A 57671-nucleotide genomic window follows, 5' to 3' on the forward strand; every position below is an offset into this window, starting at 1 on the left:
GCAGAATCTGGCCGACATGATAACGACGGAAGAACGCCGAAGTTTTCTTCGAGATGGATTCCATCTGCTGGGTGGTTTGTGATATACTTTTCATAGCATGAGCCTCCGGTGCTTGGTATGTTTTTGAGCCAACATAATTATACCAAACTGGCAAGACTCATGCTATTTTTCTGTTTACAAAGCCTGGACTTTCAAGGGGTGCAGGGGATTTTTACCTGCGAAGTTTGAGTCTTATTATATAACATTCCTGTAAAAGAAAGGTAAAGGAAGGGGGAGTCAGACAGTGAGACGCTGCAAATGGGCTGGAAGGCAGGAAAGGCATATGAGAAGCGGGGTGCAGGGCCCTGAGATTTCCTCTTTCCATGAGAACTTTCCTCCTTTAAAGGGATTATATAGACAGAGAGAACTGAAAGGGCCCGGAAGGGGCGCCCGCCTCCCTGCCTGTTACGTGCACACACCTTATCAAGGGACAGGTGATGGAGACGGGAAGAACTTCCTCATATGAATCAGATCTCTCTGACGCGTCGAAAACAACCTGTAAAAACTCCTGAAGATGACCTGCCAGACATCCTGGTGGCAAATGGCTATACCAGTTCTTCCTTGACGACACAGATATTCCGCTTAGGCGGCTGCCCCTGGCCGATTCATCGAAGCTGAACGCCTGAGCCCTACCGCGCATCAGCATGGGACGAATCAGGAGTTTTTTGCGTGGGATAAAGGAAGGCAGAAAATCCTATATCTGGCACCGGGGAGATTTCCGGCGGTTTGCCCTTTGGAGAGCGGTGGATCATTCCGGCCTGCGGCGTAAGGGAGTCTTACGCTGTTTCATCTCCTTAAGCAGGAAGGCAAAGCAGCGCCGCGCTGTGAGGTTTGGGACTTCCGCTTCCCTGAAAAAAGAAAGCAGTGAAAGAAGCATCGGTAAAAGCCGGTGCTTTTTTCACTGCTTCGATTTCATCCATGAAGCCGGGCCAGGTCGGCTTTGGCTTCTTCATAGCCTGCCTCCGCCGCTTTTTGGTACAGCTCTTCGGCTTTGGCTGTATCCTTCGGGCAGCCTAGACCCTTTTCATAGAGCCGTCCCAGCCTTGTCATGGCAGGGGCGCCGATGATGTCGGTGCGCTCTGCGGCCCGCTGGTAGAGGGAGAAGGTTTTTTCATAGCTTTGGGAAAGGCCTTCTCCTTTTTCATAGAGCTCGCCTAAGAGCCAGGTGGCGGTGATATCGCCTTTGTCTGCTGATTTTTTATACCAGCTGGCGGCTTTTTTGAAATCCCGGGGCACCCCTTTTCCATTGGCATAGAGAAGTCCGATCCAGCGTCCTGCCTTCATGTGGCCCAGTCTGTCTGCTTCCCGGAAAAAGGCCAGGGCCTTGGCGTCATTTCTGCAGGCGCCCTGATAGAAGCGGATGCCCATGTCCAGATAGGTTCCGGCAAGGGAGCGCTTTTCCTCTTTGCTGAGTCCTCTGGTTGAGGCAAAGGCGGGGCGGACAATGATGACATCCGGTCCGAAGGCGCCAAACCCTCATGTCGGCAGGACATGTCCATAGGGAGCATGACTACCGGTTGTAATAGATTATGATAGATTTTTTGTCTCAGTGGAATTATGCTATTAGTGACAGGTGTATCATATTGTGAGATTGATATTTATAAATATATCGAGGGAGTAAAGAAGCGTGGATATAGAAATGGTGGATCTGCTCCGGAAGATGGTGGATGAAGCGCCCTTTGGCATGTACGTGCTGGATGGGGAGCGGAAAATCATATTCTGGAGTCAGGGAGCGGAACATATTACCGGCTATAGCAGCGAGGAGATGCTGGGAAAGCACTGTTTCAACGGCGGCCTGGATCATATCGACAGCACGGGCCTTCATTTATGCCATGATTTCTGCCCCATGATGTCTACCATTTTTGACGGCCAGTCCCGGGAACAGCCGGTTTTCCTGAAGAACAAGGCAGGGAAGCGGGTGCCCGTTCTGGTGCATACAGAGCCTCTTTTCAGTGGTGATAAGTCCCTGGGGGCTATCGAATATTTCCGGGTTCTTCCGGTCAGTGAATATCCTATACCAAAGGAACGGTGATTGATTTTGTCAGGGATAGATGAAACGGGTACGCTGCTTTCGCAGCTGGATAGAAATCTGCCCGGCGGGATTCTGATTTACCGCGATGATGGGGAGTAGACAATTTTATATGCCAATCCCTGGATGATCCGTATGTTTGGCTGTTCTTCCTTTGAAGATTTCATTGAGACCACCGGCGGTTCTTTTGTGACCCTGGTGCATCCGGAGGACCGGTGCCGGGTAGATAAGGATATCCGGGACCAGATTTCCGGCAGTCCGGAAAAGCTGGATTTCGTCAATTACCGCATTGTCCGAAAGGACGGTTCTCTCAGGCGGGTGGAGGAGTTCGGCCACCGGGTACATGAATTAGATGGCCGAACTCCTCTACCGTCTTTTCCGTTCCCTCCTTTGTGAAGATGCGGTAGTTGACGTAATCAAATACATTGGTTCCGGAAGAAATCTGGCGCTCTATATCCTTCTCCACCTTCTCCACATCCCGGGGGTGGACCAGACTTTTGAAAGATCCGCCGGTGACAGCCATGAAATCGTCCATATCATGGCAGCCGAACATATGAATCAGCCAGGAATTGGCATAGAGAATCTCTTCCTTTTCATCAGCCCGGTACATAAGAACACCGCCGGGCATGCCATCCATGACGTGCTCCAGAATGGCTGTATAAGTCAATGACTCCTGGGTCATAAAAGCTCCTTCATGAATAAAAATTCATCTCTTAAAATATTTGCAATAAAAGATTGTTATGGATTAAGGTACATTTATTTTTTATAACACTCGAATAGGATAGTCTATAATGTACAAATCTATCATAAATGTTCTGGTATATAAAGGCTATGGGGCAAATTAAATTATTTCCGCATCAATTTTTCATTAGATACAGATAAGTAAATAGAAAAAGAAAAAGATAGGAATCAGGGAACCATAGATTTACAGATTTATGAATTTATATACGGAATGATAAGTATATGATTAGAATGATTGACTATCCGGCATTTTCTTCGGGAAGGGCAGCAGGGCAGGGGATGTCCAGGACTGCATGGAAAGCGGTGAAAGGACATATCCGGAAAAGCTCTTTTTGCAGACAGGGGCTTTGGAAATGGCCTTGTCCCGGGCCTTCCATCTCAAGAAACTTTCGTTTTCTTTTTTCTTGACGGCCCTGATAGAAAAGCGTAAAATCAAATTTGTTTTATTTGATTGTCTCTATAGGAAAGCAGAGAGGTAAGGCATGGGAATTCTGGATGTTTTGATGGATGTGGTGAAGCAGCCGGCGCTGATTGTGGGGCTGTTTTCTTTTATCGGCCTCATGGCTCTTCGGAAGCCTTTTCACAAGGTACTGACAGGAACCCTTCGGCCGGTTCTGGGCTATATCATGATGATGGCCGGAGCCAATATCATTGTGGCCAATCTGGAGCCCCTGGGGCAGATGATTCATGAAGGCTTCCATATCACCGGCGTAGTGCCCAGCAATGAAGCCATCGTAGCTTCCGCTTCCCGCCTTCTGGGCACGGAAACCATGTTTATCCTGGTGGCAGGGCTCATGATGAACCTGGTCATTGCCCGGCTTACGAAATTCAAGTATGTGTTCCTCACGGTGCATCACAGCTTCTTCATGGCCTGCCTTCTGTCTGCCGTACTGGGTACCATCGGCCTTTCCGGCGTGGAACTGGTGCTGGCGGGGGGGTTCCTTCTGGGGGCCTGGAGTTCCATATCACCGGCCATTGGCCAGAAATATACGAACCGCGTCACCCACGGCGACCACATCGCCCTGGGCCACTTCGGCAGTCTGGCGTACTATATTTCCGCCTGGGTAGGTTCTAAGGCCGGCAAGGCGGAGGATAATATCGAATCCATGGAAATCCCGGAAAAGTGGGCTTTCCTGAAGGATACCAACGTGTCCACCGCCCTCACCATGATTGTCTTTTTCCTGCTGGCTGCCTTTGCCGCCGGCCCGGACTATGTATCCACAATTTCCCACGGCATGTCCCCGGTCATCTTCGCCATCATGGCGGGCCTTGAATTTGCCGTAGGCGTGGCGGTGGTAAGCAGCGGCATCAACATGATGCTGGGCGACCTCATCCCTGCTTTCAAAGGGGTATCGGAAAAGGTGATTCCCAATGCGGTACCTGCAGTGGACTGCGTGGCTTTCTTCAACTATGCTCCTACAGCGGTGGTGCTGGGCTTTGTGTCCTCCTTCGTCGGCGGCGTACTGGGCATGCTCCTCCTGGGCTTTGCAGGCGGCGTTCTCATCGTTCCCGGTCTGGTGGCCCACTTCTTCTGCGGCGCTGCTGCCGGCATTTTCGGAAATGCCACCGGCGGCCGCCGGGGCGCCGCACTGGGGGCCTTCACCAACGGCCTCCTCATCACCTTTGCCGCCGCCCTTCTCATTCCTGTATTTGAAGGACTGGGCTTCAAAAATACCACCTTCGGCGATTTCGACTTCAACGTGGTAGGCATGGCCCTGTCCATGGCCTACCGTTTCCTGGGAACCTTCGGCATTTACGCCCTCATGGCCCTGGTGCTGGTGGTCCTGGTGGCACCGAATTTCATGAAGACAAAGAACCGGGTCATCAACCAGGACGAAGATACATAAGGGCGTTGGAGGTATTGGACACGCCTGTGGCGGCGAAAACCATGGGCTTTTGGGAGGAACCTTCGGGAAGCTGTATTCCCGAAGGTTGACACGCCCTTACGGGCGTGAGGGTTGAGCCAGCCGCCGGGCCTTTCGGCCCTGGGCTGCCAGGGTTCTGCCTGTGATCGGCTTCGCCTTACAGGCGGGTTGAGGGCTCCGCCCTCGGGAGGTATATAGTACCGCTCCGCTGGAGGAGTACGGCGCCCTTTCGGGCGCCATTTTTTATACCGCCTTTGGCGGCGAAAACCATACAACCGCCCTGCGGGCGAGGAAATGCAATCCCCCTTTGGTGGCTGGCGCCACCACCTTTCCCCCTCTTCGAGGTGGCACAATAACCCGTGCTTACTGTAGAGCCGCTTACGAAGCGAGGCTTCGAGGTGTTTTATTCTGTCCCCCGGATGGGGGAAAGTCCGGCGCAGCCGGATAAGGGGGAGCCGCGTAGCGGCTAATCACCAGAATGCCAATCAAGCCCTGTGGCACAGAAAGCCAATCCCGTAACGTTCTTGCGTCCCCTTTAGGGGAAGAGGGCCACGAAGTGGCGAAGGGGTGGACGGTGGTAAGAATGATTATGATACTCGATGTGGACGTGACCGCCGAAAGGCGGCATTATAATACTCATCGCCCGTAAGGGCGATACCACAACCCTCGGCCTGAAAGGCCGTCAAACTTAAGAACCCTCCGGCCCTCAGGCCGGTCAATCCTAAGAACCTTCACGCCCGAAGGGCAATCCGCCACCCTTTGAACCCTCTGAACCTTCTGAACCCTCTGAACCCTCTGAACCCTCTGAACCCTCTGAACCCTCGCGCCACAAAGGCGCGTCTTTTTTAAAATCCCCTTGACTTATGGCTTTATGATAAGTAAAATATAAAAATACTGACAAGCGTGGATGAAGACGTTTCGCATGGATTGATTCCAAAGAGAGCTTCCGTCTGGTGAAAGGGAGCGTTCAGCCTGCGGGAGGATCACTTCGGAGCTTCAGGGAAGAAAAGCCCTGACGGGACATCGTTAACTGTACCAAGTGGCCGGAAGGTCATGAGGGTGGTACCACGGGAAATGAATTCTCGCCCCTTGCGGGCGGGAATTTTTTATTTTGGAAATTTCTGATTTCCATAGGAGGAATTGAAATGGATTACAGCAAGACTTTACATCTGCCGCAGACGGATTTCCCCATGCGCGGCAATCTGCCGAAGAAGGAACCGGGCTTTGTGGATTTCTGGCAGGAACATGACCTCTATCATGCCAGACAGGAAAAGAGAAGAAAGGACGGCGCACCGACCTTTGTTCTTCATGATGGACCTCCTTATGCCAATGGCAAGATTCATATCGGCCATGCACTGAACAAGACACTGAAGGATATCATTGTCCGCTACAAGCATATGGCCGGCTATGAAGCCAACTATATCCCCGGCTGGGATACCCACGGACTTCCTATCGAATATGCGGTACTGAAGGATTCCGGCGAAGACCGGGCCAACATGACTCCTCTGGAACTTCGCAGAAAATGCCTGGCCTATGCCAAGAAATGGATTGCCATCCAGAAGGCCGATTTCATCCGTATGGGCGTGGTGGGCGATTTTGCCAATCCCTATGTCACCTTTGATCCCCATCTGGAAGCCAAGGAACTGGAAGTTTTCGGCGAAATGGCCAACAAGGGCTACATTTACAAAGGCAAGAAGGCTGTATACTGGTGCCCCCACTGCGAAACCGCTCTGGCCGAAGCAGAAATCGAATATAAAGACAGAAAGTCTCCTTCCATTTATGTCAAATTCCCGGCAGTGGACCTGAAGGGCCTTGCTCCTGAAGGGGTGCCGAAGGACAAGCTCTTTGCCGTCATCTGGACCACCACTCCCTGGACCATTCCTGCCAATGAAGCCATCTGCGTGAACCCGAAGTTCACCTATGTATGGGTACATAACAAGGCAGCCGATGAATACTACCTCATGAACAAGGAACTGGCACCGAAGGCGCTGGAAGAATGCAAAGTAGAAGATTATGAATTTGTGGGCCGTGAAATGACCGGCGCTGAATGGGAACTGGCTACTTTCCATCATCCCCTGCTGGACCGTCTGGCTTACGTGCTGGAAGGCAACCATGTCACCCTGGATGCCGGCACCGGCTGCGTTCATACCGCTCCGGGACATGGTGTCGACGACTTTGAAGTGTGCCAGGACTACAGAAATAAGGGCAAGCTGGATCTGCCCATCATCTGCCCGGTGGATGAAAAGGGCCATATGACCGCGGAAGCCGGTCTGGGCCTGGAAGGCAAGACCATCTGGGAAGCAGAAGGCCCTGTCATTTCCGCTCTCGCTCATGCAGGCATGCTGCTGGGCAAGAAATCCATTCACCATCAGTATGCACACTGCTGGCGCTGCAAGAACCCCATTATCTACAGAGCTACAGAACAGTGGTTTGCATCTATCAATGATTTCAGAGACAAAGCACTGAAAGCCGTAGACGACACCCGTTTCATTCCTTCCTGGGGCCATGACCGTCTGTACAACATGATTCGCGACCGTCAGGACTGGTGCATTTCCCGTCAGCGTTCCTGGGGCGTGCCGATTCCTGCCTTCTACTGCGATGACTGCGGCAAATGGGTGATCACACCGGAAACCATGAAGAAAGTGGAAGAAATCGTGGAAAAAGAAGGCACCGATGCATGGTGGGCCCACAGTGCAGAAGAACTGCTGCCGGAAGGCTTCAAATGCCCCCACTGCGGCGGCACCCATTTCCACAAGGAAAAGGACATTATGGACGTATGGTTTGACTCCGGCTCCACCTGGAACGGCGTCCTCCGCTATCCCCACAAGGAATGGGAAGGCGTGAAATATCCCTGCGACCTTTATCTGGAAGGCTCCGACCAGCACCGCGGCTGGTTCCATTCCTCCCTCCTCTGCTCCGTTGCCGTCAACGGCTATGCCCCCTACAAGGCAGTCCTCACCCACGGCTTCACCATGGACGGAGAAGGCCGCAAGATGAGTAAATCCGTAGGCAACGTAGTGGCTCCCCAGGATGTGATTAACAAGTACGGCGCCGACGTAATGCGCCTCTGGATTTCCTCCGTGGACTACCAGGGCGATGTACGCCTCTCCGACAAGATCATCAAGGCCATGAGCGACGTATACCGGAAAATCAGAAATACCTTCCGCTACCTCCTGGGCAACCTCTATGACTTCGATCCGAAGAAAGACAGCGTAGCCTATGAAGATATGGAAGAACTGGACCGCTGGGCACTGCTCCGCCTGGAACAGGTGAAGGAAACGGTTCTCAAAGCCTATGACGACTACCAGTTCCATGTGATGTACCATGCAGTGCACAACTTCTGCACCGTCGACCTGTCCTCCATTTACCTGGATATTCTGAAGGACCGCCTCTACACCGAAAAGGCGGACGGCAAACTGAGAAGAAGCGCCCAGACCGCCATGTATGAAATCCTTACCACCCTGGTACGTTTGGTGGCACCGGTTCTCTGCTTCACCTCCGAAGAAGTATGGCAGGCTCTCCCGAATAAGGAAGAAAGAGAATGGTCTGTCCATATGGCAGACATGCCGAAAGCCAATGAGAAATATCTGGATGAAGCACTGGACGAAAAGTGGAAGAAACGGCTGGCTGTCAGAAGCGTAGTCACCAAAGCGCTGGAAGAAGCCAGACAGGCCAAGACCATCGGCCATCCGCTGGACGCTGAAGTCACCGTCTACGCCGACGGCGATGAATTCCAGGTGCTGAAGGACATGGAAAAAGAACTGGCCGACTTCTGCCTCGTATCCCAGGCAAAGATTGAAGAAGGCACCGAAAAAGCACCGGAAGGCGCAGCTTCCAATGAAGAAGGCACCGTGAAGTGCTCCGTAGCCGTATGCACCCTGGAAAAATGCGAACGCTGCTGGAAACGGACCCCCGATGTGGGAAGTGATGCCGCTCATCCCCATGTCTGCGCCCGCTGCGCCCATGTACTCCAGGAAATGGGAGAATAATAGAATCCGCTTGACCTGAAAAAGGCAGCAAAAAAGACTGTGAAACATGTAAATCATTTTTCACAGTCTTTTTTCTATCCCATTTTTAAAATCTGCGGCGAAGCCGCCACCGCCACCCTCTGAACCTTTTGAACCTTCTGAACCCTCACACTGAAGGTGTGTCCAAGGGTAAGAAACAAAAATGACACAGGCCGCCGATTGGCGGTCAGGATAACGATGGGGTGTCAAATCGGCGCACTGCCTTGTACACCCTTTGCCTCTTCGAGGCATTCCCCTCAAGGGGAAACGAGAATTATGGAGAGGAAAAACAGAGAGTCATATATTTCATGTACCATTCCGCAGTTTCCCCCTTTGGTGGTGAACGCAGTGAGTCTATCACCAGCATGCGTATCATGCCATATGACCCATAAAGCCAATCCCGTAACGCTGACTTTATAAGCAATCGCCCAAGAGGGCGATACCACAACCCTTGGCCTGAAAGGCCATCAAACTTAAGAACCCTCCGGCCCATAGGGCCGGTCAATCTTAAGAACCTTCCCTTTTGAGCCCTATGAACCCTCACTCCGCAGGTGTGTCCAAATGTTGTCCAGAAGAATGTACACATTTTCCGTATCATATTCCACCTGTTCAGACCATCGGGTGACAGAGCGGATGAGATTTCCTGTTCTGGCATATTCCAGAAGGATGAAAGTCACGCTTTCGCTGCTGTAGCAGGCGGCATCTTCTATGTCGTAGGCCTCGCATTCATCCAGCTGGCGGTAGAAAATGTACCGGTACAGATTGGTAAGGAAATGGGGCGGCAGGTTTTCTGCGAGACGTCCTGCTTTCCGGCTGAGTTCTTCTTCATGGTTTTCCATGAAGGACAGGGATTCTGTCCACTCCCGGTCAATGGGATTTGTCTCCTCCAAAAGCTGCAGCACCTGGTGCACCTGGTCTTTTTGGAAAGAAGGATGGACATGAAGAAGGCGGCGGGGCAGGGAGAGGGAGAGGCGGCTCAGCAGGTCTTCAAAGGAAAGGAGTCCTTTTTCTCCCTTCACCGCAAAAACCATTTCTCCTTCTTCCGCCAGAAGCTGTTCCACCGTTTCTTCGCAGGCCAGCCCTGTACCGGCAAGGGTTACGTCTTCTTCCCTTTGGCTGTCATAGGTAAATTTGTAGAACCGGGGATGGTCCCGGCAGATCTGGCAGAGACTGGAAGGTCCCATTTCCAGAATGAGCCGGCAGAGCCCTTTTTCATTCAGAAAATGGCAGTATCCCTGATGGTTCAGCCGGAAGCAGGCGCTGCCTTCGTCGCCGGTGGTAATCCATGCGTGGAGTTCATCGCCCAGAGGACCGGGGGTGTGCCTGTATGTTTCGGCCGTGTCTTCATCAATATCGATTTCCCATTTCTGGCAGCAGGTGTGGCGGCATTTGTCCGCCTTACAGGCAAAGGAGGGAAAGAAGGTAGGGAAAATGGTAATCATGGCAGGGCTCCTTGGGAATTCAATAGGTTTCCTGTCCGGCGCGGCACCATGGCGGAGCATGCCGGCAGGAAAGGGTTTGTTACAAAAATCCCCGCCCATGGCAGGGCGGGGAGTGGTGATGGTTATTTCACTTCCTGGATAATGGGAAGAATCATGGGGCGCCGTTTGGTGCGGTCGTAGAAATACTTGCCCAGGGTATCGCGGATCTGGGTTTTGATGGCATTCCATTCGGTCACATTGCCGGCTTCGCAGCGGTCCAGTACCGATTCGATGCGGTCCCGGGCTTCCGTAAGCAGGGCTTCGCTGTCCCGTACATAGACGAATCCGCGGGAAACGATATCCGGACCTGCCAGGACCTGGTTGCTTCCTTTTTCCAGTGCAATGACTACGATGACTACGCCGTCCTGGGCCAGCTGCTGGCGGTCGCGGATGACGATATTTCCTACATCCCCTACGCCCAGGCCGTCAACGAATACAGGGCCTGCCTGTACTTTGCCGTTGATCTTGGCGCTGCGGTTGGTGAATTCGAAAACAGAGCCGTTTTCGCCGATGAGGATGTTCTGTTTCTTGACGCCCAGGCTTTCAGCCAGTTCTGCATGACTGCAGAGCATGCGGTATTCGCCGTGCACAGGGATGAAGAATTTCGGGTGTACCAGGGAAAGCATGGTTTTCAGATCTTCCTGGGAGCCGTGGCCTGATACATGGACCCTGGTGGTGGCACTGGTTACCACATGGGCACCCAGTTTCATCAGGCTGTCGATGGTGCGGCCTACGCTTGTTTCATTGCCGGGAATAGGGGAGGCGGAGATAATGACCGTATCGCCGGCGTGAATGGTGACCTGCCGGTGGCTGCCGTCAGCCATACGGGACAGCCCTGCCATCGGTTCGCCCTGGCTGCCGGTGGTGAGAATGCAGAGACGGTCATCCCGGTACCGGTTGATTTCTTCCGGTTCGATGAAGGTGCCTTCCGGCGCCGTGAGGTAGCCCATTTCCAGGGCGATATTCACTACATTCACCATGGAGCGGCCGAAGACGCAGACTTTGCGCTTGTAATGGACGGCGGCATCCACAGCCATCTGGATACGGGATACGTTGGATGCGAAGGTGGCCAGAATGATACGGCCCCTTGCTTCGCCGTAGGCTTCCATGAGGGAACGGGTGACCACGGCTTCCGACGGTGTGTAGCCGGGGTTCTGGGCATTGGTGGAGTCGGCGCAGAGCACCAGCACGCCCCGATGGCCCAGTTCGGCCAGCTTGTACATATCGGTCTGTTCGCCGTCTACCGGGGAGTGATCGAACTTGAAATCGCCGGTGTGGACGATGGTACCGATGGGGGTACGCAGGTAAATGCCGCAGGAATCAGGAATGGAATGGCAGACATGGAAGAATCCGAATTTAAACGAACCGGCTTTGAATTCATCTCCAGATTTGACTACGTGTAAATCATAATTGGAAATATGGGCTTCCTTCAGCTTGCCTTCAATGAGGCCGCAGGTGAGGCGGGTGGCATAGACCGGCGCCGATACATCCCTTAAAAGATAAGACAGAGAGCCGATGTGATCTTCGTGACCATGGGTAATCAGAATGGCTTTGATCTTATCCTTGTTTTCGATTAAATAACTGAAATCGGGAATGACAATATCAATTCCCAGCATATCTTCTTCCGGAAAGGCCATGCCTGCATCAATTACGATAATTTCGTCGCCGTAACGGAAGACAGTCATGTTCTTTCCAATTTCCCCAAGACCTCCCAGGGGAATAATCTGTAATCTAGCTTTTGCCAAGATTCAAATCCTCCTATTCAATTGTTTGGTGCCTATGTTTTTGAAATAAGCAGAAAAATAATGGTAAATATTATGTATGTAAAAAATAAAAAAGCCGTTCCATAGTCGCTTCTCATATTATAGCACAAGGGGGAAGGGGGAGTGGGAAATATTTTATGGAGAGGCGAAGCCCTGTGGTAAAGATCATCGGGCCTTTGGGTCTAAGGATTCAACGGCCTGATAACAGAACGCTCTTATCAGAAACAGGGGGGCATCCCATGCTTACAAGGCATAGGAGAACATTGCCTATAACTATTGGATATTCAAATCTTTCTATATTAGAATATGGGCAGAAAGGATGAGAGGGACGAAAGAGCCCCCCCTCTGGATGGCATAGGAAGAAAGAGACAAAGGAGGAATCTGCCATGAAAAGGACAGGAATTTGTTTGATTGCCGGACTGCTGCTGGCAGCTCTTCCAATGGTTATGAATGCAGAGAAAGTTCCTTTTTACTATGGACATTCCCGGGAGCTCCATGCATCGGTGTATCACCAGGAAGAAAATTCCGGAATCAAGGAAGGGGATATGTATTTCCTTTCCTGGGATGAAAATGTCGATGCCGTCGGTTATGAGCTGGAAATTGCAGAAGAAGAGGGGGCCTGGGATGAAGAGCAGCCTTCCGGAAAGGCGGTGTACCATGTGCCGAAGGTGTATGTGCCGGGCATTATGGTTTCTTCTTCGGCGCTTCCCTTGAAGGCAGAGACAAAGGATCATCTGTACTGGAGGGTGAGACCCTTTGATTTGGACGGGAATCCGGCAGGGCCTTTTTCAGCGCCTCGCCGGCTGGAAGGGGCCCTGGTCCCCATTCATCGCTATGCGCCGCTTCCCCGTCCCTATGACGAAGGGGAGAAGGGAGCAGCCCTTCTGTATCCCGTATATTCCTACATCGGTATTCCTGGAGCAGATTCCTACGAAGTAGAAGTGACCAGCCGGTATCCGGAAAATGAAGATGGATATGCCCCTTCCCGGTATCGCGTTTATGCAGGGGTCACTACGCTCACTGATCTCTATGATCCGGCACCCAGGAAAGGAACGTATTACTGGAGGGTGCGGGGACTGGACCGGGAGGGTCATCCGGTAGGCATCTGGAGCCTTCCCCAGAAAAGGACACTGGATGTACATGGCTGGACAGTGGGAGTCTTTGGTGACAGTATCAGCCATGGCGGAGGCCACCTGTCCTTCAGTCCGGCGGACAGGGCCTACAGCTATGAATCCTATCTGTCTTTTCCAGTGGTGAATCTGTCTCAAAGCGGCGACACCAGTGCCATGATGGTGGAGCGGTTTGAAAAGGATGTAGTCCCCTTTCATCTGCGCACAGTGCTCATCATGGGAGGGACCAACAGCCTTCGCGCCGGCGTTCCGGCGGAAGAGGTGATTCATGACCTGGAAACGCTGGAAATGATGAGCTATGCCCACGGCATAACCCCTGTATTTCTCACGCTGCCTCCCATCAACCCCGCCTCCATTGCCAGAGCCTTTCAGGAACCTACGGCGGAGGACTGGCAGACCTCTTTCCGCAGGGTGAATGATTTTATCAGAACCAGGAAGCATATTGATACGGCGGCCCCCTTTGAGGGAATGGAGGTCATGCCTCCGTCCCTGGCATTAGACGGCCTGCATGGGGACTGGCGGGCCAAGCAGGACATGGCGGCCGTGATTAACGAAGCATGGAGAAACGGCAGACCGGCTCTGGGTACATCATAAAAGGAGAGGGATAGAAAAATGGAATTTCGTGTATTGAAATATTTCCTGATGACAGCCCGGCTGGGAAGTATGACCAAAGCGGCCCAAAGCCTCCACATCACCCAGCCCACCCTGTCAAGGCAGATCGCAGAACTGGAAGAAGAGACGGGCGTTCACCTTTTTGAAAGGGGAAACCGCCGGCTCGTTCTGACAGAGGAGGGTCATCTTCTTCGGAGAAGGGCGGAGGAAATGATGGAACTCATGGAAAAGACGGAAGAAGAACTCTCTTCCAGCGAAAAAAAAGCTGAGAGGCTGCATCATGGTGGGCGGCGGAGAGCTGATGGTGACGGAGCGTTTTGCCTCTCTCATTTTTGCATTTCAAAAACAGCATCCCTTTGTCCGGTTCAACTATTTCACCGGGACTACCGATGAAATTGATGAACGGATGAATCATGGCCTGATTGATGCGGCCATTCTGGTCTGCCCTTTTGATACAGAAGCCTTTGATTATATACCTGTGGGGCCGGATGCCCGGTGGGGAGTCTACCTGCGGACAGATGATGTGCTCGCATCCAAAGACCATATCAAGCCTTCTGATCTTCACGGGCGGGCACTGATTCTTCCCAGCAGAAAAAAGCTGAAAAAGGAAATCATCAGCTGGCTGGGGGAGGAGTTCCAGAGTATGACCGTCCCGGTGACAGAGAATCTGGGCGGCAATGCGGGACTCTTCGTGGAAGCATCAGGCTTCTGCGCCCTGTCTACCGAAGGGGCCGTGCCCATGTACGACGAGAAGAAACTGAAGTTTATTCCTTTATATCCGGAGCGGCGCATCCAGACCGCCATTGCCTGGAAGAGGGATGTGCCCCGCACGCCGGCGGTGAAGGCATTTCTCCGTTTCTGTAAGGAAGCGCTGGCAGACAGGTAATCCATGACGGCAGCTTTCCATCCTGATAGGGCGGATAGGGGCACCGATGGCGGCCTGCTGCCTTTGGGTTTCCCTGTTTCATAAAGCCTTATGACAAGACATCTGAAAGGAGAGGAAGATGACATGAAAACGAAAATCATACTGCTGCTGGTGCTGCTGCTCATTGGACTGGGAGACTGGAGCGAACATCATTTTACCTGCGCTGCTGAGGAAGCACAGCTGCTTCCCATTTCCTATACCGATGAGGAAATCGGAAGAAAAGAGAAGAAGAAACCGGCCGATACAAAGAGGGCGGAGGAAAAGGACAAAACAGACTTCCAGAGATAAGGGAAGAAAGCAGCGGTAGAGAAAGAATCGGGATTTTACAGGATTTCCTGAGCGGGCATGGAAAGAAAAGGGCAGAAGAAATCCAATCCGTGGCAGCTATGCTGCGAAAGAAGGGACATGGGGAAAAAAGGGACTGCGCTGTGCCCGTGGGACCGTCAAAGGACGCCTTTCCGGCGTCTTTTTTAGTGGGAACGGGACATATGGAGCATCCTTTTCTAAGGAAGCGCTGATTAAATCGTTATCGGATTTCGTTCTTGCATTTTTATTCAATGCAAGGAATAAGTCGACGCGAATAGCGAGTTATTTAAGGAGGCTTATGACGCAGCATTGGATAAAAATACATATGAAATTCGATTCTGCGAATGAATCAGTGCTTCCCTAAGGCCCTGCCGCTTTTCCATCCCCTTTGCCTCAGGGGAAGAGGAGGCTCCCCAAGCCCGGGGATTGGGGGGTTCTGCATGAACTTATCTAAATGTGGTAAAATATAATATCTATATCATCATATTTATGAAGGAGTTTTATATGAACGATCGGATTTCCGGAGACAATCATGCCATTGTGCGGGCCGGCATGTGTACGGCGCTGGTAGTGGTGCTTTCCCTTCTGGGGTTTTACATGCCCCTTCTTTCTACCGTAGTTTTTCTTCTGATTCCCCTTCCCATTGCCTATCTGGGCATGAAAGAAGGCGTGAAATGGTCCATTGTGGTAACCACCGGCGTGCTGGTGCTGGACTCCACCTTTTTCGGCGTGGTGTCCGCCGCTTTTGTGTGTGCCATCTTCGGCCTTCTGGGGGTCACCATGGGGATATGCTACCGGTTTAAGGTGTCTGCCGCCAAGACGCTGATTGCGGGCGCCGTGGTGGTTCTTCTGGCCCTGGTGGCGGAAGGCATGGCCACCCTCTATCTCCTGGGGCTCCCCAGCCTGATTTTTGGCAGCGAAGGCCTTTCCCAGATCAGGGACAGCATGCTGGAAACGCTGCCCTCCTTCTACAGCGGCGAGGCCCTGGACCAGGCGAAGGAAAAGGTGGAGTTCCTCATGGATGCCATGGAAAAATCGGTGCCCTATACGCTGGTGGCTGTTTCTGTTTTCTACTCCTGGGCTTCCATGACCCTGGGAGCTCATGTGTTCAAGAAAATGGGCATTACCGATATTCCCCATCTTCCTCCTTTTGAACGGTGGGAATTTCCGAAGGGCACTTTGGCCCTTTACCTTTTGGTGCTGGCAGCCCAGTATTTCTTCAAGGATCAGGAGCAGGTGTCCTATGTGGCTTATAATCTGGGCACCCTCTGCGTTTCCATTTTCTGGCTCCAGGGGCTGTCGGTGCTCTGGTGGATGCCTCACCGCTATCCCTTCATGAAACCGCTCCGGCTGTTCATTATGATCCTTTCTGCTTTCATTGGTGTTATCCAGATGTTTGCGGTGTTCCTGGGCATTGCGGACATGGCTGCCAGTTACAGGAAGAAGCGGAATTACCAGTAGAGACAGGAGCGGCGGCTGTATGGGCCACTCTGTGGCCCGGGTTTAAAAGGTTCAGAAGGTTCAAAGGGTTCAGAGGGTGGCGGTGGCGGCTGACGCCGCAGATTATAAAAAAGGGGGCGCGGCTGGCGCAGCCGGATAGAGGGTATATCTGCCGCAGGCAGATCATTCAGCAGACTGTTTACCAAGCCATACGACACAGAAAGCCAATCCCGTAACGCTGACTTCATACTCATCGCCCAAGAGGGCGATACCACAACCCTCGGGGCCAAAGGCCCCGTCAAACTTAAGAACCCTCCGGCCGTCAGGCCGGTCCATCTTAAGAACCCTCACACCGAAGGTGTGTCCAATGAACCCTCACGCCGAAGGCGTGTCCATACACATACATTTGCATTCATCTCTTATTTCGAGTAGGATTAGAGTAGGCCGGCAAAAGCCGGCAGCATAGAACCGGTTTTCAGAAATCGAGGTTACAAGAAGAAAATGCTGAATGATATCTGGGTGTATAAAAAGACATCCCGTATTATGCTGGCGCTGCTGCTGATTGCAGTGGTTATGCTCTCTACCCAGAACTGGCAGCTGGGACTTCTTCTTTTCATCATCATTGCAGGCTGCATCGTGTATATTAAGCGATGTGATTTCTATCAGGAGAAAAAGCTGTCCCGCTATCTGGACGATTTGTCCGCCGGCGTATCGGCAGGCACGGTGTATGCCGTGAAGAATCTGCCTGTGGGCATTGCCATGATGGATGAAAAAAAGGAGCTTGTGTGGGCCAATAATGTATTTAAGAACTGGATAGGGAAGGATGCCCAGGAAGGGGTGCGTTTCCAGAATCTGGTGACTGGCCAGAAGATTTCCAAAATATGGGGGAAAACCGGCTGGTTTGACTGCCATGCGGGAGGTACGTTCTTCCGGGTATTTCACAAGTTTATCGACGTGGATATCGGCGGCGGCACCCAGTCGCCTTTCATGGTTTTCTACTTCATGGACCGCACCGATGTGGAAGTGGCGGTGAAGGAATGTACCGAAGCCCGGCCGGTATTCGGCATTATCCGCATCGATAACGTGTCGGAAGTGACAGCAGATATGACGGATATGGAAAAGTCGGCCCTTCTCTCTGATGTGACGGAAAGGGTGCTTTCCTATTTTTCCAGCCGTGACGGATTTATCAAGCAGTACTCCACCACCGACTTTGTGACCTGTATTTCCCAGAAGGCTCTGGCAGATATGATGGAGGAGAATTTTGATATCCTCGACAGGGTCCGGGAAATCCATACGGTGAACCGCATTCCTGTCACCCTGTCTATCGGCGTGGTGCAGAGCGAAGACAGCTTCGCAAGGCAGTTCGAGGAAGCCCAGGTATCGCTGGACCTGGCCCTGGGCCGGGGCGGGGACCAGGCCATTGTCCGCATCGGCAAGGATGTGAAGGCTTTTGGCGGTAAATCGCCTACAGCCGTCAGCTCCACTCGTGTCAGGGTGAGGGTGGTAGCCCAGGCGCTGAAGGAAATCATCGACGGCGCCGATATGGTGCTCATCATGGGCCATGCCCACGAAGACTTCGATGCCCTGGGCGCAGCCGTGGGCGTTTCCCATCTGGCCCGGTCTTCCCATAAGGAAACCCATATCGTCCTTTCGAAAGAAAGGGACACCTGCCGCAAAATGGTGGAAGCCATCGAAGGAAGCGGCGTGGCGGAAGGGCTCCTTATCGATGAGGGCCAGGCCAAAGGCATGGTGACAGATAAAACGGTGGTTATCGTGGTGGATACCCATGTACCGGAACTGGCTGCAGCGCCGGAAGTGCTGAAAAAGGCCAAGAAAAAGGTGGTCATCGATCACCACCGGAGAGCCAGCTCCATGATTACAGGCACCCTTCTCACCTATATGGAACCTTCTGCTTCGTCAGCTTCTGAACTGGTGAGCGAACTGGTACAGTACTACGGCGGCGAAGAGGAAATGAATGAACTGGAAGCGTCCTGCCTCTATGCAGGCATTGTGGTGGATACCAAGAACTTTGCCGTACAGACCAGCGTCCGTACCTTCGACGCAGCCAGCTTCCTGCGCCGCTGCGGCGCCGATACGAAGCTGGTACACCGCCTCTTTGAAGAAGATATCAGCAGTATCAAGTGCAAGGCGGAAATCCTGGCAGGCATGCAGCTCGTAGACGGCACCATTGCCATTGCCTCCTGCCCGGATCATGTGGAAGAAGCCCAGATTCTGGCAGGCCAGGTGGCAGACTACCTGGTCACCATCAAGGAAATCCGGGCTAGCTTCCTGTTTTACCAAACCGATAAGGGACTCTGTCTTTCCGCCCGCTCCGACGGCTCTGTCAATGTACAGATCGTCATGGAAGCTCTGGGCGGCGGCGGTCACCTGACCGTTGCCGGCGCCCAGCTGGGGAAAGAGGGAAATAAAGAAAGTGCGGAGAAAGTGATTATTGCACAGGTCCGCAAACAAATAAAGGAGGAAAAAGAATGAAAGTCGTACTCTTACAGGATGTCAAAAAAATGGGTAAAAAAGGAGACGTAGTAGAAGTCTCCGACGGCTACGGCCGCAATGTGCTCATCCGCAAAGGCCTGGGCGTAGAAGGGACCAAGGCCAACCTCAATACGGCAGCCCAGCGTCAGGAATCCAAGGTATTCAAGGACCAGGTAGCCGCTGATGAGGCAGTCATCATGGCAGCCCAGCTGAAAAAAGTGAAAGTGGTCATCAAGGTCCAGTGCGGCGAGGACGGAAGAATTTTCGGCTCCGTCACCGGCAAGGACATCAGCGAAGCTCTGGAAAAACAGTATAAATTCAAGCTGGAAAAGAAAAATATCCGCCTGAAGAGCCCCATCAAGACCCTGGGCGAATATGATGTGGAAGTATGGGTACACCAGCAGGTGACCAGCACCGTCCACGTATCGGTTGTAGCAGAATAAGAAAAACTCCACCCTGGCGGTGGAGTTTTTTGCGTCACTGGCGGCGCTTTCCAGTATTCCCGAAGGTTGACACGCCCTTACGGGCGTGAGGGTTGAGCCAGCCGCCGGGCCTTTCGGCCCTGGGCTGCCAGGGTTCTGCCTGTGATCGGCTTCGCCTTACAGGCGGGCTCCGGGCTCTCGCCCTCGGGAGTTATATAGTATCGCTGCGCTGGCGAGGTTGGCGCCCCCAAGGGCGCTAGTATAAATGCCGCCTTTGGCGGCGAAAACCGGACAACCGGGCTTCGCCCGAGGAAAACAGGCCAACCGCCCTGGCGGGCGTGGGAGATTCCCCCTTTGGTGGCTGGCGCCACCACTTTCCCCCCACTTCGTGGTGGGACTATGGATGCTTAGCCATGGAGCCATGTCTCTGCAGGAAAGCATAGAGCGATTTATTCTGTCCCCCGGATGGGGTGGCAAGGGAACACGATTCGTAAGGGAGCAAAGCGACCTGAGAATCGTGTGACACGCTTTCCCGTGGAGAAAGTCCGGCGCAGCCGGATAAGGGGGAGCCGCGCAGCGGCTAATCACCAGAATGCTTACTATGCCATATGACACAGAAAGGTGAATCCGTAACGCTGACTTCATACTCATCGCCCGAAAGGGCGATACCGCCACCCTTTGAACCCTTTGAACCCTTTGAACCCTTTGAACCCTTTGAACCCTTTGAACCCTTTGAACCCTTTGAACCCTTTGAACCTTCTGAACCCTCTGAACCCTCACACCGAAGGTGTGTCCAAAGGCGCCAGCCGCGCCCCTTTTTTATAATCTGCGGCGAAGCCGCCACCACAACCCTCGGGGCCGAAGGGCCGTCAAACTTACGAACCCTCCGGCCCATAGGGCCGGTCCATCTTAAGAACCTTCACGCCCAAAGGGCAGTCCACCATCCTATGAACCCTACGAACCCATTGAATCCGGCAGCCCATCACTTTGCCCCATTTCCATGGAGATGGTATAATATAGGCGTAATTGTGCGAAAAAAGCGTACATGTAAATTTTCCCATCACCTGGGATGGGAATTCCGATTCAGGAAGGAAGAATGAATAATGGCAACAGCAATGGTAATTGGTGCCCAGTGGGGCGATGAAGGCAAAGGCAAGATTGTAGATTATCTGGCCGCAAAGGCAGACGTGGTGGTTCGTTCCCAGGGCGGGAACAACGCAGGCCACACAGTAGTCACCGGCGGCAAGGCATATCCTCTCCGCCTTATGCCAAGTGGTATCATGTATCCCGGCACCATCTGCATTATCGGCACCGGCGTAGTGGTGGATCCCAAGAGCCTTCTGGAAGAAATGAAACGGCTGGAAGACCAGGGAATCGATGCCCGCCATCTCCAGATTTCTACCCGTGCCCAGGTGGTTTTCCCCTACCATATCCGTCTCGATGAAGCGGAAGAAGCAAGGAAGGGAAGCCGCAAGATCGGCACCACCAAGAACGGCATCGGACCCTGCTATGCAGATAAGATCAACCGCATCGGCATCCGCATGTGCGACCTTATGGATAAGGAAACCTTTGCAGAAAAGCTGAAATACAATGTGGCCCAGAAGAATATGCTGCTGGAAAAGCTCTACGGCATGGAAGGCTTTGATTATGAAACCATGCTGGACGACTACCTGGGCTATGCGGAAAAGCTCCGTCCCTATGTAAAGGATACGAACTACACCGTGCAGACCCTGGTGAAGGAAGGCAAGAACGTACTCTTTGAAGGCGCCCAGGCTTCCATGCTGGACTGCGACAACGGTACCTATCCCTTTGTTACCTCTTCCCATCCTACCGCTGGCGGTGCCTGCATCGGCGCCGGCATCGGACCTCATATGATGCAGAACATTTTCGGCGTAGTGAAAGCCTACAGCACCCGCGTAGGCCAGGGCCCGTTCCCCACGGAACTTCTGGATGAGACCGGAGACTACATCAGAAATACGGCTCACGAATTCGGCACCGTCACCGGCCGTCCCCGCCGTGTAGGCTGGCTGGACACCCGTGCTGTCCGTTACGCTGCTGCCCTGAACTCCTTCGACTACCTGGCCATTACCAGACTGGACATTCTGGATGACATGGAAGAAATCAAGGTCTGCACAGGCTATGAATACGAAGGCAAAGAAGTGGAAGAATATCCGGCTGACCTGAATTTCCTGGAAAAGATTACTCCTGTATACAAGACCTTCAAAGGCTGGAAACAGAAGATTTCCGACATCCGCAGCTACGACGAACTCCCGGCTCTCTGCAAGGAATACCTGGAAGGCATTTCCAAACTCATCGGCGTGCCCATCGGCATCGTGTCCGTAGGTCCCAGCCGTGAACAGACTATCGTAATCAAGGATGTATTCTGATATCCACTAAAAAAAACGCTCCGAAAGGGGCGTTTTTTAGTGTCAAATTGGAGGGCGGGCTGTATTCCCGAAAGTAAGAGGGTTCAGGCGCCTTTCGGCGCCCTTTTTATATTTGCGGCGCGAGCCGTCACCACACCCTCTGAACCCTCATGTGCGCATTCTGCATAGAATGCGCAAGTCAGCCGAAGTTGGCCCTGCGTAGAATGGTATTGGAGCAACATTGTCATTCTTACCCACGTACACCCTTTTGCCACTTCGTGGCACTTCACCCACAGGGAAGCGTGTCACTGGATTCGCGGGTCGCTTCTCTCCCCTATGAATCCAGTTCCCTTGCCACCTCAAGGGGAAACGAGAAAATTAGAGGTGTCTTCCTCTTGTCGGCTGACCGTTCGCAGGCGTGCCCAATGTCTGCTATCCGCTATCCGCTATCCGCTGTCCGCTGACTGATGGCTGTCAGGCTGTTTGAAGTCCAGAAGGTTTTTGCGATATGAAAGAAAGGCGAAGCACGTAACGCTGACTTTATACTCATCGCCCAAGAGGGCGATACCACAACCCTCGGGGCCAAAGGCCCCGTCAAACTTAAGAACCTTCCGGCCAAGGGCCGGTCAATCCTAAGAACCTTTCTCCCTGCCCCCCTGAGCGAAAGCGAACACAACCTGCCGCCATTAGGCGGCCATAACCCTCGGGCCAAAGGCCCGTCAACCCTCACGCCCGCAGGGCGTGTCCACGGGCGTAGCCCTCTGAACCCGGGCCACCCAGTGGCCCCATGGGCGATACCACAACCCTTGGGCCCACAGGGCTCATCAAACTTACGAATCCTCCGGCCCATTGGGCCGGTCAAACTTAAGAACCTTTTTCCACAACCTTTCTACACAACCCACGGCGGAGCCGTGCCCCTTCGCGCCCAACAGGCGCGGCCCCCCTCACGCCTTGGCCAGTACCAGGAAAATAAGCCCTGCCAGGAAGAAGAGGATATAGGCCGGCAGGCGGTAGTCGGTGTAGAAGGTATCCTCCTCCCGCTCCACTTCCTGGTAGGGGCGGGCATGGAGATTTTCATAATGGCTTTCCGGAATGAGACCTTTGTAAAGTTCTGACAGGTACTGGGCATAGGCCAGGGTTTCCTTGGAAAAGAACCAGAATACCGGCGTGTACAGCGGTGCCTTGTCCCGGGTACAGAGATAGGAAAGACTTTCGGTGATGAGGCTCTTTAAAATTTCATCGGGATTGTCCAGCTTCCTTTCCGCCTTGGCCGCCATATGGTCAAAGAGCTCGTGGCAGGCTTTGATTTTTTCTTCGGAATAAAGGAAGGGAAGATTGTCCGGCAGGAGGGATATGTCACCTACGCCCCTTCCGGGGTCCGCTTCTTTTTTCAGAAACTCCGGGAAATCCTTCTCCACCCTGTCGAAACCGGCGTATATGCTCAAAAGGGGAGGGTAGTCCCGGGCAAAGTCCTTCAGCACGAATCGGGCGATATAGAGGCGAAGCACTGCGTAATCGGCAAGGAAGCGGCACCAGCCTGCCCGGTCCCGTTCCAGCATGATGATCCTTTTCTTTTTCAGGAACAGACGGAAAATCATATGGAGCCCGTAGCTGCCCTGGGGCTTGGCCATGTAGGAAAAGAAGGCCCGCTGGCATATGGTGATGCCCATATTTTCCAGGTATTCCGTCATATCCATTAAAGAGACCTCCCTTTCTATCAGAGAAGCATGGATCCTTCAGAATCCATGCTTCTTTATTTCCTATGATCTCATTGTACTCCAGGCGTTTCGTTTTGGATAGTGGATTTACAGGAGCATCACCAGACAGCTCAGGGCCAGGCCGGTGAGCAGGGCGAAAAGAGAGGAATTTTCCCCCGCTTCTTCTGCAAAAGCAGGAAGGGAAGGGGTGAATTTTCTGGCCCCCTGGCAGATGCGGCAGGGCGTAAGGGAGGAAAGTTTCACGGACAGGTGGGAAAGGAAAGCCTTCGTTTCAGCAGAAAGGTAGGAAATCAGTTTCCCATCGGCCCGGCATCCGGAAAGGGAAGCCAGGGCAGCCACCATTTTTTCCATGGAACCGCTGCAGGCTCTTTCCAGCTCATGAAATTCATGAAACCGCTGCTTCACCTTTCCTTCATCCGGCAGGGACCCTATGCCCAGAATCAGGGAAGACCCTTCCAGATTCTTCAAAAGAGACAACGTGCGAAGAGTAAGGGGAAGGTGGGACAGCCCTTCCCGAAGGCCGCTGGCCATTTCATCCATGCAGCCAAAGCCGCTGGGGAAACGGCGGATAGCCTTTTCAGCCAGGTAGAGGCGAAAGAGAATGTAGTCCCATACCAGGCCGTGGTCTACAGGTCCGGCGGCAGACAGCAGGCTGCCGGCAGGGGAAGTATAGGAAAGAAGCGCCGCTTCAATGACCCGGTATCCTTCGTATTCCATGTACTCTTTGTTATTCATAGCAAACCTCCCGTACTGCCCAAAAACTGTATGCCATGTTCTGATTTTATTATAAAGAAAACGCATAGAATAAATCTAATAAAAAATATCTATGATAGCCTAAAGATTATATTTTGCATCTTACCGGATAAATTCCGCATTTCACCGGAGGATAAGAGGAAACATTCTTCCTGTCTGTAGTATAGCCCCGGAGAAGATATAATAAAAATAGGAGAATTTCATGATACATATGTGATTATTGTATGAATGAGCTGGCGTACTGGGCCCCGCTGTGGATTCAGGCGCCTTTCGGCGCCCGGGTTCTATCGTTCGTGTGCTGCGCACCGAACGATGGGTTCAACCCACAGAGCGGGCTGGTTCAGAGGGGAGTTTTATATACCGCTGCCTGGGGCAGCGAAAACCATACAACCGCCTTACGGACAAGCCCTGACAGGCTTGAGGGTTCTAAAGTTTGACGGGGCTATCGCCTCGAGGGTTCTTAGGTTTGACGCGCCTACGGCGCGAGGGTTGTGGTGGCGCCTCTAAATTTATAGAAGGCGCCCTCTTATGATAAAACCTAACAACCGGGCTTCGCCCGAGGGAAATCAGGCCGACCTCGCTACGCTCGAGGCAATGCATTCCCCTTTGGCAGCTGGTGCCAACACCTTTCCATCGGGGGAGGGGGACCGTGAAGCGGTGGAAGGGGGGCCGCCTGAAAGGCGGCACTATAAAACTGCGGCGAAGCCGCCACCACAACCCTCACCCCAAGGGCGTGTCCAAACTGCACCGGCGCTGCAGAGTGGTCCCCAAAGTATTGCCTTTATTCTCTCTATCGTGTAGCATAAATGGTGTGATATAATATAAATCTTTGCAGGGAGGGAGACCATGGAAAATTGGAAGAATCGGATTTCCATAGCCATCACCATGGATGAAGAGGGGCTCACCCTTCATTCCGACGGAACAAGGAAGGAAACAAAGGCGCTGCTCACGGCGGCTCTCTGCTCTCTGCAGGGGATTCCCGAAGACCATGTACAGGACGTGGATGCTTTTCTTTCCGTGCTGGCCAGGTCCTACAGGGAAGATGGAAGATAAATCGGTTTCCGGGGGAAATGATGGAAGAAAAACAGAATGCCTTAATCCAGGTCATTGAAAAGGACAAGGGAAAAGTTGAAATTATCATAGACAAGGAGCAGTACAGGCCGCTGATGATATCCCTGTCCCAGGCCATGTGCGGTGCCTTTGACATAGCTGGCGAACATGACCGCCTTGTTTACCGTGCCATCCGGGAACTGACCCTGCGGGGCATCCGGGAAAGGGACGGCAGGCCCCATGGCGTGACCGGCGGCAGTAACAGGAGATAATCTATGGAAGAATGGACCATCAGGGCCGGGGAAGCCGGGAAGAGGCTGGACGCCTTTCTTATGGAAAGAAAGGGCTGGAGCCGGTCTTTTTTTATGAAAGCCCTGCGCACGAAAAAAATCAAAGTGAACGGGAAAAGGGAAGAGCCTTCTTACCGGCTTAAGGAGGGGGACAGGCTCCGCTCCTTTGTGCTGGATGAGAAAAGGCCTCTGCCGCCGCCGGATATTATCTATGAGGATGACCATATCCTGGCGGTCAATAAGCCGGCAGGCCTTCTTTCCCTGGATGTGACAGGAAAAACAAAAGACACCATGCTGGACCGGGTGAACTGTCTTCTGGCGGAAAGGGGAGAAACGGCGGCCTTCCCGGTGCACCGCATTGATTTCAATACCAGCGGCATCCTTCTTCTGGCTAAAAAGAGAGAGGACAGGGACCTGCTGGACCGGCTGATCCGGGAAAGGAAAATCAGGAAATCCTACCTCTGCGTGGCAGAAGGGCGGATGACGCCACCCAAAGGGCGTCTGGAGGACCAGCTTTTCAAGGATGCCAGAAAGAACCGGGTCTACGTGGTGGACCATCCGGTGAAGGGCTCCAAAACGGCGGTGACGGAATATGAAGTGAAATCCTTCCGCCAGGGCCTTTCTCTGGTGGAATGCCATCTCCTCACCGGACGCACCCACCAGATACGCTGCCAGATGGCCCACGCCGGCCATCCCCTTTTGGGCGATGACAAGTACGGCTCCAAGGAATGGAACCGGGACAAAAAAGAAAGGCGCCAGCTTCTCTGCTCCTATAAGACCACCTTTGATTTCGCGGAAGAAGGGGGAGCCCTTTCCTACCTCTCCGGAAAGACCATCCGCCTTTCCCGTGTGCCTTTTGTGGAAAAGTATTTTAAGGGAGTTATGATATAAGACCTTTGGCTGTATTTCCGAAAAGGAAGAAAAAGCAGCCGTCTTACGGCATCCCGGCTCCATGGGTGCCGGCACGGCCAAAGACGTGTGCGGACGCTGGCGCCATGACCCCGGCCGATGTATAATACCTGTTATACATATCAAATGATAAGGAGAGACGTATGGAAAATCGAGATAGTTTTAAATCCCGGCTGGGCTTCCTTCTGGTCAGTGCCGGCTGTGCCATCGGCATAGGGAATGTGTGGAAATTCCCCTATATTACTGGAGAATACGGCGGTGCCGTATTTGTCCTTTTTTACCTCTGCTTCCTTCTTCTCATGGGCATCCCCGTGATGACCATGGAACTGGCAGTAGGCCGGGGCGGCAGGAAGAGCGCCGTCGGTGCCTACAGGAGCCTTGAAAAACCGGGAAGCTTCTGGCACATTCATGGCTGGTTCTGCGTTCTTGGATGCTACCTCCTCATGATGTACTACACCACCGTATCCGGCTGGATGGTGGCCTATTTCTGGAAATTTCTCACCGGCACCTTCAGCAGCGTGACCCAGGATGAGATACCGCAGGTCTTTACCGCCATGCTGGGAAGTCCCTGGGAAATGGGCATCTTCATGGCTCTCACCGTATTCCTGGGGTTCCTGGTGTGCGGACTGGGCCTTCACAACGGGGTGGAACGGATTACGAAGGTCATGATGTCCTGCCTCCTTATCCTCATTGTGGTGCTGGCCCTTCACAGCCTGTTCCTGAAAGGCGGAGAGCCGGGCCTGGTCTTCTACCTCCTTCCCGACTGGGACAGGGCCGTGGAAGCGGGTCTTGGCAACGTGGCAGCAGCGGCCATGAACCAGGCCTTCTTCACCCTGTCTCTGGGCATCGGCGCCCTGGAAATCTTCGGCAGCTATATGACCGACGACTTCACCTTAACCGGTGAAGCGGTGCGCATTACAGCTCTGGACACCTTCGTGGCCCTCCTTTCGGGCCTCATCATTTTCCCGGCCTGCTTTGCCTATAACGTGCATCCCGACCAGGGCCCCTCCCTGATTTTCATTACCCTGCCAAAAATCTTTACCGACATGACCGCAGGCAGGCTCTGGGGCACCCTCTTCTTCGTCTTCATGACCTTTGCCAGCTTCTCTACGGTGACGGCAGTATTTGAGAACCTCATTGCCTGCGCCATGGATAATTTCGGATGGACAAGGAAGAAATCGGTACTGGTGAATCTTGTCATTGTATTCCTCTTCTCCATTCCCTGCGTTCTGGGATACAATGTCCTCTCCGGCATGCACTTCATCGGAGCCAGGGACGTGCTGGACAGCGAAGACTTCCTAGTCAGCAATCTCCTCCTCCCCGGCGGTGCCCTGGTGTACCTCCTCTTCTGCGTTACCCGCTTCGGCTGGGGCTTTGACAATTACATCAAAGAAGTCAATAAAGGGAGCGGCATGAAAATGCCCCGCTGGATGAAACCCTATTTCCAGTTCATCCTCCCCGTCCTCATCCTGGTCATTCTGATCCGCGGACTTATGTGACATACAAAAAGCGCCCTCCCGGGGGCGCTTTTTTCGCGTCATAGCGGTGCTGTGGTGTATTCTCGAAAGTAAGAGGGTTCAGGCGCCTTTCGGCGCCCGGGTTCTATCGGTCATGTGCTGCGCACTGACCGATGGGTTCGGCCTGGGAACGGCTTCGCCTTCCGGGCTGGTTCAGAGGGGAGTTTGATATGCCGTGCGGATCTTTATTGTCCCACCGCTCAGCGGGGGGAAGGTGGTGCCGTAAGGCACCAAAGGGGGGAAAAGACACCGGAGGTGGCTGATTACCGTAGTGCTTACTATGCCATATGACACTGAAAGTAAATCCCGTAACGCTGACTTTATAAGCATTGCCGCAGAGCGGCAACCCGCCACCTTCAGCGCCGCAGGCGCTGTCGCCCCCTGAGCGGAGCGATGCAACCCTTCTACACAACCCGCGGCAAAGCCGCGCCCCTTTTTTTAAAATCTGCGGCGCGAGCCGCCACCACACCCTTTGAACCCGCCTGCCAAAGGCAGGCAGAACCTTCTGAACCCTCTGAACCCGGGCCACCCAGTGGCCCCATAAGGATATCATTGTTTTTCTAAAAAGGCTGTCTTTGTATCATAAAGTACCTTGACTTTTGTTGTATAAAGGTATACTATAAATTTGCTGATGCGAAATAGTGTACAAGAAATTCAAGCTTATTTATTTCTTATCTTCATACCTTAAGGAGGGCTATGATGGACGCAAGAGAAAATGCTTATGTTTTATGGTTTGATGAACTGCACAGAAAGGATGTAGCACTGGTAGGCGGGAAGTCTTCTTCCCTGGGTGAACTGACCACCTCCACCGGTGTTCCCGTTCCCTACGGATACGCTACCACAGCTCATGCATACCGCTATTTCATGGAAACCACGGGACAGAACAAGAAGATCCATGAACTGCTGCAGGATCTGAAAGACGTGGAAGATTCTGTGGAACTTCATGAAGTCTGCACCAAGATCCGTGAAAGCATCGTTTCCGCTGAAATGCCGGAAGACCTGGCCAAAGCCATCGGCGACGCTTACGAAGAACTGGCTAAAAAAGTGGACCAGGAAAACCCCTATGTGGCTGTCCGCTCTTCCGCCACTGCCGAAGACCTGCCGGATGCTTCCTTTGCAGGCCAGCAGGATACCTACCTCAATGTCACCGGCCGTGACATGGTAATCCGCAAGGTGAAGGAATGCTACGCATCCACCTTTACCGACCGTGCTGTATACTATCGCGCAAAGAAACATTTCGACCATGAAAATGTAGCCCTTTCCGCTGCTGTCCAGATGATGGCCGATTCCAAGGTGGCCGGCGTCATGTTCACCGTGAACATTGCCAACGGCGACGATTCCTGCGTCATGATCGAAGGCTCCTGGGGCCTTGGGGAATACGTGGTCCAGGGCACTGTGACACCGGATAATTTCATCGTCAACAAAGCAGACCTTACCATTAAATCCCGCATTGTGAATGAAAAGTCCATTGAACTGGTGCGTAAGCCCGGCGGCGATGTAGAAGAAAGAAAGGTGCCCGAAGAGCTGGCTAAATCCCAGGCTCTCACCGATGACCAGGTAGTGAAACTGGCAAGCTATGCCAAAGCCATTGAAAAACACTATGGCTGCTACATGGATATGGAATGGGCTGTAGACCACCAGGACCGCATCTGGATCCTCCAGGCCCGTCCGGAAACTGTATGGTCCAAGAAGAATAAAGAAAAGAAAGCTGGAAATGGAGAAGTGAAAATGACAACTGATCATAAGGTACTGGTTAAAGGTCTTCCTGCAAGCCCGGGAATGGCAGCAGGCAAATGCCACGTAATTACAGATCCGAAAGATATTGATGAATTCCAGGAAGGCGAAGTCCTCGTTACCACCATGACCTCCCCGGACTGGGTACCGGCCATGAAGAAGGCTGTTGCCATTGTAACTGATGCCGGCGGCATGACCTGCCATGCATCCATCGTTTCCCGTGAACTGGGCATCCCCTGTGTGGTAGGCACCAAGAGCCGCAGCGTGGAAGCCACCAAGGTACTGAAATCCGGTCAGGACATCACCATTGATGCCCAGAACGGCGTAGTCTATGAAGGCATTGTAGAAGACCTGGTGAAGAAGGACGAACCGAAACAGGCAGCCGGCGCAGCAGGCACCACCGTTGTGGCAGCTGAATACTTCGCACCCACCGGCACCGGCGTCATGATGAACCTGGGCGATCCGGACCTGGCTGACAAATACGCAAGCCTCCCCTGCGACGGCATCGGCCTGATGCGTGAAGAATTCATCTGGACCACCTTCATCCATGAACATCCGCTCTACCTCATCGAACAGGGCAAACCGGAAAAAGTCATCGACATGCTGGCCGAAGGCATTTCCAAAGTATGCCGTGCCCTGGCTCCGCGGCCCGTGGTACTCCGCTTCTCCGACTTCAAGTCCGGCGAATACAGAAACCTCAAAGGCGGCGACAAATACGAACCGGTAGAACCGGCTGACCTCCTGGGCTGGAGAGGCGCATCCCGCTACTACGATCCCAAGTACACCGCAGCTTTCCGTCTTGAACTGAAAGCTGTCAAGAAAGTCCGTGAAGAATACGGCCTGAAGAACCTGAACTGCATGATCCCCTTCTGCCGCACCGTAGCAGAAGCAGCCAAAGTCACTGCCATCATGAAAGAAGAAGGACTGGAAAGAGGTCCGGACTTCAAACTCTTCCTCATGGCTGAAATCCCGTCCAACATCATTCTGGCTGACCAGTTCAACCAGTACATCGACGGCTACTCCATCGGCTCCAACGACCTGACCATGCTCATCCTGGGCTGCGACAGAAACAACGACACCGTGTCCGCCCTCTTCGATGAAAGAAATCTGGCCATCAAGAGAGCTGTCCGCCACCTCATCGCCACCGCCCACAAAGACGGCAAGACCGTTTCCATCTGCGGCCAGGCACCTTCCGTATATCCTGATTTCACCGAATTCCTGGTAAAGAGCGGCATCGACTACGTATCCGTCAACCCGGATATGGTGAAGGCCACCAAGAGAAATGTGGCCCGCATTGAACAGAGACTCATGCTGGACGCTGCTACCGGAAGAGGTCTGAAAGAAGTAGAAGACTACAACTGGTAATCAGGCCAGATTCCGCAGCCTGACGAATATGACGAATATTCTGTAAGCCGGGGCTGCTCTGCAGCCCCGGCTTCTTACTACAGCGAAAAGAAAGGAGTCAACATGCAGCTCACCAGCCGCCAGAAAGAAATTACCCGCATTGTGCGGGAAAACGGCCCCATCACCGGTGAAATGATTGCAGAACGGCTTCACGTGACCAGAAGCGCCCTTCGCGGCGACCTGGCAGTCCTTCTCTCGGGAGAAGTGATTGCTGCCAGACGCCGTCTGGGCTACTACTACCTTGGCGGCGGAGAGGACCCTGCAGCAGCAGAAATCCGCTCCTGCACCGCCGAAGCCTGTATGTCCCGCCCCGTCCTGGTGAATGCCGATTCCAATGCCTACGATGCCGCTGTCCTTCTTTTCACCGAAGACATAGGCACCCTCTTCGTAGGAAAAGAAGACGATGTACTGGGCGTGGTATCCCGGAAGGACCTTTTGAAATCCGCCATGGGCCGGGAAGACCTGGCCAAAGTGCCCATTTCCATGGTCATGACATCCCGCTCCAAAATGATTTACGCAGAGCCCGACGAAGACATGGTTTCCATTGCACAGAAACTCATCGATTACGAAATCGACTGCCTGCCCGTAGGCACCTTCAGAGATGTGGAGGGAGAAAGGAAATTCCAGCTGAAAGGCCGGATTTCCAAAACCAATATTACCCGCCTTTTCCTGGAACTGGGAAAAGGCAGAAGATAAGGAGGCTAAGCCCTTGAATAAAATACCGGAAGTCTATGTGGTTTCTGATTCCCTGGGCGATACGGCAGAAAGCGTGGCCAAAGCCACCATCAGCCAGTTTGATGAAGACATAGACATTGTGCGGGTCCCCTTCATCCGCCATGCGGAACAGATACAGAAAGTCATAGAAGAAGCAGCCCAGCACCACGCCGTGGTCTGCCACACCCTGGTGAGCCCGGAACTCCGCCAGACCTTTGAAAAAATGGCAGAAGCAAAAAACGTACGGTATGTGGATATCCTGGGACCCATGATGGACATGGTGGGATCCATTTCCAGCACCAAACCCAGAATGAAACCGGGAATTATCCATAAACTGGATGAAGAATACTTCCGCAAAGTGGAAGCCATCGAATTTGCGGTAAAATACGACGACGGCAAAAACCCTGCCGGCTTCTCCAAGGCCGATGTGGTTTTGATCGGCGTGTCCCGTACCTCCAAAACACCGCTGTCCATGTACATGGCCCACAAGAAATACAAAGTAGCCAACCTTCCTCTGGTACCGGAAGTGCCGCTGCCGGAAGAAATCTTCCACATTCCGCCTTACCGCATTATCGGCCTCATTATCGACCCCTACAAACTCAATACCATCCGGAGCGAACGAATGAAAGCCCTGGGCTTCTCCGGCACTGCCAACTACACCGACATTGCCCGCATAGAAGATGAACTCTCCTACGCCAAGGAAGTCATGCGCCAGCTCCACTGCATGGTCATCGACGTATCCAACAAGGCCATCGAAGAAACGGCCAGCCGCATCATGGCCATCGTCCAGAGAAACAAAGAACTCTACGGCGATAAATACTGACAAGGAAAAGACTGCAGAGACAGAAAACTCTGCAGCCTTTTTTGCGTCCCATGCTTTGCTGAAAGGGGGGCAGCGGCTAATCACCAGAATGCCTATCATGGCCTATGACATAGAAAGCCAAATCCGTAACGCTGACTTCTTAGGGACACGCCCTTTTGGGGCGTGAGGGTTCAGGTGCCTTCGGCGCCCGGGTTCTATCGTTCATGTGCTGCGCACCGAACGATGGGTTCGGCCCACAGAGCGGGCTGGTTCAGAGGGGAGTTTTATATACCGCTGCCTGGGGCAGCGAAAACCGTACAACCGCCCTGACGGGCGAGGAAATGCATTCCCCCTTTGGTGGCTGGCGCCACCACTTTTCCCCCCGCAAGCGGGGGCACTATGGATGCTTAGCCATGGAGCCATGTCTCCGCAGGAAAGCATAGAGCAATTTATTCTGTCCCCCGGATGGGGGAAAGTCCGGCGCAGCCGGATAAGGGGGAGCCGCGCAGCGGCTAATCACCAGAATGCTTACTATGCCATATGACACAGAAAGGTAAATCCCGTAACGCTGACTTTATAAGCATTGCCCGCAGGGCAATCCGCCACCCTCAGCGCCGTAGGCGCTGTCGCCCCCTGAGCGAAAGCGAACATAACCCTTCTACACAACCCGCGGCGCCAGCCGCGCCCCTTTTCTTTAAAATCTGCGGCGAAGCCGCCACCACCACCCTCTGAACCTTTTGAACCTTCTGAACACTCTGAACCCTCGCGCCCTTTGGGCGCGTCTCTGACCCATCCCGCAAAACCTACTGGCAAAAGCGGCCCAGATATGATATCATGATAAGGTAACTGATGCGGGTGTAGTTCATCGGTAGAACGCCAGCTTCCCAAGCTGGACAGGAGGGTTCGACTCCCTTCATCCGCTCCAGAAGATAAGGGAACTGTGAAGAAAGGGCGATCCATTCTTCACAGTCTTTTTTTATGTTCTAAAGAACAGCATTCCTTCCTGGAAAGAGGTATGATGAAGAAAACTTTGAAATTCTATTTACAATAATTACTTTAAGTAATATAATGGCATAAACAGCCAATTCATTGGCTGCAGGAAAGGAGTAGATAGAAATGAAAAAAATTACCATGGCTCTCGCAACTGCAGGAATCGCATTGTCCTGCATTTCCATGGGCGTACAGGCCGCTGACGGCACCGCCGCCGGAGATCCGGGAAGAGACTGGCGCATTGCCCTTTATAACGCTGAAAAGAAAGGCCAGCCGGATCAGAACCAGGATATCCACCTCTCGGCTCAGCAGAAGGCAGATGTGGAATCCAATAAGGATGCTGTGCAGAAAGCCGATGTGAATGACGTGCACCAGCAGGGCAGAGATTGGAGAATTGCCCTGAAGAACGCTGGTAAATGATTTTTCTAGTATTTTAAAACCCTGACTGAGAAAATGCCGGACCTGGGTCCGGTATTTTTTCGCAGTTTATGCGGCTTGTTTCCCTTTTTTAAAAGTGTATAATGGAACCGTAATAGGAAGGTATCCTGGTTTTTAATGAAAGGCCGGTATGATGATGTGTAGAATCAGGTGGATTGTGAAATCACTGAGCTTACCCGTTATGATAGCCGGCCTTTTGCTGACCTTTGGCCTGGACTGCTTTCTTTATATCAGTCACCAGCAGAAGGAAGGGGAAATCTTTACGCCCTATGCCATCCATCGACTGGAGGGCATAGACGGCATGGTGAAATGGTAGGATGTGGTAACCAAGATTATGGCCTCCGAGCTGGAGGCTGACCCGGCAGACTACATGGCCCATCTCCAGGAACCGGCCATGGTGATGGCCATGAATCCCATGATCCGGAGCATCCAGATTCTGCCGGAAAAGGGAGAACCGGTGGTGTTTACGGCGGAAGATACGAGAAAGATGGATTTTCCCCGCTTCCTGGAAGGTTCCTTGAAGAAGGCTGCGGACACGGCGCGCATGGAACACCGGCTGGTGCTGGTGGACTCTCTGGACCTGGGACTTCCCTATAAAATGATGGCCTTTCTGCGCCCTGTGTACCGTCATGACGAGAATGGCAACGAATCCTTCTGGGGCTATATTATACTGGCCGTAGAGCAGCGCCGGGTCATGAGCACTGCCAATATTTCCAATCTGGGCGCCCAGCAGCTGGACTTCAGCCTCTATCACCGCTATGGCTGGGAAGATACTCCGCATCTGGTGAAGGAGCGGGGCATGACGGAACAGGGGAATCCCCATGCGGAAAGAATCATTGCCGGAGATCTGTGGTCCATTGTGCTGCGGCCCCAGGGAGCCACATTAACTGGCTGCTTCTCTTCTTCGCCACCATATCAGGCTTTTCCCTGACCACCCTCATTGCCTTCCTTCTCAGGAAAAATGGGGTGCTGAAAAAGGCCAATGGTGACCTGAAGCGGAGCGGCGGCAGGGATCCTTTGACCGGCGTGTTTAACCGCAAAGGCGGCGACGAGGCGGTGGCGGACTATATGAAGGCCCATGCCGGCCAGAAAGCGATGGTGCTGGCTCTGGATATCGATAACTTCAAGCTGGTGAACGATGTGTACGGACACAGCGTAGGCGACGAAGCCCTGAAAACGCTGGTCCGGGATATGAGGGAAACCTTCGGCGAAGAATCCATCATCACCCGAAATGGCGGCGATGAATTCATTCTTTTCCGCCCCTACGAGGACTTGAGCTCCATTACCAGAGCCATGGATGATTTTACCCAGACTCCCCATACCTTCATGGCCGAGAAGAGGGAAGTGAAATTTTATGCCTCCCTGGGCTGCGCTGCCTATCCGGAACAGGGCGATTCCTACGGTAATCTCTGCATTCGCGCCGACTATGCCCTTTACGGAGCCAAGCTCAATGGCAAGGCCGGCTGGCGCCAGTTTGACGGTTCCATTACGGTTACTGACAAACGGTCCCAGTTCGGTTTCAACCTTACCGATGTGGCCGACCATCTTCCCGGCGGCATTCTGGTACTGAAGGCCACGAAAAAAGGAGAAATCCTCTTTGCCAACAAGGTGATGGTGGACCTTCTGGAATGTGACGACTACGAAGACTTCACGAAATACACCGGCGGCACCTTCTTCTCTGTGGTCCATCCCGATGACAGAGATCCCATGAAAAAAGAATTCCACCGCCAGCTCTCCAGGACGGATAATCCGGGACAGATTGACTTCCTTTCCTTCCGCATGGTGACGAAAAAAGGCCATATCATCGAAGTAGACGATGCGGCCAGAAAGTTCAGGAATCCTTTCTATGGAGACCTCTACTATGTATACCTTTACGCCAGACAGGACCGGCTGAAAATCACGGGAAAGGAATAGGGGACTCCTAAGCTGGTGATGGGGCGGTGAAGAAATACATGAATGACACAGATACGATTTCGCCCGTCATTTCGACCGAAGCGGAGTGGAGAAATCTCACGCCCCATGGTACAGGGAGCATAGCGGCAGGAGTTCTCTCGGCTCAGAGTCTCGAGAGCCCGGATCTTTCTCCCATACCGGCAGGTTTCTCCGCTCGAGATGACCTATGGGCCTACATCTTGCCATCAGAAAACCGTTATGGAAAAAAAGGCTGTGAAGAAATGATTTGCATGTCTTCACGGTCTTTTTTTGGTGGGAGAAATTCCATGGGGCTGCGAAGTGATGGCACACTCTGGAAGTTTCCTGCCCATCTTGTCACATCCATGCCTTTGGGGCATAAATTTCTGTAAAAACAAGGTATTGGATAGGAAGAAGGCCTTTTCCTATAATAAGGAGAAAGGGTAAAAGTACTACTCTGGAATAAAAGGGTTGTGAATTGAAACAGGAGGTTTACTATGTGGAAAAAAGCAGTCATGGGAATGGCAGTGGCAGCAGCGGCCTTGACAATGAGCGCCTGCGGCGGCGCCTCTCAGGGGAGCGGCAGTTCATCAGGAACGGCCGTGCCCCAGGGAAAGTCCATTGTGGTGTACTATTCCGCCAGCGGCCATACGAAGCAGGCGGCGGAAACCATTGCCAAAGAGACAGGCAGTGATCTCTTTGCCATTACGCCGAAGGTGCCTTATACGGAAGCGGATCTGGACTACAATAACAGCAGCAGCCGGGTGTCCATGGAACATAAAGACAGCTCCATCCGTCCGGAATATACGGGCGATGCAGCCAACTGGGATGATTACCGGGTCGTGTACCTGGGATATCCCATCTGGTGGGGCGAAGCGCCGGCCATTGTATATACCTTTACGGAACATCACAGCTTTGAAGGCAAAACAGTGATTCCCTTTGCCACCTCCTACAGCAGTCCCCTGGGAGACAGCGGGGAAAACCTGGCCCGGGCTGCCAAAACAGGCACCTGGCTTCCCGGTGAATGCTTCACCGGCGGCGGGAAAACCGATGATGTGCTCGGGTGGATTCATTCGTTGAAGAAATAAGAAAGACGCACCCCATGAACAAGGAAGAAATCAGAAAAGCACTGGAAGAAAAAGGCGCCGTCATGGAAATAGGAAGCCCCAACGACGGGTATGCCCGCTTTTTCACCGGCAGAAGCTGGCTTGCCAGCCTGTCTGAAGACAAAGATATTCCCGTGTACAACGTGACCTTTGAAAACGGCGCCCACACTCACTGGCACATCCATCACGGCACCAGCCAGGTGCTGATTGTGGTATCGGGGAAGGGGTACCTGCAGTATGAAGGGCAGGCGCCCCGGGAACTTCATCCCGGCGACGTGGTGACCATCCCGCCGGAAGTCAAACACTGGCACGGCGCCGCTCCGGGCTGTCATTTCCAGCACATTTCCCTTTCCAGGGATGGAGAAGGGGTATCCAATGAATGGCTTGAGCCGGTGGACGAAAAAGGATTTGAGAAATTATGAAATGGAATAGAAAAAAGGTACTTTCTGCTTTCATTGCTGCCATCATGGTCATGGCCGGCATGGAAGTTTCTGCAGAAGCGACGAAAGGAGAACCTGTGACAAAGAAAATCGTACAGACCGCAGGCAGGGACGTGCTGGGACAGACGGCTCCCGACTTTGCCCGCTACAATGATGACATTCTCTTCGGGGAAGTATGGAACAAGCAGGACGCACTGTCTGTGAAGCAGCGCTGCCTGATTACGGTCATATCCCTGGTGAGCCAGGGCATCACCGATTCTTCCCTCAAGTACCACATCCAGAATGCCAAAAATAATGGAGTCACCCTGAAAGAAATGGCGGACACCCTGACCCAGGTGGCCTTCTACGCCGGCTGGCCCAAAGCCTGGGCGGCCTTCCGACTGGTGAAGGAAGTCTATGAAGTGCCATAAACCATGATTCCCGGGCGCCGGGGCAGGCGTCAAATCATGATTTGCAAAAAGGAGACAGTTTCTTACTCCTTCATGGTTCCGTGATTGTGATGATATAATAAAGGCGTCGGCGAAGAGCCGGCGCTTTATGTATATGATGGCAAAGGGGGAAGGACAATGAAGAAAATGGATATGATCCATGGCTCCATCGCAGACAAGACCTGGTCCTTTGCGCTGCTGCTGGCTATGACAGGCATCTGCCAGCAGCTTTTTAATGCAGCGGACATCCTCATTATGGGCCGCTTTGTAGGGAAAAGCGCCATGGCCGCCGTGGGGAGCAATGGGCCCGTGGTAGGCATCATTGTGACTCTCTTCATCGGCATCTCCCTTGGCGCCAATGTGGTGATTTCCCAGCTCACCGGCCGAAAGGACCGGCAGGGCGTGACCAGGGCCGTACACACCGCCATTCTTTCTTCCCTCATCGGCGGCCTTATCATGATGGCAGTAGGGGAAATGGCAGCATCGCCCCTGATGGACCTTCTTTCCGTACCGGAAGAAGTGCGGCCCTTGTCCCTCCGTTACCTGCGCATCATATTCCTGGCCCTGCCGGGCATACTGATGTACAACTTTACCTCCGCCATTTTCAGGAGCCAGGGAGATACCAGGACTCCCTTCCTGTGCCTTTTCATTTCCGGCATGGTGAAGGTGGCATCCAGCCTGTTCTTCGTCCTGGGCATGGGCATGGATGCAGACGGCGCAGCGGCCTCCACCGTATGCTCCACCCTTCTGAGCAGTTTCATGCTCCTTGCCCTTCTGTCCCATACATCCCTCTCTGTCCACCTGTCCTTGAAGGAAGCGGCTTTCGACTGGTCCATGCTGAAGAAAATCCTCTCCGTAGGCATGCCTGCCGGCGTCCAGGGTGCTGTTTTCAGCCTTTCCAACATTGTCATCCAGTCTGCCATCAACAGTCTGGGAACAGAAGTGATGGCCGCCTCGGCGGCAGCCTTCAACCTGGAAATCATTGCCTACTACGTCATCAATGCCTTCGGCCAGGCCTGCACCACCTTCACCGGCCAGAACTACGGCGCCGGGCTCTTCTCCCACTGCCGGAAAATCTTTCGCATCACCTTCCTTCAGGGCTTTTGTGCCATGGCGGCGGTGTGCGGCCTTATCCTTTTCCTGGGCAGGCCCCTCCTTTCCATTTTCAGCACCGACAGGGGTGTCATTGACTTGGGTTATATCCGGCTGGCCTATATTCTGGGCGCCGAAGTGCTGGACCTTATCATCGAAATGGTATCCGGCTTCCTCCGGGGCTTTGGGAAATCCCTGGGGCCTGCCATCATGGTGACCATCATCATCTGCGGCTCCCGCATTCTCTATGTGGCCACATTCTTCCAGTGGAGCCCCACCTTCCATACCTTGATGGCCGTCTACCCTGTAAGCTGGCTGCTCACGGACCTGGGCATGGGAGCTGTCCTCTTCTACTACAGGAAACTCTACATGGCAGAGGATAGGAAAATAGAAATATAGAGACCCTCCCTGCCTTCATAGGGTATAATACATAAAAAGGAGGATACTGCCATGGAAATGGAACATCGACCTATGCGAAGGAAAGACAGACTGGTAACAGAGGAAGGGGAGATACGCCGCATCCTGGATGCCTGCGGCATCGTGCACCTGGGACTTTATGACGAAGGACGGATTTACGTGGTGCCGGTGAATTATTCCTATACCTATGAGGGAGGGAAACTGTCCCTCTTCTTCCACGGCGCCACGGCCGGACTGAAAAGGGAACTCATAGAAAAGGACGGCCGCGCCGGTTTTGAAATGGATACAGGAGAAAAGGTCATTCCCCATGATACCAACCCCGCCCTCTATACTAATGCCTACATGAGCATCATCGGCAGCGGCCGGATTTCCATCATCCAAGGGAAGGAAGAAAAGAAAGAAATCCTCACATCCTTCATGAAGCAGATTTCAGGAAAAGACTGGACCATCACCGACGGTATGCTGAAGGGCTGTGAAGTGTACCGCCTGGAGGCCGACGAATTCCAGGCCAAGCGGAACTGCCCCGGGAAAAGACAGTGATGGGAGAATAGAGCAAAGAAAAAGAGGACGCCCTTCAAAGGGCGCTCTTTTTTATGGTGCCTTCCCTTCTTTTTGCGCTCTCGATTTCCATTTTTTTCAAGATTTCTCGGGCCTTAAGTGGTATAATGAAAATGTGTGAGTATGTGTAAAAGCGATTCACCTATATAGATTTCTTAACATTTCCCGTGATTCATCACCAAGGAGGCAGATGGAGTGGAAACGAAACGTGATTTTATTTGGAAAATGGGCGGACAGCAGGGACAGGGCGTAGAGTCCTGTGGCGAAATCCTGGGTCGTGTGCTGGCACAGGAAGGATATTCCCTTTTCAGCCAGCGTCTTTTTGCATCCCGCATTAAAGGCGGTCATACAACCATTGCTCTTCGCATTGCCACAAAGGAAGTGGCTACCATTGGCGAGCATGTAGACTGCCTGGTAGCCCTGGACCAGGAGACTATCGATCTCCACGGCAAAGAAGTGCCGGAAGGGGGTGTCATCATTGCTGACGATGCTTTCCATCCAAAATTTGAAGCCCACAGCGGCCGCATCGTGCTGGCTCTTCCTATTACGGAACTGGCCAAAAAGTACGGCAGCCTGCAGATGAAGAATATTGCAGCCCTGGGCATGAGCGCCGGCGTGCTGGGATTCCCGGAAAACCCCTTCTACGGGTTCATTGCAGACCGCTTTGCCAAGAAGGGCGAAGACATCATTACGAAGAACAAGGAAATCTTCAAGGAAGGCTATGATACCGCCATTGCTGCCATGCACGGCGTAGAACTGGGCAAGCTGGCGACACCGCCGAAAAAAGACCAGCTCTACCTTCTGGGCAACGAAGCCGCTGCGCTGGGCGCCATTTCCGCGGGATCCCGTTTCATGGCATCCTACCCCATTACCCCCGCTTCTGAAATCATGGAATACATGATTAAAGTGGTTCATAAAATCCATGGCACCGTGGTGCAGACAGAAGATGAACTGTCCTCCTGCATGATGGCCATGGGTGCCGGCTATGCCGGTGTCCGTGCCTTCACTGCCACCTCCGGCCCCGGGCTCTCCCTCATGGCGGAATCCATTTCCATGGCAGCCATGGCAGAAATCCCGGTAGTCATCATCGACGTCATGCGTGCCGGCCCATCCACCGGCATGGCCACCAAGGTAGAACAGAGCGACATCCGCTATGCCATTGCCTCGGGCCACGGCGATGCTGAAAAAATCGTGCTGGCCGCTTCCTCCATTGAAGACTGCTACTATATTACCCAGGAAGCCTTCAACCTGGCTGAAGAATTCCAGACCCCTGTCATCGTACTCTCGGACCTGCAGTTCGGTATGTGCAAACAGTCCGTACCGGCCTTTGACCTGAACCGCGTAGGCATCAACCGCGGCAAACTTCTCACCGAAGGCCTGCCGGAACTGGATACAAAGAAGAAGGCCTACTTCCACCGTTTTGAAGACAGCGAAGACGGCATTTCCCCAAGAACCATTCCCGGCGTGAAGAACGGCATGTTCCTTTCCACAGGCCTGGAACACAACGTATTCGGCAAGCCTGCTGAAGGCCAGGCCGACCGCGTCATGGAAATGGAAAAACGGCACCGGAAATTTGCAGCCGTTCCCCAGGCGGTGAAACCCTTCCATGTAACCCATGAAGACACAGACACTGACCTTCTCCTCATCGGCATTACCTCCACCAATGGAGCCCTGGAAGAAGCGGTGGAAGAACTGGAAGCAGAAGGAAAGAAAGTGAACCACCTCCAGCTCCGTCTCCTTTCTCCCTTCCCCACCGAAGCCCTCCGTCCCTATGTGGAAGGCGCAAAGAAAGTTCTCATCGTAGAAGAAGACCTGACAGCCCAGCTCCGTGAACTCTTTGCCATTCACTTCGACTGTCATGACAAACTGCTGTCCCTTCTCCAGTACGACGGCACACCCTTTACCACTTCTACCATTGTGAACAAAGCCAAGGAGGTTTTCTGATTATGGCTTCACCGAGAGACTATAAAAATACCATCGTACCAAACTGGTGCCCCGGCTGCGGCGACTACGGCATCCAGAATGCCATTTCCGCCGTGTGCGCTAAAAAAGGCTGGGCCAATGAAGAAATCACCCTGATTTCCGGCATCGGCTGCTCCTCCCGTATCGGCGGCTACCAGTACTGCTACGGCGCCCACACCACCCACGGCAGGGCCCTTCCCTTCGCCCAGGGCATCAAATGCGCCAACAAAGACACCCACCTCATCGTATGCTCCGGCGACGGCGACTCCTACGCCATCGGCCTTGGCCATGCCATGCATGCCATGAAGAGAAATATGGACATTACCTACCTGGTCTTCGACAACCAGGTCTACGGACTCACCAAAGGCCAGACATCACCGGCTTCCTCCAAAGGCTTCGTCACCAAAACCACGCCGGACGGAAACCCCCTGACCCCGCTGGCCGTACCGGCCATGGCCATTGCCGCCGGCGCCACCTTCGTGGCCCAGGCTTATGCCATTGACGGCAGAAACCTGGTGGACATCATCGAAAAAGCAGTGGACCACAAAGGATTCTCCTATGTGAACATCTTCACCCCCTGCGTCACCTTCAACCACATGAACACCGTCCAGTGGTACAACGAACACCTGAAAAAGATTTCCGATGTCCGTGAAACCTACGACCCCTCCAGTAAAGCCGAAGCCTTCCACCTCCTGGCGGAAACAGACAGCCTTGTCACCGGCGTCATTTATGAAGAAAAAGAAGGCGTCCCCTTCGGAGACATTGTTCCCTCCAAAGACGTACGGCTCATCGACCACGTAGAAAAGCCTTCCGAAGCACTCTTCGAAGACCTCTGCAAAGAATTCAGATAATCTCCATTGCCTGGCCCCGGGCCAAGCCTTTCTGGAGACATTTCAACGGCGGCTGGGCCGCCAAAAAGGAGCAGGACTATTATGGCATCTGATCGAATGATGGAATATTACTACTCCATGGGGCAGGACTGCCTTCATATGGGGGATATGGATGAGGCAGTCACATACTTCAGGAAAGCAGCCAATATGGGTGCCAGGGAAGCAGCCTATGAAATCTTCGTCCTGGGCCGCCAATGGGAAAAAGGCGACGGCCTGGACAAAGACGAAAGCAAAGCAGAAAACTGCTACAAAATCAGCGTGGACTATGGCATCGAAGAAGCAGGCCTGGCGCTGGGCAAACTCTACCTCCGCGGCATTAACGGCAACAAACCGAATCCCCGGAAGGCCAGGAGGATGCTGGAGCACTGCTCCGACGAAGGCAGCGCTGAAGCCGCCTCTCTTTTGGGCAAAATCTACGACGAAGGCATTATGGGCAAAGTCAACCAGGACCGAGCCTTCCGCTACTACCTTTTGGCAGCAGAAAGAGGCGATACCAGCGCCATGCTCATGACCGGCATGTTCTATGCCCAGGGCACCAGCACCCAGAAAGACCTGGCTGCGGCTGAAATGTGGATACGGAAAGGCCGGGACGAAGGAAATCCTGACGGAGACATGACCCTCCGGGGCTTCCTTTCCGTAGCCTGCGGCGAATACATTACCGGCGCCGCCGGCAGCGTGGACCCTGCCAAAGCCTGGCACATGGCAGAAGAGGCAGAAGCTCTGGGCGATAAAGAAGCCTTCCTCCGCCTGGGCCTTGCCTTCACGCACAGCGGCACCAAGGATCATGCTGTGAAAGCCTTCGAATGCTACAAACGGGCTGCCCGAAACAGCATCCCTGCTGCCTGGGCTGCCCTGGGCCTCTGCTACGAAGCAGGCATCGGCGTAGAGGAGGACATTGAGGAAGCAGTGAAACTCTACAAAAAAGCTGCAGAAAAAGGCGACCCCTTCGCCATGGCCCACTACGGCTATGCCCTGGCCAACGGGGAAGGCATAGAAAAAGACGAAAAAGCCGCCATGAGCTGGCTCATCAAAGCCGCCATGAAAGGCGACATGGGCGCCATCCACATTCTCAAAGAAGACTACAACTACGAACTCCGATAAACAGGCACAAAAAAGACCGGCCAGGGCCGGTCTTTTTTGTATGTCTTTATTCAGGTCAATAACAGTAAATGACTCTCCTCATGGCCATCCCGAGCGGAGGAACGTGCCGGTATAGGTGGTAAAGACTTCAGGCTCTGATGAAGCTCTGAGCCGAGAGATCTCCCGCCGTAATGCTGCCCGGACCATCAGAGGGGGAGATTTCTCCACTCCGCGCCGACCGTCGAAATGACGGAGGGCGCGGGCCGGCTTTTTGTGATCTGCGCCCCCTAAAGGGGAAACGACTCACTACATTTTGCGCGTCGCTAGCGCTCCTTCAAAATGTGTTCGCTGTGCACCGAAGGGCGCCACCACAATCCTTTGAACCCTCTGAACCTTATGAACCCTCTGAACCCTCACGCCCGCAGGGCGTGTCCACTGGTGCCCGCCGTCATCGTCATCTCGAGCGGGGCTGCGTGCCGGTATAGGGGCAGACAGGAACCGCTCCGATGATACTTTGAGCCCGGAGATTTCCTGCCTCAATGCTTCATGTACCATTGAGAAGTGAGATTTCTCCACTCTGTGGAGACTCTGCATAGAGTCTCCAAGTCAGCCGAAGTTGGCCTCTAGCCTGCACAATAAGAGGCTTTCCTATTGGCGGCTGACCGGCTTTCGTCGAAATGACGGGGGCGGGGGGCAGCGTTTCTGTCAATTGCTTCTTTTTGAAATGCCACTCTGCGGCGCCGCAAAAGGAGGCCCATTACTTCCTGTCGAAGAACTTCACCATATCCTGGGGGATATCTTTCTTCCGCAGTATGGCCGGCAGGTCGCCCTGGTCCAGAAACGTTCCTTTTTCAGAAAGAAGGGTATCCATGTAGGAGGCCGCCGCCAGCTTGTCCTCCTTATCCTTCACATCGGCCTTCAGCTGTTCCACGTGGCTCCGAAGGAGCACCTCCCGCTGCGGGCGGGTGGCCGGCCCCTGGAGGTAGAGGGAGAGGAAATGGCTGATTTCCTGAATGGACATATCCACATTCCGGAAAAACTGGATGAGCCGGAGCAGGGCGATGTCCCGGTCTGTGAAGATACGGACGCCGCCTACGCTCCTTCTTACAAACTGCAGCAGTCCCTTCTTGTCATAAAAGCGGAGCGTGGTGGCCGGAATGCCGGTGAGATTCACCACGTCCTTCATTGTATATAAACGCTCTGCCATAGGATTACCTCGATCATCATTTTCTTACAAAAAAACTGTGGCAGAGATACCGCATGACGCAGTTCCCTCCTCCAACAGTGACCTAAGTATAGCCCATAGAGCAGAGAACATGTCAATAGTACATCGGGGGGGGGGTAATAGAGTATGCTATTTATGAAATTTATAAAGAAGAGCGTAATATTTTAGCTGCGGACTCGGAGAAACCAGATAAAATTTTTTTATATTGACCGGGAGCCATTTTTTATATCCAGCAGGAAATACGGAAAAACAGGGGAAAAACAGATACTTAGAGTGAGGTACATAGAGGCATACCATAGAGCGGAGTCCGGTTATTGCGGCATTTTTTCGGAAATGGTACCGTAGATACAGCCACGGAAGAGCGGCCCCTCTTCCATGGTGGAAGGATAGTAAGAGAAAAAAGCAGGCAGAGGAAACACGGTCACTCGCGCAGACGCTTTTCATCTGAACTCCTGAACAACAAAAGGGCTCGGTTTTCTCTATTGTTTATTTCAAAGGAGCGAAGAACTATGAAAAAGATTCTCGCAATCGCAGCTGCAGCTGCACTCACCGCTGGCGTATCCGCATTCGCCGCAAATCCATTCTCCGATGTTTCCACCGATGACTGGGCTTACCAGGCAGTATCCGACCTCTCCGACCAGGGCGTTGTAGAAGGCTATCCGGACGGCACCTTCAAAGGCGAAAGAAACATTACCCGTTATGAACTGGCTCAGATCATTGCCCGCCTCATGGCAAAAGAAGACCAGCTGAACGCTGAACAGCGTGCAACCCTCGACAAACTGGCTGGCGAATACGCTGACGAACTGGCTAACCTGGGCGTTCGCGTTTCCAACCTGGAAAAGAAAGTCGGCAACCTCTACTGGTCCGGCGATGCTCGTATGCGTTATAAAGACAACAGCTATGACAAAGCTGATGGATGGGATGGCCGTATGAGAATCAACGTTAAGGGTCAGGTTAATGACTCCACCACCATCAATGGCCGTCTCACCTACAACATGAACTTCAAAGGCAACGATGGCAACAATGCCGGCAAAGTCACCATTAAAGATGGCGATGACAGCGCAAGTTTTGGCGACGACGACAATGGCGTGTACATGGATATCCTCAATGTTAAACATCAGTTTGGCAAAGACGTTGCTGTAACCCTTGGCCGTTATGCAAACAACTTTGGCAACCAGGGAAGCTGGCGTTTCGGCGACTCCCATGACTTCGACGGCGCTGAACTGTCCTATGGTGCTAATAAGTTCAACGCAGCTGTAGGCTTTGGCCGTTTCCAGACCAACTACAACAGCAATACTACTTACACAATTGATGATAATGGCGAGATTACCAAGACAGATGCAAACGCTCTGATTGATGATCAGGAAGCTCTGTATGTAAAGGCTGGTTATGACTTCAACTTCGCTAAACTGACTGCTGATTATCTGAAGTTTGAAAACAACAATGACAAACTGAATGATGAACTCTACGGTGTCGACCTTGCTATTCCATTCGGCAAGGCTTGGAACCTTCAGGGCGAATATGTAAAGAATACCACCACTGACTACTCTAACGATGATGCTTGGAATGTTGGCCTCCAGTATTCAACCCTGAACTGGAAGAAACCTGGCACCTTCGGTCTGGGAGTTTGGTACAATGATATCGGTTCTGCTACTTACCTCGGTGGCTCTGGCCTCAGCACCAACATTCTTGATGGAATTGCTGCTAACAAAGGTGATAATGAACTGAAGTTCTGGAATGTTATCGGCGATGTAACACTCCTGAAGAACGTAAACCTCCACGCTGAATATGCATTCGGTGCGGACCTTGATAAGGGCTCCGATCCGGATGACGCTTGGACCGTTTCCCTGAACTACAAATTCTAATTTCTGAAAAGAAAAGAGAATATAGTTTCATAAACAAAGAAGAAGCTCTCGAAAGAGGGCTTCTTTTTTGTGCCGCTTTCTGTGGAGTCTTGGGAGGCGGGGAACACATAGGGAAAATTGTAAATGGTAAATTGTAAATGGTAAATGAAGGTGGGCGCCTGCGGCGCCAGTATGAATAAAAGGGGAACGGCTCAAACCCTTGCGTCCCTCAAGGGGAAATGAGGAATGGGGGCAGGAGATAGTGAGCCATATGCTCTTTGCACCATCCTTTGAACTCTCTGAACCCTTGTGAACACTTTTCACTAAAATGAGATAACTTGTCCCACCCACGGATTATATAAGCAGAGAGGCGAAAAGGCCTGGCAAAAGTCCTTCATCATCCCGCGAAGCGCTCTATCCATGGAAGCGGGAAAGTAAGGAACGGAGCCTTCATGAATTTCACCTCTCCGGCGCGCCGAAAAACTCTATAAAAACTCCTGAAGATGACCTGCTAGACATCCTGGTGGCAATATAGCGTACTTTTTCTTCTTTGACGACACAGGCATTCCGTCTCAGCGGCTACCCCTGGCCGATTCACTGAAGAAGGTAACCTTGAGGCCCTACCGCGCATCAGCATGGGACGAATCAGGAGTTTTTGTGATGAATGAAAAGGAAAAAGGGGCTGTGAAGAAATGATTGATTTCTCCTCGGATAGTTAGACATTGGGCGGCAGACGCCTTATTATAGGTCTGCAAGGAACAAATTGACGCAAACGCTCACCCCGCTTCATTGTCATTTCGACCGAAGCGAAGCGGAGTGGAGAAATCTCCCTCTCCCAATGGCACAAGCAGCATTGGGGCGGAGATCTCTCGACTCAGAGTCTCAATAGAGCCAAATACCTTTGCTCTCATATCGACATGCAGCTCCGCTCGAGATGACAATGCGGAGAACAGCATACTGTTATTTTTGGCAATTTTCTGAGTTTATAACCGAGGTGGAAAAGGGGCTGTGAAAAAATGATTAAACATTTTTTCACAGCCCCTCTTTTGTGTCTGAAATTTCCTACATACAGGGAACTTTCCGGAAAAGCAAAAAAATTCCGACTGGTAATCGGAATTTTTGAGAAAAAGCAATTTTTATAGGATATAGGTGGAAAATAACAAAGGCACGAAAAGCGTTGACACCATACGATTCCTGCACCATTCAGGAGCTTCCCCCTTTGGTGGCTGTGCCACCACCTTTGCCCCGGTGGGAAGCGTGTCACTGGATTCTCAGTCGCCTGCGGCTCCCTACGAATCCAGTTCCCTTGCCACCCCGCAAGCGGTGGGACAATAAAGCTCTGCAAGGCTATTATCTCATAAGTAGCACAAGGCACAGCACGGGTTGTTCTGCCACCGCTTGCGGGGGAAGTCCCGCAAAGCGGGATAGGGGGCGGCCGCCAAAGGCGGCCAATTCAGCACGTTACTAAGTACCGTAAAGATACATTAATCATTGCGTCCCCTTTGAGGAAGAGGAAACACGATTCGTAGGGGAGCAAAGCGACCTGGGAATCCAGTGACATGTTTCCCATCGGGGCGAAAAGGGCCACGTGCATGAAAACTTGCCTCCCCCTGCTTGCAGGGGGAGGGGAACCGCGTGAGCGGTGGAAGGGGTTGGTAAGAACCGGGAAGATGCACTAAGGTACAGCAGGCCGCCGTTTGGCGGGCAGATTGGCAATGGAGTTTCATATCGGCGCTCCGCCTCGTACACCCTTTGCCGCTTCGCGGCGTTCCCCTCAAGGGGAAACGGGAGATTGGGACGGGTAAACCATTGAGGCATATTCTTCTTGTATCCTTTCGGCGCTTTCCCCCTTTGGTGCCTTCGCCACCACCTTTCCCCCGGAGGGGAAACTTTTCTCTCCGCTATATAATGAGCAGCTTAAGTTAGCGCAAGGAGAAGAATAGAGCAAATCTCCCCCTGCGGGGGAGACGCCGCCGCAGGCGGCAGAGGGGGTGCATTTCCAACGGGCGAAGCCCGGTTGGCATGTTTTCCCTGCCCGACAGGGCGGGCTTTTAAGGTTTAATCAAAAGAGGCGCCCTTTTTATCGTAAGGGGGCCCACCGCTATGGCCGCCGTTAGGCGGCATATAAAAATAACGCCCGCAATGCGGGCGTTTCCTTCCCCTCTGAACCCTTTGAACCTTCTGCACCCTCTGAACCCGGGGGCGCCCTGCGCCCCCTATGTAGCCAGTTTCCTTTCTCCCCGTTTCACGGCGAACCGTTTCAGGTTCTGCCCTGTTTCTTTCATGAGGGCTTCTACGGAGGGAAGGCCTGTTTCTTCCAGTGCTTTCCGGACGATGTATTCGCAGGCCCTGGCATCGTCCAAGGCCTGGTGGTGGTTGAAGGAAAAGCCCAGGTTTTCTGCTACGGTGTTCAGTTTGTGGTTTTCCATGTCTTTCCACAGCTTCCGGGACAGTACCACTGTGTCGCCGTAGCGGAAGTGGATGTCCGGCAGGTGGTAGAAGTCCAGGGCCGAAGCCAGGACCCCCATATCGAAGCGGGCGTTGTGGGCAAAGACGATGGTGCCTTCCAGCCGTCTGGCGATTTCATCCCAGAAGAAGGGGAATGGTTCTTCTTCTGCCACGTCTTCGGGATGGATGCCGTTCACTTTCATGCAGCCTGCGTCAAATTTCAATGTCATGGGACGGATGAGGTGGTACCATTCGTCTACGATTTCTTTTCCGTTGCTCACCACGATGCCCAAAGAGCAAGCATTGGCAGGGCCCCAGTAGGCGGTTTCAAAGTCCAGGGCTGCGTATTTGAGCGGTTTGTTTTCAGATGGAAGCGGTGAATTCATGGGTACCTGCTTCCAGCCAGCCTACTTCCACAGAGCGGTCGAAGGCTGATTTCATGCGGCGGGCCAGTTCGTTCCTGGCTGCGGCCACTTTATTGCGGTTCGGCGCGAATCCGGTGATGAGGATGAGGATATTTTCCGTGTTTTCTCCTACCTGTGCGGCAGTGCCGTCCTCGCAGTACCAGTGGTGAAGGGCCGTCTGGCCGCCAAGGGAAACCACCCATTCTCCTTCCTGCTGGTGCACCAGGAGAGGGGTCTTCCGGTCGCCCATGTCGAAGGCGTGGATGTCTACATGGAACTTCAGCATGCCGCCCCGCACCATGTCCATCACCGGATTCATGCGGGGAAGGACGTCGGAGCCTGCCAGCTCGTCCAGGCTGGCCGCTTTGGGCTGGGACAGGATTTCGTAGTGGTCATCGGCTTTGGCTTCTTCTGCTTCTTCCAGGCCCAGTTCTTTTTTGTATTCCCGGAAAAGGGTGTCCAGGGCGGTGCTGCGGCCGGTGATGCCCAGATGGGTGAGGGCGTCCTGGTAGCGCTTCAGCTCTTTTTCTGCCATGGATGGGTTCATTTTGAGGAGCAGGTTGGCTTCCGTGCAGCAGCGGCGCCGGAAGGCTTCCGCTTCCAGGTTCACGCCCCGGTTGTCCAGGGCCCGGACGGCCAGGATGCCTACGCAGAGGCCGGGAATGGTATCAAATAAATGGTCATCGTAAATTACTTTCATGCTGTAAAACCTCCGTTTCATACAGATTTATTATATCATATGATAGTGAGCTGGTGAGCTGGTGAGCTGGTGAGCTAGTGGGCTGGTGGGTTACCGTCTGTCTTCTATCTTCTTTCCGCCGACCGGTATTTACCAGCCTTTGAGACATTATCGGCAGGCACCGAGATTCTTCGCTGCGCTCAGAATGACGATGCCCGGCGGACAGCGGATAGCGCCCATATATATGTATAATAATAAATAAGCAGTAGAGGGGGAGGAATGCCGCTGATTTGCTGTTCTTTTTGTCATTAAAACATGGTAATTTGAAAATTTAATCAAAGTCTAACGTAAAAAGGTACACACCAGGACGCGTGTTTATGCTAAAATAAGGCGCACCTAATTGTGCTTTCACCAGTATTTATCGTATTTAGGAGACTTATCGATAAAAATATTAAATTTTTATGAAACACTTGCATTCAACCATGGAAAATAGTATGATTTAAAGGCTGAACGTTTTCGGGCTTTCGTACGAGGGCGAAAGCGGGAAGCGAGTCAGTCAAAACTATGAAGTGGAAGGTGGCCTGCACTGCAGGGGAATTTCCACGGAGCAGTTCATTCAGGAAATGAACGTAGGAGGTTTATGTAATGTCGAAACAGGAAAAAATCAGAATTCGGCTGAAAGGCTATGATCACAAAGCTGTTGATCAGAGCGCAGCGAAGATCGCGGAAACTGCCAAGAGAACCGGTTCCCGTGTCTCCGGTCCCATTCCGCTCCCCACAGAACGGAATGTGTATACCATTCTCCGTTCTCCGCATGTCAACAAAGACAGCCGTGAACAGTTTGAAATGCGTATCCACAAGAGACTTATTGACATCCTCGATCCATCCAAGAAGACCGCGGATGCGCTGATGAGACTGGAACTGCCAGCCGGTGTCAGCATTGATATTAAACTGTAAGGAGGTGCAAAGATGTCTAAGGCTATTTTGGGAACAAAATTAGGAATGTCCCAGGTGTTCGCTGAAAACGGCGACCTGGTTCCGGTAAGTGTTATTGAAGTTCTGCCAAACGTTGTAGCAGCTGTTAAAACCGTTGAAAGCGATGGATACAATGCTGTTCAGCTCGGTTATGGCGCTGTCAAAGAAAAACATTTGACAAAACCTGTAAAAGGTCAGTTTGAAAAGGCTGGTATTGAACCGGTTAAATATCTGCGTGAATACAGACTCGCTGAAAAGCCGTCTTACACAGTAGGCCAAACTCTGGCTGCTGATATCTTCGCAGAAGGCGAAATTGTAGACGTAATCGGCACCAGCCGCGGCAAAGGTTTCGCCGGCACCATTAAACGTTGGAATCACCAGCGCGGCCCTGAAAGCCACGGTTCCAAGAACCATCGTCAGACAGCATCCCTCGGTGCTCGTATGTCCGGCGGCGGCGGAAAGGTATTCAAAGGCAAGAAGATGCCGGGACAGCTGGGCGGCGAAAGAGTCACTGTTCAGCATCTTCAGGTAGTAAGAGTTGATACTGCCCGTAATCTTATGCTTGTCAAAGGCGGGATCCCCGGCGCTAAGGGAAGCCTCGTCATGGTACAGGAAACTGTAAAGCCTGTAAAATAATATTGTCTGGAACAACAGAAAATTGTTCTGATTAAGGGAGGAACATCTCAATGCCGAAAGTAAAGCTGTATAATGTAGCCGGCCAGGAAACCGGTGAAATAGAGCTGAATGACAGCGTCTTTGGCGTAGACTACAACGAAGCTGTTATTCACCAGGCAGTGGTTCGCCAGATGGCTAATGAACGCCTCGGCACCCACGCCACAAAGACCAGAGGCCTTGTCCGCGGCGGCGGCAAGAAGCCCTGGAAACAGAAAGGCACAGGCCGTGCCAGAGTCGGATCCATCCGCTCCCCACTGTGGGTTGGCGGCGGCACCGTATTCGGACCGACCCCCAGAAGCCATGCAAAGGCTATGCCGAAGAAGGCTCGCCAGCTGGCTGTTAAATCTGCCCTTTCCGAAAAGCTCCGTGCTAACGAACTGGTAGTTATCGATACCATCCATTTCGATGCACCGAAGACCAAGGAAGTTGTAAAAATGCTTTCCGCATTCAACGCAGCAGGCAAAGCCCTCATCGTTGACGGCGGCGACGCAGCAGAAAACACCGTTCTTTCCGCAAGAAACATTCCCGGCGTAAAAGCTTATGTTCCCAGCGGAATCAACATCTATGATATTGTAAATTACGACAAGCTCTTCCTCACTCAGGAAGCTGTCAAGAAGATTGAGGAGGTACTCGCATAATGGAAGCACGTGACATCCTCATTAAACCGATTATCACCGAAAAAACCACGGCTCTCATGGAAGAAAGAAAGTACACCTTCCGCGTGCCCCTTGCTGCAACCAAGGTTGAAATCCGCCAGGCTGTGGAACAGATTTTCAAAGTCAAAGTTCAGGCTGTGAACACCATGCGTTATGAAGGCAAGATGAAACGTCTGGGCCGCACCCAGGGTCGTCGCAGTGATTGGAAGAAAGCAGTTGTTACCCTTAAACCGGGCGAAACAATTGAGCTCTTCGAAGCGTAAGGAGGAGTAAATCAATGGCTTATAAATCTTTTAAACCGTACACTCCCGGACGCCGTCAGATGACCGTTTCCACTTTTGATGAAATCACAACAGACAAACCGGAAAAATCCCTTCTGGCTCCTGTTCATAATCATGGCGGTCGCAATGGCTCCGGCAAAATGACAGTTCGCCATCAGGGCGGCGGTCATAAACGTCAGTACAGAATCATCGATTTCAAGAGAAACAAGGATAACATTCCGGCTAAAGTAGCTACTATCGAATACGATCCTAACCGTACCTGCCGCATCGCTCTGCTCCAGTATGCAGACGGTGAAAAACGTTACATCCTGGCTCCTAAGGGACTCAAGGTTGGCGACGTTGTTACCAGCGGTCCGGAATCCGATATTAAAGTAGGCAACTGCCTGCCTTTCACCAATATTCCTCTTGGTACCATCGTTCACAACGTAGAACTGAAAATCGGCAAAGGCGGCCAGATGGTTCGTTCTGCCGGTGCAAGCGCTCAGCTCATGGCTAAAGAAGGAGATTATGCACTGCTCCGTCTGCCTTCCGGCGAACTGCGCAAGGTACATATCCGCTGCCGCGCTACCATCGGTGTGGTTGGCAATGATGACCATGAAAACATTACCCTGGGTAAAGCAGGAAGAAACCGCTGGCTCGGCGTTCGTCCGACTACCCGCGGCGTTGTAATGAACCCGAATGACCATCCGCATGGCGGCGGCGAAGGTAAAGCTCCTGTCGGACGTAAGCGTCCTGTTACCCCGTGGGGCAAGCCTGCTTACGGCGTGAAGACCCGCGACAACAGAAAAGCGTCTACCAAACTGATTGTTAAGAGACGCAAGTAAGATAAGGAGGAGTAAAAGTGTCCAGATCCGTAAAAAAAGGCCCGTTCGTCGCTTTCTCTCTGGTAAAGAAGATTGACGCACTGAACGCAGCTAACGATAAGAAAATTGTTAAAACCTGGTCCCGTGCTTCTACCATCCTTCCGAGCTTCGTAGGTCACACCATTGCGATTCACGACGGAAGAAAGCATGTACCGGTTTACATCACTGAAGATATGGTTGGCCATAAGCTTGGCGAATTCGCTCCGACCCGTACTTTCAAGGGCCACAACAAGAGTGATAAGGCCGCTGCAGGTAAATAACAGGGAGGAATAAAATGGAAGTTCAGGCAATTTCAAGAAATGTCCGCATTTCTCCCCGCAAGGTCCGCATCGTAGCTAACCTTGTCCGCGGCAAGAAAGCGGGAGAAGCAATCTCCATTCTGCGCAATACCCACAAGGCAGCTTCCATCGTGGTTGAAAAAACCCTCCGGAGCGCCATGGCAAATGCAGAAAACAATAACAATATGAACATTGACAATCTCTACATCTCCACAATTTATGTAGATGCAGGCCCGATCATGAAGCGTGTACATCCACGTTCCCGTGGACAGGCTTTCGGGATTATGAAACGTACCAGCACACTGACGGTAAAAGTTTCTGAAAAAGAGTAATCGAAGGAGGGAAACGTTTTGGGTCAGAAAGTTAATCCGCATGGAATGCGTGTAGGCGTGATCGATGACTGGGATTCCAAATGGTTTGCAGAAAAAGATTATGCTGCACTGCTTGTGGAAGATGCCAAAATCCGCCAGTTTTTAAAGAAGCACCTGTTTGTTGCAGGCATTTCCAAGATTGGCATTAAACGTGTAGGCAACAGAGTAAAGCTTGCCATTTATACTGCTAAACCGGGCATGGTTATCGGCCGCGGCGGCACAGGCATTGAGGATATCAAGAAAGCCCTGGCCGGTGTTACTGATAAGGAAGTAGATATTGATATCCTTGAAATCAAATCCACCGACATGAGCGCCATCCTGGTTGCTGAAAACATTGCTTCCCAGCTGGAAAGACGTATCGGCTTCCGCCGTGCTGTTAAACAGGCTGTCGGCAGAACCATGCGCGCAGGCGCTAAAGGTATTAAGGTAACCGTTTCCGGTCGTCTCGGCGGCGCTGAAATCGCCCGCAGTGAAAGCTACCGTGAAGGTTCCATTCCCCTTCAGACTCTCCGTGCCAACATTGACTACGGTGTAACCGCTGCTCACACCACCTATGGTGCTATCGGCGTTAAAGTCTGGATTTATAAAGGCGAACTCGCTCCTGGCCAGTTTGTGGATGAAAATGAAAACACCCGCACAGGCAAGGACAGAGGAAACCGTCACGAAGGCAACAGAAGAGGCGGCCGCCGCGGTGATCGCAGAGAACGCAGGCCGAGAAACTCTGAAAGGAGTGATTCCTGATGTTAATTCCAAAGCGTACAAAATATCGTAAACAGTTCCGCGGCCGTATGAAAGGCAAGGAACATCGTGGAAACACCGTAACTTACGGTGAATATGGCCTGGTTGCCCTGGAACCTTCCTGGATCACCAGCCGTCAGATCGAAGCAGCCCGTATTGCTATGACCCGTTATACAAAGCGCGGCGGCAAGGTCTGGATCAAGATTTTCCCGGACAAACCGGTTTCCGCAAAACCGATCGGCACCCGTCAGGGCTCCGGTAAAGGTGCTGTAGAATACTGGGTAGCTGTAGTGAGACCCGGCCGTGTTATGTTCGAAATGGGCGGCATCCCTGTGGAAGCAGCCAAGGAAGCTATGCGCCTTGCAGGTCACAAGCTGCCGATTAAGACAAAGTTTGTAGTTAAAGGACAAGAAGTGGCAGGTGAATAAAATGAAGGTCAATGAAATTCGTAACCTGAGCACTGCCGAATTGAATGAAAAGGTTGCCGGCTTAAAGGAAGAACTGTTTAACCTCCGTTTTCAGCTCGCTACAGGACAGCTTGAAAATCCGATGCGTATCCGTGAAGTAAGGAAAACCATCGCAAGAATCAAAACTGTTCAGCGTGAAGAAGAATTGAAGGCTGCCAAGAAGGCATGACGGTTAATCCAAAGGAGGATCTCAACGTGGCAGAAGAAAGAAAGTTGCGCAAGGTGCGCCAGGGAATTGTTGTCAGCGATAAGATGGACAAAACCGTCGTTGTTGCTGTAGAACGTAAAGTTCCCCACAAGCTGTACAAAAAATCTATTAATACCACAACCAAGTTCAAAGCGCATGACGAAAACAACGAATGCCGTGTCGGTGATACGGTACGCATCGTCGAAACTCGCCCGCTGTCTCGCGACAAGCGTTGGAGAGTTGAGAAAATCGTTGCCCGTCAGAACTGATATAGAAAGATAATTATAGGAGGATAGGCACGATGATTCAGCAGGAAAGCAGACTCAACGTTGCGGATAATACCGGTGCTAAGAACGTCCTGGTTATTAAAGTTCTGGGTGGTTCCTTCCGTAAGAGCGGCAATATCGGTGATATTGTGGTTTGCACGGTCAAAGATGCAACCCCCGGCGGCGTTGTTAAGAAGGGCCAGGTAGTCAAGGCTGTTGTAGTCCGCAGCGTAAACGGCGTAAGCCGCAGCGACGGATCCCATATCCGCTTTGATGAAAACGCAGTTGTTATTATTAAAGACGACAAGAGCCCGGTAGGAACACGTATTTTTGGACCGGTAGCAAGAGAACTCCGTGAAAGAGATTTCATGAAGATTATTTCCCTGGCTCCGGAAGTGCTCTAATAGGGAGGCAAATGATGAGTCAGAAACTGCATGTAAAGACCGGAGACACAGTTGTCGTTATTTCCGGTAAGGATAAAGGCAAGCAGGGCAAAATCAAAGCTGCTATGCCGAAAGAAGGCCGTGTAGTCGTTGAAGGCGTCAACATGGTTAAGAAACACACAAAACCGAGCCAGGCTAACCCCAAGGGCGGCATCATCGAGAAGGAAGCTCCGATTTATGCCTCCAAGGTTATGATCCTGGATCCGGAATCCAAGAAACCGACCCGCGTAAAGAAAGTCCAGCAGAAGGACGGCTCTTATGTAAGGGCAGCCGTTAAGAGCGGCGCTATTATTGACAAGGCTTAAGCGGGAAGGAGGATAACAAGTGTCCAGATTAAACGATTTGTACAAAGCGCAGATTAAGAACAGCATGCGCGAAAAATTCGGCTACAAGAATGACATGGAAATCCCGAAGCTGGAAAAGATTGTCATCAACATCGGTGTAGGCGAAGCTACTGAAAACTCTAAAGCAGTTGATGCAGCAGCATCCGATCTTGCAGCTATCACCGGTCAGCAGCCGATGATCTGCAAAGCTCATAAATCCCTGGCTGCATGGCACATCCGTGAAGGAATGCCCCTGGGCTGCAAAGTTACCCTTCGTGGTGACAGAATGTACGAATTCCTCGATCGTCTGATCAACATCGCTCTGCCCCGTGTACGCGATTTCCGCGGCATTAGCGACCAGAGCTTCGACGGCCGTGGCAACTATGCATTCGGCGTAAAGGAACAGCTGATTTTCCCGGAAGTTGATTATGAGAAGATCGACAGAATCCGTGGCATGGATATCATTGTTGTAACTACGGCTAAGACTGATGAAGAAGCCCGCGAGCTCCTCCGCCAGTTCGGTATGCCGTTCAAGAAATAATCGGAGGACAATATGGCAAAGAAGTCTATGTTGGAACGCGAGAAGAAGAGAGAACTCGCCGTTCAGAAATATGCAGCTAAACGCCAGGCTCTGAAGGAAGCAGGCGACTGGGAAGCTCTTTCCAAGCTGCCCCGTAACGCTTCCCCTACACGTCTGCACAACCGCTGCAAACTGACAGGCCGTCC

Annotated in this window: 58 protein-coding genes and 1 tRNA gene (1 of these 59 cut by a window edge); 49 read left to right on the forward strand and 10 right to left on the reverse strand. The window is 52.6% G+C overall.

Annotation, left to right across the window (positions count from 1 at the left end; all coding sequences use genetic code 11):
- Nucleotides 1-833 precede the first annotated feature (833 nt).
- Both HMPREF9453_RS12275 and HMPREF9453_RS06450 read right to left on the reverse strand, forming a co-directional pair.
- A complete protein-coding gene (locus tag HMPREF9453_RS12275; RefSeq protein WP_008859754.1) occupies nt 834-992 on the reverse strand; it encodes a hypothetical protein in 159 nt (52 codons plus the stop codon).
- A complete protein-coding gene (locus HMPREF9453_RS06450) occupies nt 952-1407 on the reverse strand; it encodes a tetratricopeptide repeat protein (protein WP_008859755.1) in 456 nt (151 codons plus the stop codon). Before HMPREF9453_RS06450 ends, HMPREF9453_RS12275 begins: the two co-directional genes overlap by 41 nt.
- Before the next feature lie 259 nt (nt 1408-1666).
- On the opposite strand from HMPREF9453_RS06450, the gene HMPREF9453_RS06455 reads away from it, so the two are divergent.
- Together HMPREF9453_RS06455 and HMPREF9453_RS12400 are read left to right on the forward strand one after the other, a co-directional pair.
- Entirely contained in the window at nt 1667-2071 is a 405-nt protein-coding gene (locus HMPREF9453_RS06455; protein WP_198004147.1) for a PAS domain S-box protein, read from the forward strand.
- 132 nt (nt 2072-2203) lie between these two features.
- Nucleotides 2204-2464, forward strand: coding sequence for a PAS domain-containing protein (locus HMPREF9453_RS12400; protein WP_008859757.1), 261 nt, complete (start codon nt 2204-2206; stop codon nt 2462-2464).
- Here the strand turns inward: HMPREF9453_RS12400 and HMPREF9453_RS06465 are convergent.
- On the reverse strand, nt 2379-2750 hold the full coding sequence (locus HMPREF9453_RS06465; protein ID WP_008859758.1) for a PAS domain-containing protein: 372 nt from the start codon (nt 2748-2750) through the stop codon (nt 2379-2381). The genes HMPREF9453_RS12400 and HMPREF9453_RS06465 overlap by 86 nt on opposite strands.
- A gap of 541 nt (nt 2751-3291) precedes the next feature.
- On the opposite strand from HMPREF9453_RS06465, the gene HMPREF9453_RS06475 reads away from it, so the two are divergent.
- Nucleotides 3292-4656, forward strand: coding sequence for a PTS ascorbate transporter subunit IIC (locus HMPREF9453_RS06475; RefSeq protein ID WP_008859759.1), 1365 nt, complete (start codon nt 3292-3294; stop codon nt 4654-4656).
- Between the two features lie 1163 nt (nt 4657-5819).
- Nucleotides 5820-8663: an isoleucine--tRNA ligase gene (ileS, locus tag HMPREF9453_RS06480; RefSeq protein ID WP_008859760.1), complete on the forward strand. Its 2844-nt coding sequence runs from the start codon at nt 5820-5822 to the stop codon at nt 8661-8663.
- Between the two features lie 548 nt (nt 8664-9211).
- On the opposite strand, the gene fliB is transcribed toward ileS, so the two are convergent.
- A complete protein-coding gene (fliB, locus tag HMPREF9453_RS06485) occupies nt 9212-10222 on the reverse strand; it encodes a flagellin lysine-N-methylase (protein ID WP_187368059.1) in 1011 nt (336 codons plus the stop codon).
- 23 nt (nt 10223-10245) lie between these two features.
- On the reverse strand, nt 10246-11910 hold the full coding sequence (locus tag HMPREF9453_RS06490) for a ribonuclease J (RefSeq protein ID WP_262359549.1): 1665 nt from the start codon (nt 11908-11910) through the stop codon (nt 10246-10248).
- Nucleotides 11911-12311: 401 nt separating this feature from the next.
- On the opposite strand from HMPREF9453_RS06490, the gene HMPREF9453_RS06495 reads away from it, so the two are divergent.
- The 8 genes from HMPREF9453_RS06495 (at nt 12312) to HMPREF9453_RS06530 (ending at nt 21640) form a co-directional block, all read left to right on the forward strand.
- Nucleotides 12312-13649, forward strand: coding sequence for a GDSL-type esterase/lipase family protein (locus HMPREF9453_RS06495; RefSeq protein ID WP_008859763.1), 1338 nt, complete (start codon nt 12312-12314; stop codon nt 13647-13649).
- Nucleotides 13650-13667: 18 nt separating this feature from the next.
- The gene (locus HMPREF9453_RS12405) at nt 13668-14060 is read left to right on the forward strand and encodes a LysR family transcriptional regulator (protein WP_083827269.1); all 393 of its coding nucleotides are present in this window, start codon (nt 13668-13670) and stop codon (nt 14058-14060) included.
- The gene (locus HMPREF9453_RS06500; RefSeq protein WP_262359550.1) at nt 13945-14553 is read left to right on the forward strand and encodes a LysR family transcriptional regulator substrate-binding protein; all 609 of its coding nucleotides are present in this window, start codon (nt 13945-13947) and stop codon (nt 14551-14553) included. Before HMPREF9453_RS12405 ends, HMPREF9453_RS06500 begins: the two co-directional genes overlap by 116 nt.
- Nucleotides 14554-14643: 90 nt before the next feature.
- Nucleotides 14644-14880 carry a hypothetical protein gene (locus HMPREF9453_RS06505; protein WP_222859643.1) on the forward strand — a complete coding sequence of 79 codons (237 nt, stop codon included), beginning with the start codon at nt 14644-14646 and terminating at the stop codon, nt 14878-14880.
- 522 nt (nt 14881-15402) lie between these two features.
- On the forward strand, nt 15403-16359 hold the full coding sequence (locus HMPREF9453_RS06510) for a YybS family protein (protein ID WP_008859766.1): 957 nt from the start codon (nt 15403-15405) through the stop codon (nt 16357-16359).
- 480 nt (nt 16360-16839) lie between these two features.
- The gene (locus HMPREF9453_RS06515) at nt 16840-18831 is read left to right on the forward strand and encodes a DHH family phosphoesterase (RefSeq protein ID WP_008859768.1); all 1992 of its coding nucleotides are present in this window, start codon (nt 16840-16842) and stop codon (nt 18829-18831) included.
- Nucleotides 18828-19274, forward strand: coding sequence for a 50S ribosomal protein L9 (rplI, locus tag HMPREF9453_RS06520; protein ID WP_008859769.1), 447 nt, complete (start codon nt 18828-18830; stop codon nt 19272-19274). Before HMPREF9453_RS06515 ends, rplI begins: the two co-directional genes overlap by 4 nt.
- Before the next feature lie 1082 nt (nt 19275-20356).
- On the forward strand, nt 20357-21640 hold the full coding sequence (locus HMPREF9453_RS06530; protein WP_008859771.1) for an adenylosuccinate synthase: 1284 nt from the start codon (nt 20357-20359) through the stop codon (nt 21638-21640).
- Between the two features lie 923 nt (nt 21641-22563).
- Here HMPREF9453_RS06530 and HMPREF9453_RS06535 read toward each other — a convergent pair.
- Together HMPREF9453_RS06535 and HMPREF9453_RS06540 are read right to left on the reverse strand one after the other, a co-directional pair.
- Nucleotides 22564-23316 carry a hypothetical protein gene (locus HMPREF9453_RS06535; RefSeq protein ID WP_008859772.1) on the reverse strand — a complete coding sequence of 251 codons (753 nt, stop codon included), beginning with the start codon at nt 23314-23316 and terminating at the stop codon, nt 22564-22566.
- 108 nt (nt 23317-23424) lie between these two features.
- Nucleotides 23425-24072 (reverse strand): hypothetical protein, encoded by a 648-nt coding sequence (locus HMPREF9453_RS06540; protein ID WP_008859773.1) that lies wholly within the window; start codon nt 24070-24072, stop codon nt 23425-23427.
- Nucleotides 24073-24936: 864 nt separating this feature from the next.
- Here HMPREF9453_RS06540 and HMPREF9453_RS06555 point away from each other — a divergent pair.
- The 21 genes from HMPREF9453_RS06555 (at nt 24937) to HMPREF9453_RS06650 (ending at nt 43843) form a co-directional block, all read left to right on the forward strand.
- A complete protein-coding gene (locus HMPREF9453_RS06555) occupies nt 24937-25143 on the forward strand; it encodes a hypothetical protein (RefSeq protein WP_008859775.1) in 207 nt (68 codons plus the stop codon).
- Between the two features lie 17 nt (nt 25144-25160).
- Nucleotides 25161-25412, forward strand: coding sequence for a hypothetical protein (locus HMPREF9453_RS06560; RefSeq protein ID WP_040380124.1), 252 nt, complete (start codon nt 25161-25163; stop codon nt 25410-25412).
- Between the two features lie 3 nt (nt 25413-25415).
- The gene (locus HMPREF9453_RS06565; RefSeq protein WP_008859777.1) at nt 25416-26321 is read left to right on the forward strand and encodes an RluA family pseudouridine synthase; all 906 of its coding nucleotides are present in this window, start codon (nt 25416-25418) and stop codon (nt 26319-26321) included.
- Nucleotides 26322-26482: 161 nt separating this feature from the next.
- On the forward strand, nt 26483-27838 hold the full coding sequence (locus tag HMPREF9453_RS06570; protein WP_008859778.1) for a sodium-dependent transporter: 1356 nt from the start codon (nt 26483-26485) through the stop codon (nt 27836-27838).
- A gap of 714 nt (nt 27839-28552) precedes the next feature.
- Nucleotides 28553-30955, forward strand: a complete 2403-nt coding sequence (ppsA, locus tag HMPREF9453_RS06575) for a phosphoenolpyruvate synthase (protein ID WP_198004148.1) — start codon at nt 28553-28555, stop codon at nt 30953-30955.
- A 102-nt stretch (nt 30956-31057) separates the two neighbouring features.
- Nucleotides 31058-31690: a helix-turn-helix transcriptional regulator gene (locus HMPREF9453_RS06580; RefSeq protein ID WP_008859781.1), complete on the forward strand. Its 633-nt coding sequence runs from the start codon at nt 31058-31060 to the stop codon at nt 31688-31690.
- A gap of 13 nt (nt 31691-31703) precedes the next feature.
- Nucleotides 31704-32531, forward strand: a complete 828-nt coding sequence (locus HMPREF9453_RS06585) for a pyruvate, water dikinase regulatory protein (RefSeq protein ID WP_008859782.1) — start codon at nt 31704-31706, stop codon at nt 32529-32531.
- A gap of 830 nt (nt 32532-33361) precedes the next feature.
- A tRNA-Gly gene (locus HMPREF9453_RS06595) sits at nt 33362-33435 on the forward strand.
- A 191-nt stretch (nt 33436-33626) separates the two neighbouring features.
- Nucleotides 33627-33920, forward strand: coding sequence for a hypothetical protein (locus HMPREF9453_RS06600; RefSeq protein WP_008859783.1), 294 nt, complete (start codon nt 33627-33629; stop codon nt 33918-33920).
- Between the two features lie 175 nt (nt 33921-34095).
- Nucleotides 34096-34254: a hypothetical protein gene (locus HMPREF9453_RS11920; RefSeq protein WP_156792544.1), complete on the forward strand. Its 159-nt coding sequence runs from the start codon at nt 34096-34098 to the stop codon at nt 34252-34254.
- 3 nt (nt 34255-34257) lie between these two features.
- Nucleotides 34258-34869 (forward strand): hypothetical protein, encoded by a 612-nt coding sequence (locus HMPREF9453_RS12095; RefSeq protein WP_187368061.1) that lies wholly within the window; start codon nt 34258-34260, stop codon nt 34867-34869.
- Between the two features lie 35 nt (nt 34870-34904).
- Nucleotides 34905-35852, forward strand: coding sequence for a diguanylate cyclase (locus tag HMPREF9453_RS06610; RefSeq protein WP_008859786.1), 948 nt, complete (start codon nt 34905-34907; stop codon nt 35850-35852).
- 38 nt (nt 35853-35890) lie between these two features.
- Complete coding sequence (locus HMPREF9453_RS12100) at nt 35891-36241, forward strand: hypothetical protein (RefSeq protein ID WP_187368062.1); 351 nt, start codon at nt 35891-35893, stop codon at nt 36239-36241.
- A 105-nt stretch (nt 36242-36346) separates the two neighbouring features.
- Nucleotides 36347-36937 (forward strand): flavodoxin, encoded by a 591-nt coding sequence (locus tag HMPREF9453_RS06615; RefSeq protein WP_008859787.1) that lies wholly within the window; start codon nt 36347-36349, stop codon nt 36935-36937.
- A gap of 14 nt (nt 36938-36951) precedes the next feature.
- Complete coding sequence (locus tag HMPREF9453_RS06620) at nt 36952-37377, forward strand: cupin domain-containing protein (protein WP_008859788.1); 426 nt, start codon at nt 36952-36954, stop codon at nt 37375-37377.
- Nucleotides 37374-37805 carry a carboxymuconolactone decarboxylase family protein gene (locus HMPREF9453_RS06625; protein WP_008859789.1) on the forward strand — a complete coding sequence of 144 codons (432 nt, stop codon included), beginning with the start codon at nt 37374-37376 and terminating at the stop codon, nt 37803-37805. The genes HMPREF9453_RS06620 and HMPREF9453_RS06625 overlap by 4 nt, the downstream gene beginning before the upstream one ends.
- Before the next feature lie 156 nt (nt 37806-37961).
- A complete protein-coding gene (locus HMPREF9453_RS06630) occupies nt 37962-39314 on the forward strand; it encodes an MATE family efflux transporter (protein WP_008859790.1) in 1353 nt (450 codons plus the stop codon).
- A gap of 51 nt (nt 39315-39365) precedes the next feature.
- Entirely contained in the window at nt 39366-39872 is a 507-nt protein-coding gene (locus tag HMPREF9453_RS06635; RefSeq protein WP_008859791.1) for a pyridoxamine 5'-phosphate oxidase family protein, read from the forward strand.
- A 213-nt stretch (nt 39873-40085) separates the two neighbouring features.
- Entirely contained in the window at nt 40086-41834 is a 1749-nt protein-coding gene (locus HMPREF9453_RS06640; RefSeq protein WP_008859792.1) for a 2-oxoacid:acceptor oxidoreductase subunit alpha, read from the forward strand.
- 2 nt (nt 41835-41836) lie between these two features.
- Complete coding sequence (locus tag HMPREF9453_RS06645) at nt 41837-42703, forward strand: 2-oxoacid:ferredoxin oxidoreductase subunit beta (protein ID WP_008859793.1); 867 nt, start codon at nt 41837-41839, stop codon at nt 42701-42703.
- A gap of 81 nt (nt 42704-42784) precedes the next feature.
- Nucleotides 42785-43843 (forward strand): tetratricopeptide repeat protein, encoded by a 1059-nt coding sequence (locus HMPREF9453_RS06650; protein ID WP_008859794.1) that lies wholly within the window; start codon nt 42785-42787, stop codon nt 43841-43843.
- Between the two features lie 736 nt (nt 43844-44579).
- On the opposite strand, the gene HMPREF9453_RS06660 is transcribed toward HMPREF9453_RS06650, so the two are convergent.
- On the reverse strand, nt 44580-45029 hold the full coding sequence (locus HMPREF9453_RS06660; RefSeq protein WP_008859795.1) for a MerR family transcriptional regulator: 450 nt from the start codon (nt 45027-45029) through the stop codon (nt 44580-44582).
- A 527-nt stretch (nt 45030-45556) separates the two neighbouring features.
- On the opposite strand from HMPREF9453_RS06660, the gene HMPREF9453_RS06665 reads away from it, so the two are divergent.
- Nucleotides 45557-46912 (forward strand): S-layer homology domain-containing protein, encoded by a 1356-nt coding sequence (locus tag HMPREF9453_RS06665; RefSeq protein WP_008859797.1) that lies wholly within the window; start codon nt 45557-45559, stop codon nt 46910-46912.
- 2195 nt (nt 46913-49107) lie between these two features.
- Here HMPREF9453_RS06665 and HMPREF9453_RS06670 read toward each other — a convergent pair.
- Together HMPREF9453_RS06670 and HMPREF9453_RS06675 are read right to left on the reverse strand one after the other, a co-directional pair.
- Nucleotides 49108-49725 carry a 3'-5' exonuclease gene (locus tag HMPREF9453_RS06670; RefSeq protein ID WP_008859798.1) on the reverse strand — a complete coding sequence of 206 codons (618 nt, stop codon included), beginning with the start codon at nt 49723-49725 and terminating at the stop codon, nt 49108-49110.
- Nucleotides 49703-50443, reverse strand: a complete 741-nt coding sequence (locus HMPREF9453_RS06675) for a hypothetical protein (RefSeq protein ID WP_008859799.1) — start codon at nt 50441-50443, stop codon at nt 49703-49705. The genes HMPREF9453_RS06670 and HMPREF9453_RS06675 overlap by 23 nt, the downstream gene beginning before the upstream one ends.
- A 624-nt stretch (nt 50444-51067) precedes the next feature.
- On the opposite strand from HMPREF9453_RS06675, the gene rpsJ reads away from it, so the two are divergent.
- The 15 genes in view from rpsJ to rpsN are tightly spaced (at most 50 nt apart) and all read left to right on the forward strand, a layout consistent with a single transcriptional unit that may run on beyond the window.
- Nucleotides 51068-51379: a 30S ribosomal protein S10 gene (gene rpsJ, locus HMPREF9453_RS06680; RefSeq protein ID WP_008859800.1), complete on the forward strand. Its 312-nt coding sequence runs from the start codon at nt 51068-51070 to the stop codon at nt 51377-51379.
- A 12-nt stretch (nt 51380-51391) separates the two neighbouring features.
- Nucleotides 51392-52033, forward strand: a complete 642-nt coding sequence (rplC, locus tag HMPREF9453_RS06685) for a 50S ribosomal protein L3 (RefSeq protein ID WP_008859801.1) — start codon at nt 51392-51394, stop codon at nt 52031-52033.
- A gap of 50 nt (nt 52034-52083) precedes the next feature.
- Entirely contained in the window at nt 52084-52710 is a 627-nt protein-coding gene (gene rplD / locus HMPREF9453_RS06690) for a 50S ribosomal protein L4 (protein WP_008859802.1), read from the forward strand.
- On the forward strand, nt 52710-52991 hold the full coding sequence (rplW, locus tag HMPREF9453_RS06695; protein WP_008859803.1) for a 50S ribosomal protein L23: 282 nt from the start codon (nt 52710-52712) through the stop codon (nt 52989-52991). The genes rplD and rplW overlap by 1 nt, the downstream gene beginning before the upstream one ends.
- A 14-nt stretch (nt 52992-53005) precedes the next feature.
- Entirely contained in the window at nt 53006-53833 is an 828-nt protein-coding gene (rplB, locus tag HMPREF9453_RS06700) for a 50S ribosomal protein L2 (RefSeq protein ID WP_008859804.1), read from the forward strand.
- 17 nt (nt 53834-53850) lie between these two features.
- Nucleotides 53851-54132 carry a 30S ribosomal protein S19 gene (rpsS, locus tag HMPREF9453_RS06705; RefSeq protein ID WP_008859805.1) on the forward strand — a complete coding sequence of 94 codons (282 nt, stop codon included), beginning with the start codon at nt 53851-53853 and terminating at the stop codon, nt 54130-54132.
- Between the two features lie 14 nt (nt 54133-54146).
- Nucleotides 54147-54482, forward strand: a complete 336-nt coding sequence (gene rplV, locus HMPREF9453_RS06710; RefSeq protein ID WP_008859806.1) for a 50S ribosomal protein L22 — start codon at nt 54147-54149, stop codon at nt 54480-54482.
- Nucleotides 54483-54500: 18 nt separating this feature from the next.
- Complete coding sequence (gene rpsC / locus HMPREF9453_RS06715) at nt 54501-55262, forward strand: 30S ribosomal protein S3 (RefSeq protein ID WP_008859807.1); 762 nt, start codon at nt 54501-54503, stop codon at nt 55260-55262.
- Nucleotides 55262-55687, forward strand: a complete 426-nt coding sequence (gene rplP / locus HMPREF9453_RS06720) for a 50S ribosomal protein L16 (protein WP_008859808.1) — start codon at nt 55262-55264, stop codon at nt 55685-55687. The genes rpsC and rplP overlap by 1 nt, the downstream gene beginning before the upstream one ends.
- Nucleotide 55688: 1 nt before the next feature.
- Nucleotides 55689-55895, forward strand: coding sequence for a 50S ribosomal protein L29 (gene rpmC, locus HMPREF9453_RS06725; protein ID WP_008859809.1), 207 nt, complete (start codon nt 55689-55691; stop codon nt 55893-55895).
- Nucleotides 55896-55921: 26 nt separating this feature from the next.
- Entirely contained in the window at nt 55922-56182 is a 261-nt protein-coding gene (gene rpsQ / locus HMPREF9453_RS06730) for a 30S ribosomal protein S17 (protein ID WP_040380320.1), read from the forward strand.
- Between the two features lie 32 nt (nt 56183-56214).
- The gene (gene rplN / locus HMPREF9453_RS06735) at nt 56215-56583 is read left to right on the forward strand and encodes a 50S ribosomal protein L14 (protein ID WP_008859811.1); all 369 of its coding nucleotides are present in this window, start codon (nt 56215-56217) and stop codon (nt 56581-56583) included.
- Between the two features lie 14 nt (nt 56584-56597).
- On the forward strand, nt 56598-56927 hold the full coding sequence (gene rplX, locus HMPREF9453_RS06740) for a 50S ribosomal protein L24 (RefSeq protein ID WP_008859812.1): 330 nt from the start codon (nt 56598-56600) through the stop codon (nt 56925-56927).
- Nucleotides 56928-56946: 19 nt separating this feature from the next.
- Nucleotides 56947-57486: a 50S ribosomal protein L5 gene (gene rplE, locus HMPREF9453_RS06745; RefSeq protein WP_008859813.1), complete on the forward strand. Its 540-nt coding sequence runs from the start codon at nt 56947-56949 to the stop codon at nt 57484-57486.
- A 12-nt stretch (nt 57487-57498) separates the two neighbouring features.
- On the forward strand, nt 57499-57671 hold the 5' portion of the coding sequence (gene rpsN, locus HMPREF9453_RS06750) for a 30S ribosomal protein S14 (RefSeq protein ID WP_008859814.1). The gene runs 97 nt beyond the window's last position; 173 of the gene's 270 nt are visible here — the first part of the coding sequence; it begins with the start codon at nt 57499-57501; its stop codon lies beyond the right edge, outside the window.

The sequence above is a fragment of the Dialister succinatiphilus YIT 11850 genome, from assembly GCF_000242435.1.
Taxonomy (GTDB): Bacteria; Bacillota; Negativicutes; order Veillonellales; family Dialisteraceae; genus Dialister; species Dialister succinatiphilus.

Bases quoted from the DNA above. Each gene is read 5' to 3' on its own strand.
- HMPREF9453_RS06670 (WP_008859798.1), bottom strand. From the start codon at position 49,725: ATGAATTCACCGCTTCCATCTGAAAACAAACCGCTCAAATACGCAGCC.
- HMPREF9453_RS06650 (WP_008859794.1), top strand. From the start codon at position 42,785: ATGGCATCTGATCGAATGATGGAATATTACTACTCCATGGGGCAGGAC.
- HMPREF9453_RS06535 (WP_008859772.1), bottom strand. From the start codon at position 23,316: ATGGATATGACGGAATACCTGGAAAATATGGGCATCACCATATGCCAG.
- HMPREF9453_RS06635 (WP_008859791.1), top strand. From the start codon at position 39,366: ATGGAAATGGAACATCGACCTATGCGAAGGAAAGACAGACTGGTAACA.
- HMPREF9453_RS06510 (WP_008859766.1), top strand. From the start codon at position 15,403: ATGAACGATCGGATTTCCGGAGACAATCATGCCATTGTGCGGGCCGGC.
- HMPREF9453_RS06660 (WP_008859795.1), bottom strand. From the start codon at position 45,029: ATGGCAGAGCGTTTATATACAATGAAGGACGTGGTGAATCTCACCGGC.
- HMPREF9453_RS12100 (WP_187368062.1), top strand. From the start codon at position 35,891: ATGAATGACACAGATACGATTTCGCCCGTCATTTCGACCGAAGCGGAG.
- ppsA (WP_198004148.1), top strand. From the start codon at position 28,553: ATGATGGACGCAAGAGAAAATGCTTATGTTTTATGGTTTGATGAACTG.
- HMPREF9453_RS06560 (WP_040380124.1), top strand. From the start codon at position 25,161: ATGATGGAAGAAAAACAGAATGCCTTAATCCAGGTCATTGAAAAGGAC.
- rplW (WP_008859803.1), top strand. From the start codon at position 52,710: ATGGAAGCACGTGACATCCTCATTAAACCGATTATCACCGAAAAAACC.
- HMPREF9453_RS12400 (WP_008859757.1), top strand. From the start codon at position 2,204: ATGTTTGGCTGTTCTTCCTTTGAAGATTTCATTGAGACCACCGGCGGT.
- HMPREF9453_RS06620 (WP_008859788.1), top strand. From the start codon at position 36,952: ATGAACAAGGAAGAAATCAGAAAAGCACTGGAAGAAAAAGGCGCCGTC.
- HMPREF9453_RS06615 (WP_008859787.1), top strand. From the start codon at position 36,347: ATGTGGAAAAAAGCAGTCATGGGAATGGCAGTGGCAGCAGCGGCCTTG.
- HMPREF9453_RS06540 (WP_008859773.1), bottom strand. From the start codon at position 24,072: ATGAATAACAAAGAGTACATGGAATACGAAGGATACCGGGTCATTGAA.
- HMPREF9453_RS06505 (WP_222859643.1), top strand. From the start codon at position 14,644: ATGACAAGACATCTGAAAGGAGAGGAAGATGACATGAAAACGAAAATC.
- HMPREF9453_RS06625 (WP_008859789.1), top strand. From the start codon at position 37,374: ATGAAATGGAATAGAAAAAAGGTACTTTCTGCTTTCATTGCTGCCATC.
- HMPREF9453_RS06580 (WP_008859781.1), top strand. From the start codon at position 31,058: ATGCAGCTCACCAGCCGCCAGAAAGAAATTACCCGCATTGTGCGGGAA.
- HMPREF9453_RS06630 (WP_008859790.1), top strand. From the start codon at position 37,962: ATGAAGAAAATGGATATGATCCATGGCTCCATCGCAGACAAGACCTGG.
- rplD (WP_008859802.1), top strand. From the start codon at position 52,084: ATGCCGAAAGTAAAGCTGTATAATGTAGCCGGCCAGGAAACCGGTGAA.
- HMPREF9453_RS06475 (WP_008859759.1), top strand. From the start codon at position 3,292: ATGGGAATTCTGGATGTTTTGATGGATGTGGTGAAGCAGCCGGCGCTG.
- HMPREF9453_RS06570 (WP_008859778.1), top strand. From the start codon at position 26,483: ATGGAAAATCGAGATAGTTTTAAATCCCGGCTGGGCTTCCTTCTGGTC.
- HMPREF9453_RS12405 (WP_083827269.1), top strand. From the start codon at position 13,668: ATGGAATTTCGTGTATTGAAATATTTCCTGATGACAGCCCGGCTGGGA.
- rpsJ (WP_008859800.1), top strand. From the start codon at position 51,068: ATGTCGAAACAGGAAAAAATCAGAATTCGGCTGAAAGGCTATGATCAC.
- HMPREF9453_RS06565 (WP_008859777.1), top strand. From the start codon at position 25,416: ATGGAAGAATGGACCATCAGGGCCGGGGAAGCCGGGAAGAGGCTGGAC.
- HMPREF9453_RS06555 (WP_008859775.1), top strand. From the start codon at position 24,937: ATGGAAAATTGGAAGAATCGGATTTCCATAGCCATCACCATGGATGAA.
- rplI (WP_008859769.1), top strand. From the start codon at position 18,828: ATGAAAGTCGTACTCTTACAGGATGTCAAAAAAATGGGTAAAAAAGGA.
- HMPREF9453_RS06515 (WP_008859768.1), top strand. From the start codon at position 16,840: ATGCTGAATGATATCTGGGTGTATAAAAAGACATCCCGTATTATGCTG.
- rplB (WP_008859804.1), top strand. From the start codon at position 53,006: ATGGCTTATAAATCTTTTAAACCGTACACTCCCGGACGCCGTCAGATG.
- rplX (WP_008859812.1), top strand. From the start codon at position 56,598: ATGAGTCAGAAACTGCATGTAAAGACCGGAGACACAGTTGTCGTTATT.
- HMPREF9453_RS06450 (WP_008859755.1), bottom strand. From the start codon at position 1,407: ATGGGCATCCGCTTCTATCAGGGCGCCTGCAGAAATGACGCCAAGGCC.
- rplV (WP_008859806.1), top strand. From the start codon at position 54,147: ATGGAAGTTCAGGCAATTTCAAGAAATGTCCGCATTTCTCCCCGCAAG.
- ileS (WP_008859760.1), top strand. From the start codon at position 5,820: ATGGATTACAGCAAGACTTTACATCTGCCGCAGACGGATTTCCCCATG.
- rplP (WP_008859808.1), top strand. From the start codon at position 55,262: ATGTTAATTCCAAAGCGTACAAAATATCGTAAACAGTTCCGCGGCCGT.
- HMPREF9453_RS06600 (WP_008859783.1), top strand. From the start codon at position 33,627: ATGAAAAAAATTACCATGGCTCTCGCAACTGCAGGAATCGCATTGTCC.
- HMPREF9453_RS06645 (WP_008859793.1), top strand. From the start codon at position 41,837: ATGGCTTCACCGAGAGACTATAAAAATACCATCGTACCAAACTGGTGC.
- rpmC (WP_008859809.1), top strand. From the start codon at position 55,689: ATGAAGGTCAATGAAATTCGTAACCTGAGCACTGCCGAATTGAATGAA.
- HMPREF9453_RS06465 (WP_008859758.1), bottom strand. From the start codon at position 2,750: ATGACCCAGGAGTCATTGACTTATACAGCCATTCTGGAGCACGTCATG.
- HMPREF9453_RS06675 (WP_008859799.1), bottom strand. From the start codon at position 50,443: ATGAAAGTAATTTACGATGACCATTTATTTGATACCATTCCCGGCCTC.
- rplC (WP_008859801.1), top strand. From the start codon at position 51,392: ATGTCTAAGGCTATTTTGGGAACAAAATTAGGAATGTCCCAGGTGTTC.
- HMPREF9453_RS06530 (WP_008859771.1), top strand. From the start codon at position 20,357: ATGGCAACAGCAATGGTAATTGGTGCCCAGTGGGGCGATGAAGGCAAA.
- HMPREF9453_RS06665 (WP_008859797.1), top strand. From the start codon at position 45,557: ATGAAAAAGATTCTCGCAATCGCAGCTGCAGCTGCACTCACCGCTGGC.
- HMPREF9453_RS06495 (WP_008859763.1), top strand. From the start codon at position 12,312: ATGAAAAGGACAGGAATTTGTTTGATTGCCGGACTGCTGCTGGCAGCT.
- fliB (WP_187368059.1), bottom strand. From the start codon at position 10,222: ATGGGCGGGGATTTTTGTAACAAACCCTTTCCTGCCGGCATGCTCCGC.
- HMPREF9453_RS12275 (WP_008859754.1), bottom strand. From the start codon at position 992: ATGAAGAAGCCAAAGCCGACCTGGCCCGGCTTCATGGATGAAATCGAA.
- rplN (WP_008859811.1), top strand. From the start codon at position 56,215: ATGATTCAGCAGGAAAGCAGACTCAACGTTGCGGATAATACCGGTGCT.